A 57334-nucleotide genomic window follows, 5' to 3' on the forward strand; every position below is an offset into this window, starting at 1 on the left:
ATACACAGCGCCCTGGGATACCGTACACCGCTGGAGTTCAGTGCCATGAATGAAGTGCGTAATTAAACTGTCCGAGAAATCGGGGGTGGTTCAGACCACGTTTTGTGTAGTACTAAAAAACGTGGTCTGTCCCCGATTGTTTCATAATTAGATGTCGTGCTTCACCGGAGTGATTGGCGATATAAAAAATTTCGCCAATTTGCAAAATCAATGTGTGAGTTGGAGTTGATTCAATCTCTGCGCCTCTCAAGGCACTCACGACGCAGGACAAGATTATTTATCTCCCGGCAATCGACCGAGTAATCATCGTTATTGGCTTTATCCTTGGCCTTCTCACAATTGCCATTTTCATTGCAATTGCCTTTCCCTTTTTGATTGCCGTTATTTTTAAAACAGTTTTTGTCTGACTTGTCACAATTGGAACCGGCAAATGACAGAGATGGCAGTGTCAAGGAGAGCAAAAACGTGCATAAAAGAGCCATTACGATTCGCATGCCTAAGTTCCTGAGTAGATTTATCCAACAAACTGTTGCCGTGCGCCACGCCCTCAAAACTATAGCAGAAGCCGGTAGGGCGTCATTCCGTCCACTATTGGCAACCACGCAAGCCCTGATTACAGTGCGCCCAGCGCTATTCGCGCCTCTTCAAAAGGACTTGAACCATGCTCGGCCGCCGCTTACTCCCCTTGCTATTTCTCGGTTGCGTACTGCCCCTGCAGGCGCAGGTGTACACCTGGGTCGATGAGAACGGCCAGAAGCACTTCGGCAATCAGCCGCCGGCCAACCAGGCAGTGCAGGAAGTGAAAGTTCAGCAGGGTTATGTGAGCGACGGTCCGCCCGCGGAGGCGGCTAGCGATATTGGCGGCACTGGCAGTAGCGCCGGTAAAGACCAACCGTCAGATGCTGAAATGTGCGACGAAGCCATGCGCTGGACGGTGATCGACATGGCCAACTTGAAAGAGACGGTTCAAGCGGCAAAGCAGAAGGGCAGAATAAACGCGGATCAAGCCAATTCGAAACTGGCGATGCTGGCGTTCGCCAATGGAAAGATTACCCGGACCAACTGCCTGGCCAGCAAAGGCAAAGATCGTAAGAACTATGAATGTCTGTCTCGCGGCGGTGGTGTGATGGCCTGCTCAGGTGCCCTGGAAGCAATGCTCAACAAAAAACTCGGTAAACAGTGACGGCCATTTTGGCTTTGCCACTTCAGAGGTTTTCGCCGAGCAATAATTTGCCTATCATCCGCGGCAGGCCGATGCTGCCTGTCTCTCGCACCCTCTGGGTACGGTGAAAGCATTGCGGTAACCCCCCCATTCCCTGGTTCTTCTAGACCGTCGAAGGTTGGCAACGCGAGCACTGACAGGCTTCGACCCCTGGAGGAACTATGTCCACCCTCGTTATCGCCAAGCAGATGGCCAAAGCGCTGCGTACCGCCCTGGCAGCGCAACAGCACGAACTGTCCCATTCCGCGGCCCTGGACCTGGTGGCCCAACAACTGGGCTTCAAAGACTGGAACACCGCCAGCGCCCGGCTTCCCGAAGGCAGCACGCCCAGCGGTATCGCCTTCGACAAGGCCATTCCGATTCTGCGCATTTTCGACGAAGCCAAAGCCCGTGAGTTTTACCTGGGCTTTCTCGGCTTTAGCGTCGAATTCGAGCACCGCTTCGAAGCCTCGTTGCCTTTGTACCTGGGCATCGAGCGCGCCGGCTTGCAGCTGCATCTGTCCGAACACCATGGCGATGCCAGCCCGGGTTCCACGGTATATGTGCCCATGCACAATATTGCCGCCTACCGTGATGAGCTGATCGCCAAGCAGTACGGTTACGGCCGGCCCGGTATCGAAGAAATGCCCTGGGGCAAGATCATGGAAGTGCATGACCCCTTTGGTAACCGCATTCGGTTTAGCCAAAGCTGAAGGCCTACGCCTTTCCTGAGGTGAACGCGGCAAGACTCTGGGTTGCGATGCGTCGGGCCCAGATTTTCGCCAGCGTGCACCAGCGCCCAAAGCAACTACGCTCAGCTCCGATCACCACGCCCATCCGGGCATTACCCACTTGGAGCACACCATGATTCGACCGTTACTGAGCGTCCTGTCGTTGCTCGTTCTGGCCCTGCCTGCCTATGCCGGCATCAGCCCATTTCCCGTCACCTTCAAAACCCAGGACATCGCCCTCGACGGCGTGACCCTGCACGTGCGCGTCGGCGGTCATGGACCGGCAGTGGTGCTTATCCACGGCTTTGGCGACACCGGCGATATGTGGGAGCCCCTGGCCGCCGACCTCAGCCGCGATCACACCGTGGTGGTGCCCGACCTGCGTGGCATGGGCCTGTCCTCCATCCCCGCCAGCGGCTACGACAAAAAGACCCAGGCCGGCGATATCCGTGGCTTGCTGACCAAGCTCAATATCGACCACGCCGTGATCGTCGGCCACGACATCGGCACCATGGTCGCCTACGCCTATGCTGCCCGTTACCCCCAGCAAACCGAGCGTCTGGTGGTGATGGACGCCCCGGTACCTGGCATCCCGCCATGGAACGACATCGTCCGCTCGCCCATGCTCTGGCACTTCGACTTTGGCGGCAAAGACATGGAGCGCCTGGTAGCCGGCCGTGAACGCATCTACCTCGACCGCTTCTGGAACGAATTCGCCGGCGACCCGAAAAAAGTCGATGAAGCCACCCGCCAGCACTACGCCAAACTCTATGCGCGGCCCGGCGCCATGCACGCCGCCTTCGAACAGTTCCACGCCATCCGCCAGGATGACATCGACAACAAAGCCAGCAACACCAGCCGCCTGCCCATGCCGGTACTGGCCATCGGTGGCGAGAAATCCTTCGGCGCCAACGAAGCCATCGTTATGCGCAACGCCGCCGATAACGTCACCGAGCTGGTGGTGCCCGGTGCCGGCCACTGGCTGATGGAAGAAGCCCCCGGGGCGGTCACCAAAGCAATTCGCGAGTTCATCAGCCAGTAGGGCACACGCAAAAAAGAGGACAGTCTGTCGGTCGAGGAGGCGGAGTTGCTCCTCGCTTATCGAGTGATGAGCGAGGAAGACCGGCAAGCGTTAGGTCGGGTGGCGAAAGCATTCGCCGAAAGTCGCAGCGAGTAATGGCAAGTTTGTTCGCGTTGTGGCTGGCTGTTCACCCAAGCCTGTAGTGGCCCGTATCAAAAATGAATAAAAGGGTGCCGCTGGCCCATCACCGTTCGACTATCCAGCCAAGGAGTTCCCGATGCAGGATGCAAGCAACCCTCCCGTCGTTATTGCCGTACCGCAACAAACCTTCGCCGCACGTTTCACCCCGTTGAGCGCCACCCTGCATGACCCCGAAGGCATGTTCAGCGGCGCGCAAATGCACGCCGATCTGACTGCCTTATTGCCGCTGGCCAAAGCCCAGGGCGACAACTCCGTTGAACTGGCCCAGCTCTATGCCGCCCTGGCATTGCTACAGGGCAAGCGCGATGAATGGGAAGACCAGCGCACCTACGGCCTGCAAGCCCTGGCCATTGAAAAAGCCAATCCGGTACTGCCGCCGGAAGAGGTGTTGGCGCTGAACTACAGCCTGTCGCTGGGCGCTGCCGAGTTGGAACAGCCGGCACAGGTTATCGAATTTTTGCGCGCGGCCATTGCCCTGCTGCCGCAAGACCACAGCCTGAGCCAACGCCAGCAGTTTGGCCTGCGTCAGGAGCTGGGCTACTGGCTGCATGTGCATGGCGAGTTCGCTGCTGCCCTGGCCTATAACCAGCAACTGCTGGCGGACGGCGAAGCGGCGTTTGGCACCGATGAAGCCGAGCTGACCGGCATGCTCACCAACCTGGCGCAGAACAGTTACGAGCTAAAGGACTGGGCGCAGAGCGAGGCTTATCTGCAACGGGTGATCAGCTTGTCGCGCCAACACGGCAAGCTGGATATCGAACTGGACGGCCTGTTTCAGCTTGGCGTGCTGGCCCATGAACGCGGCGACAATGCCCGCGCGCTGGGCTACTTCCAGCAGCGCCTGGCCTTGGCGCGTGAGGCGGATGACGACTATTGGCTAGAGCGTGCCGAGGAGGATCTGGCCGAGTTTCAGCAGCGGGCAGGCGGGTAGAGCTGACGGAGTACGGCTATTAATGTGGCAGGGACGCTAAGGGAGCGCTCATCTAAAAAATATCCACGGACCAAAAACGCAACCCACGGACCAATCGCGCAGGCATTTGCCGACGTGGGTTGTTTGTCATATTGGCGCACCCGGCGCTGTAGATAGTGGCCAGCCTCAATTCGCATCAATGAGGCTACATCGTGCTGCAACGTCTGCTGTGTTCCCTGTCCGTGCTCAGTCTGTCCATTGCCGCTGCCCAGGCTGCCGAGACCTATACGCTGGATACCCCGCGCCTGACCGGCATCGATAACTTCCGCGATATCGCCGGCACCACCACGGCCTACACCACGGCCAACGATGGGGTGATGCGGGCCGGGCAGTTCTATCGCTCCAATGCGATCACGCCCACTGCATCCGACCTGGCCACCTTGAATAGCCTGGGCATCACTGATGTTTTCGATCTGCGCACGCCAAGCGAAATCGCCACCACGCCGGACACCCTGCTGACCGGTGCCAGCTACAGCAATATCGACATCATCGGCAGCGCCACGTCCGGGGCGAATATCACCACTATCAACTTCACCAGCGCCGCCCAGGCCATCGCCATGATGGAGGACACCAACCGCGCCTTCGTCAGCGATAGCGGCATGCGCAGTCAGTTCTCCAGCCTGTTCAACGAGCTGGCTACAGCGGATGGCGCGGCGTTGTTTCACTGCACCGCAGGCAAGGACCGCACCGGCTGGACCACCGCGGTGCTGCTAAGTATTGCCGGGGTGGAGAGCGCCACCATCATGAGCGACTACCTGGCCACCAACGACTACACCGCCGTCCGGGTGGCCGCGACTCTGGCTTATTTGCCAGCCAGCATGGCGGCCATTTACGCGCCGTTGCTGGGTGTGCAAGCCAGCTACCTGCAAGCCGGCCTGGATGAAGTGAGCGCCGAATACGGCAGCATGGACAACTACCTGAAACAAGGCCTGGGCCTGTCGCAGGAAACCATCTATGTGCTGCGCGCCAAGATGGTTTATTACAGCAGCCTGCCCGGCGAAGTGGCGGCCCAGGGCAACGCCTCGGCCGGTGCCCTGCTGTTGCAGCAATTGCAGAACAGCAGCCTGTCGGGCACCTACTCGGCCTACAACTTCTACCTGCAATCGGCCATCGATGCCGGCACCCTGGGCGGTGTGGAGTCCACCATCGGCGGCCAGGTGCATGCCGATGCCGCCAGCTACCTGCTGCGCCAGGATGCCTTGATCGACCAGGCTGCTGCGCCCTATATCAGCGGTATCGATCTGAAGGTCGGGCAAAGTCGCCTGTGGACCACGGCTGTGGCCGGCTACCTGGGCACCGACGGCTCCAGCCAGGCCGCCAGCAGCAACGAGCACACCCAAGGCAGCATGGTGGGGCTGACCCAGCGCTTTTCCGAGCAGCTCAGCGGCCATGCCGGCTTTGGTTACAGCAAGGGCAGTGTGGGCGGCGATGGGGGCGAGGTGGATACCGACCTGACTTTCGTCAGCGGCGGCGCGCGCTTTGCGCCGGGCATGCTGCAGCAGGGCCTGTTTGTCGACGCCAAGGCCAGCCTGGGTTATCTGGACTACGACAGCAAACGTGATCTGGGCGGTGGCCTCGGCTCAGCCAAAGGCAACAGCCACGGCAGCCTGAGCGGTGCCAGCCTGGCCCTCGGCTATCGCTTGCCGATGACCGATCTGACCCTGGAACCAAGCCTGGGCCTGCGGGTGAGCCATCTGCACCTGTCCGGCTTTGAGGAAAAAGGCAACGACCTGGCCCTGGATGTCGATGGCATTCAGGAAACCCGTAGCAGCGCCGTGGCCAACCTGAAAACCTCGTTCGCGCCCATCGCCGCCCGTGGCGGTTGGCAAGTGGTGCCGGGTGTTGAGGTCGGTTACGAGCGTGCCCTGGGCGAGCAGCAAGTCGACAGCGAAGGGCACCTGCTGGGCCTGGATATCGAACAGCGCGCCGCCTTTGATAACCGCGATCTGTTCAGCGGCGCGGTGAATCTCACTGCCAGCCTCGGCGCTCTGAGCGTCGGTGCCGATGTGGGTGCCAGCGGTGGCGGCGACAGCCACGGCTTCAGCGGCAGCCTGAAGGCCAGCTACCTGTTCTGACCGCAGAGACCATCCGCCGCTAGCAGGCGGCGGATGGCTTCAGTGACGGCTGCGCAAGCCCTTCTTCATATCCGCCGGACTGACGCCATAGGCACTCTGGAAATACTGACAGAAGCGCCCGACATTGCTGAAGCCCAAACGCAGCGCTACGTCCGTGACCGATAACGAGCCATCCTCCAGCAACACCTCGCGTGCGCGCTGTAGCCGCACCTGCCGCTGGTACTCGATAATCGAGCAGCCAACAAAACGCCGAAAGCCATCCTGCAAGGCGCGCAAACTGACATTGCTCAGCGCCGCCAACTCAGTGCCGCTGACCAGTGCATCGGGGTGCGCCTGGATATACTCCAGCGCCAACTTCACATGCCGCGGCGCAATCGTCGGGCTGCGCCGTTGCAGTGCTTCGCTGTAATTGTGCGGCCAGCTGTCCAGCACCGCGTCCACCAGCATCTCCTGTAAACGGCTGGGCATCAGCGCGCTGGAATTGATCAACAGATCGAACTCGCTGCCCGTGGCCAACCCGACAATCGCCTTGATCCCCTGAAACGCCGCCTGATTGAAATCCACCATCGGCTGAAAGCGCACCTTGTCGATAATGGGTTTACCCAGCAGCGTGGCCAGCCGCTGGGCGAACAACGAGCGGCGAACCGACAGGCCATATTGCCCATGGCCATCGAGAAAACGCACCGAACGCACACTGGCCTTTTCCACCGCCAGGCCCACCTGCGGCGTGCCGACCAGCTCGCTGTTCTGCCGAAACACAATGGTGCCGGCGGTGGGCACCACAAAGGTGATTTCATCATCCAGATCGGGCAGGGCGGTGCTGAATTCACCACGATAATCCATACGCCGAAAGCTCACCCCCTCATGCCGGCCATACACCCCGGCGATGATGATCTTCTGCTCCAGGCGCGGCAGATCGGCATAGACATTGCCGAACAGTCGCGAATACACCGCGCCGAACTGATCGGCGTCCATGGCATCGGAGCGGATAACGATTTGCTTGCGCGAACTGAGCGAATTCAACCTGGGCGTCCACTGGCTGGAAGGGCGCGCGGACGGTAGCAAGTGGGGGTGACAGTTGGATGACGGGATTGCTCGGCTGCTCAGTCGAGCAGTGCGTTCATCTTCGCGTACTGCAGCAGCATGATGGTCTTGCCGTCAGTGATTTCACCGCTTTCGATCATCTTCAGGGTTTGCTCGAAGGGCAGCTCAAGCACCTCGATCTCCTCACCTTCATTCGCCAGCCCGCCACCGTCACCGATACGGTCGCTATCCCCATATTCACCCACGAAAAAATACAGCCGCTCGGTCACCGAGCCGGGGCTCATAAACGCCTCGAACACCTTGCGCACATGCTCGATGCGGTAACCGGTTTCCTCTTCGGTTTCCTTGCGAATACAGGTGATCGGATCGTCCCGATCCAGCAGCCCGGCGCAGGTCTCGATCAGCATGCCGTCATGCTCATTCACAAACGCAGCAAAGCGAAACTGGCGGGTAAGAATCACCGTTTGCTTGACGCGGTTGTACAACAGAATGGTCGCGCCATTACCCCGGTCATAGGTCTCGCGGGTCTGGGTTTGCCAGCTGCCGTCAGGGCGCCGGTAATCGAAAGTGGTTTTGCGCAGGATGTACCAATTGTCCGAGAGCAGTTCGACCTGTTTGATACGTACACGGTCTTTGGTAGGCAAGGTTTCGCTCAAGCTGGAGTCTCCGAAAGGTGGGTGACGAAGCGGTTAGACGCAGTCGCCTCGTTAGCAACCGACCCAAACTGTCTGCCCTAGATGATGCTCGCGTATTGTCGCAACCGCTTGCTCAATGCCAGAAATGTCTTTGCGGCTCAGAGAATAGTTGAAGGTTGTGACGGCAGTTCCGCGAGTTCGCAAGGCATCAAGCTCTTCTTGTATAAGCACATCAGCGGTAATCCAGAGCGTCGCGCTCGCGGGTTTCAGTGTTAGGAAATCGTCCAGTCCGCGTCGGTCGATAGCAAAGAACACCACGGCAAATACTCCATGAAAGACAGGTGGAGATTGCCGGTTTCGACACCTTTTCAACAGCCCAAAACCCAGAAACCAAAAAGCCCCGCATCAGCGGGGCTTTTTGTTGTTTCGAATCTGGAGCGGGTGAAGGGAATCGAACCCTCGTTATCAGCTTGGGAAGCTGGAGTAATGCCATTATACGACACCCGCTTTTGCGGGTGACTTTGTACCAGAAGCGGGCGGGGAATTGAAGCCCGCAGTGATAACAGGGCGATGTTTTTCACTGCGGGCGGACAAACCTCTCCGCGTTTTACACCGCAATGGCAGCCGTGTTGTCGTGTACCGGGCGGCGTTGCTGGTTACCGGTTTGCAGAAAGCCAAGCATGGCGTTCTGGGTTTGTTGCCAGGCACCTTTGTGTTCCATGTCGAGGAAATGTCCGGCGTTGCTCACGGTGGTGAATTGGCAGTCGTTGAGGTGGTTGCCAAAGATGCGCGCATCGGTGGCGGTGGTGTATTCGTCGTGTTCGCCGTTGATAAACAACAGCGGCGTATCGATGCTGTGCAGGCAGGCCATGTGGCAGTGGGTGTCGAGGTGCAGCACTTTGTGGATATGGGCGTGCATCTGCCGGTATTCGTGGTCGTGCAGGGTGCTGATATGCCGGTGGTTGTAGCGTTTGAACAGGGACGGCAGGTGTTTGCCGATGGTGTTGTTGACCAGATGGCCCATCTTGTCGCGGTCCATGGTCTGCAGGTAGTACAGGCCTTTTTCCAGGTAGTCGAGCATGGGCTCGTTGAGCAGTGGCGAGAACGAGTTGATCACCGCTTTCTCGATGCGTTTGGGGCGCTGGGCCAAGGCCAGCAACGAGGCCACGCCGCCCCAGGAAAACGACGATAAATAGTCCGCGTCGAAGTGCTCGATCAGCTCCAGCAGAATTTCCGCTTCGTCTTCTTTGCTCAACGGGTGCACATGGACGTTGTGCGCTTTTGATTGGCCGGCGTAGGGCTGGTCGTAGCAGACCACGTTGAATTTCGGTGTGAGGTATTTGAGCGTGTGCGCGAATGAGGCGGTGGTGGCCAACGAACCGTTTACCAGGATGACGGTTTTACGCGCCGCCGGGTTGGCGTAGTACTCGGTGTGCACATTGTGACTGTATGCATGAACGACTGCGGTTTCTGGCCTCATGTCGTCTTCCTCCTTGGCGCAAGGTAGTGCTCACATAAGCGGGGTCGCCGCTGAAAAGAGCCGTGTAGGGCAGACAGCAAAACGCCTGGACATGACAACTGAATGTCAGCCATTAAAATTTATAAGTTATTGTTTTTAAAGCGGTTAGGATCGAACAACGCAACTGCCACACGGCGTGGGGAACGCGTGTGAAAAGGCGGGTGAACCAGGCAGGAATCCAATTGGCGCAGAGCGCCAGTAACCGGGGAAGTGCTTAGATGGTCGCCGTGACTGGTAAGTCACGCTCTGACCTTGTGACTCGAGTTAAGCACTTGCTGTTTTCAGCTGCAAGCGTGGGCGAGGGCTTTTTCGGTAATTGAAACGTCTGATAGCGGGCTGTCCGATGAGTGACCGGTTCTGGTGCCCGCAGCGTGTCGTTTATTTCTGCAGGACGGCCAGGGTTTCGCCGGTGCTTGGGCAGCTTTGTCCGCCGAGGTAGCGCGAGCGATTCAGCCACTGCTGTTGCGGGTAGTAGGCGAACACGTAGCTGCCGCTTTTCAGGGTGTCGATCAGTTTGCCGGCAATCGCCGGGCGCACGGCGGGGCAGCCCTGGCTGCGACCCAGACGACCCAGACCGGGCACTACTTTCGGGTCGGCATAGGCGGCGGCATGCATAACGATGGCGCGCGATTGGCTGTTGTCGTTGAAGCCCGGTTCCAGGCCCAGCAGGCGCAGCGAACGGCCGTGTTTGCCGCTGTAGGTTTCGCCGGTCTGATACAGGCCGATGGAGCTCTGGTAGCTGTTGGGGACATTGGAGAACGAGGTCGCCAGGTCGGCACCGCTGTTCTTGCCATGGGCAACCCACTCTTCGAACAGCAGTTTTTTCTGCTTCAGGTCGAACACCCACAGGCGCTTGTCCCGCGAGGGTTTGGAGTAGTCGATAACGGTGAGCAGCTTATTCGGATCGGCCTGGCTCGCGCACTGGTACGCGGTGAGCGCCAGTTTCAGGGCGGTGAGGCTGGCGCTTGGTGCCAGGCGTTGCAGGTCCGTGGCGCTAGGCAGCGGTTGCGCCTTTGCCGCGAAGCTGGTGGTCAGCAGAAGCAGGCCGCAGTAGCCCGCGCAGCGCCGCAGGGCGCTCCCCCAAGTCAGTCGAATCAACAAGCAGATAGCCCTGTTTGAGTAGTTGTGCGCGGGCATTGTGCACAATTGGCGCTTGGCTTCCGATCATTTTTTGACCAGCGGTTACTTGGTTTTTTCCGCTTCGGTGGTGATTACGGTGAAGTTGCCGTTGCTGCGAGTCTCCGCGGTGGAGGCCAGATCGGTTATCACCAGGGTGGTGCCGACATCCATGGCGGCCTGCAGATTTTTCAGAAAGTCCGGGTCGACGTTAAGCGAACCGAGCTGCTCGCGTGGCGAATTGCCGAACTCCGGGTTGCTTACCTGGATCGCTGACCAGTGCAGCGGCCGGGCCGGCATCAGCTCATTGATGATGGGTTTTTCCAGCAAGGAAAACACCGCCATGCCGTGGTGCTGTTGGTTGCTGTCCAGCGCCAGCACCGGTGCGCTGCCCACCAGTTGGCCGCCTCGGAAGACATAGGCACGCAAATCGGCACGGCTGACCAGCACCGACAGGGGGCCGCCACTGTCACCCGGGTCATTCCAGAAGGTCTCGCTGCTGAGCACTGCGGTGGCCACCGGTTTGCCCGCGCTGACTGTCGGTGCCAGCAGGCCAGGGTGGTAAACCTCTACGGGCGCACTGTGGGCATCGGTGACGATAACTGTGGTCGAACTGAAACCGGTGGTTTCGAACAGCTTCTTGGCGAACTCGATGGGCAGTCGCACGCAGCCGTGGGAGGCCGGGTAGCCGGGCAGGTGGCCGGCGTGCAGGGCGATGCCGTCCCAGGTCAGGCGCTGCATATAGGGCATGGGCGCGCTGTTGTAGAGGTCGGATTTATGGTCGACTTTTTTTTGCAGAATGCTGAACACCCCGGTCGGGGTTTCCTTGCCTTTCTTGCCGCTGCTGATGGTGCTGACGCCAATGGCGATGCCATTGCGGTACACGTAGGCGCGCTGCTCGGTAAGGCTGACGACTACCGTCACCGGCCCTTGCGGCGACACTTGCGGGTTCCAGAGAAATTGCCCCGGTTTAAGCTCCTGCAAGCGCTGGCGCAAGTCCGTTGCCGGCGGTACCGGAGCCAGACTGGCTGGAGCGCTAACGGCGCCGCTAAGGCTGATCACAACCCACAAACCGACTAATAACGACAGCGCCTTCATCGTGGCCCTCCAAAACGGCTGGTTGGGTTTTGAGCCCGTAGCAGCGACTTTAGTCGTGATTTTTTTTGCCGCAAATCAAAAGCCGTTCGGGAATGATGTTGGAGTCAGAACGCGGCGATTTCGTCTGGGGTAAGGGTGCGGTATTGGCCGGGTGTCAGGGCGGGGTCGAGTACCAGCGCACCCACGCTTTCCCGATGCAGGCGCACAACCTTGTTCTGAAAGTGCCCGAACATGCGCTTTACCTGGTGATAACGGCCTTCATACAGGGTCAGCCGTGCGCTATGGGGGCTGAGGATTTCCAGACCGGCGGGCAGGGTGGTGAGGTCTTCATAGGCGAAGTACAGGCCCTGGGCAAACACCTCGATGTACTCGGCGCTGATCGGCTGTTCGGTCTCGACGTAGTAGACCTTGGGCTGTTTGTTTGTGGGCTGGGTTACGCGGCGCGACCACTGGCCGTCGTTGCTCAGCAGCAGCAAACCGGTGGTGGTAAGGTCCAGTCGCCCGGCCAGGTGCAGAGGGTGTTGACGGGCTTCGGTGAGCAGGTCCAGCACTGTCGGATGCTCATCGTGTTCGGTGGCGCTGACGTAGCCGGCCGGTTTGTGCAGCATAAAGTACAACGCCGGTTTGCCCGCTTGCAGCAGCTGTTCGTCCAGCTCCACGCGCTGGAATTCGCGGATATCCAACAGCCCGTCGCGCACCACCTCGCCATCCACCTTCACCCGCCCGGCAGCCAGTTGCTGGCGGGCATCGAAGCGGTTGGCGGCGGGCAGGTTGGCGAGGAATCGGTCGAGGCGCATGGGGCTATTGGGTTTCGTCTGGGAGAGGCGTTGGCCTCGATGCTTTGAAGATCAAGAACTCGAGGCTGAAGCCTCCACAAGGGCCAAGGCGCACTTCGGGCACAAACAGCTTTTATCAATCTGCTCGGCACTCAAGCGCGCCAATGCCTCGGCCGAAACCGTCGCGCTAAAACACCAACACTCATCGGCTGCGGTGGCGGGATCAGCCTGGGTGCACTGATTCAACTGCCCACACAGTGGGCAGCGATCGGCATCAGGGCGGGGAGGGGAGGTGGACATGGCGCCATGCTAGCTCGCGACAGGCGTTGCGTCAGCTATAACCGCAACGCCACCCCCGTGGGACCGTGCGCGCTCGGCGGCTATTTACTTTTCAGATACGCCCGCCAGCCGCCAAAGTGGCTGATATCGGTCGCCCCTGCCAAGCCATAAGGTTCGCAGATAAAGCCGCTTTCCCAGCTGCCATCGGCCAGTTGCACCTTGCCCAGCCCCAGTGGTGCCGGAATGCCGGTGAGGAACGAGCCCAGCTCGCTGCTCGGCAGTTCCCAGACCTCCACCTCGATGGCCACGCCGCCGTCGGCTACACGCATCATGCCTGGGCGAAAGGGCGGGCCGCCGGCCAGCGCCCAGAGCTGGTAATCCGCTGAGCTCTGCGTGGCTTGCAGCAGACGGCCGCCACGTTGCTTGAGCTGCCAGTTAAGCGGCAGACCGTCCAGGTGCGCGCCGCACACCACCAGCCGTGCCAGGTCGTGGCGGGCGACGGTTGCCGGCGCGCTGACGCTCAGGCTGCGCTCACCGGCCAAGGGCAGGTCGGTTTCGCACTGCAGACCTTCGGCCAGGCTCAGCAGGTACTGGTCGGTGAAGGGGCGACCAAACAGGGTTACGCCCCAGGGCAAACCATTGGCCATAAAGCCTGCCGGCACGGCGACAGCGGCGTAGTCGAGCATATTCATAAAGTTGGTGTAGTAGCCGAGGTCCGAGTTGCGTTTGACCGGTTCGGCGTCCAGCTCGGCGAGGGTCACGGGGCGCGGGTAGGCCGGGGTCAGCACGCAATCCAGCGCGGCCATGGCGCGGTCGCAGATGGCTTTGAGTTCCTGCAGACGGTACTGGGCGCGGAACAGCTGCACGGCGGTGGTGCCCGGGGCTTTGGAAAGCACGGCATGAATCACCGGCAATACCGCATCCGGCTGCGCTTCGATCAGCTCGCCAGCCACGCTGTAACGCTCGGCCACCCACGGGCCTTCATAGAGCAGGCGCGCGGCTTCGGCGAAGGGCTCGAAGTCCAACTCCACCGCTATGCCACCCAGGGCTTCGAGGTGCTTGATGGTGGCGCCGAACAGTGCCGGGCTCTCCGGGCAGCCGAGGAATTCAAGCTGCTTGGGCACGCCAAAACGGAAGCCGGGGCGTGCCACGCCAAAGGCGCTGGCATCGTTCCACAGCGGGTTTTTGCGGCTATAGGCGTCGGCTGGGTCGAGGCCGGCGGTAAGGCCGAGCAAATGGCTGGCTTCCCGGGCACTGGCGGTGAAGTAGGTGACGCAATCCAGGGTACGGCAGGCGGGAACTACACCGGCAGTGGAGAGCAGGCCTTTGCTGGCTTTTAGCCCGAGCAGATTGTTCAGTGCCGCCGGTACGCGACCGGAGCCGGCGGTGTCGGTACCCAGGGCGAAGCTGGCCAGGCCGAGTGCGACCGCCAGGGACGAACCGGCGCTGGAACCACCCGACGGGTAATCCGGATGCACGCTGTTGCGGCACGGGCCATAGGGCGAGCGGGTGCCGTTGAGGCCGGTGGCGAACTGGTCGAGGTTGGTCTTGCCCAGTGGCACGGCACCCAGGGCGATCAACTGTTGGACCAGGCTGGCCGACTTGCTTGGGGTATAGGCAAAGGCCGGGCATGCGGCGGTGGTGGGGATACCGGCGAGGTCGATATTGTCCTTGATCGCAAACGGCACTCCGAACAGCGGCAGGCTGTCGGCGCTCTTGCCATCCAGGGCGGCGAGGTAGGGCTCCAGTTCTTCTGCGCTGAGCAGATGGATAAACAGATTGAATTCAGGATTCAGCGCCGCGGCGTGTTCACGCAGCGCGCCGAGCAGTTGCCGTGGCGTGGTGGTGCCGGCCAGGTAGGTGGCTTTGACGGCGCTAAGGCGCAGGTCGTATGGGTGGTTCATAAGGTGGCTCCTTGGTACGCAACTCCCGTAGGAGCGGCTTCAGCCGCGATGCTTTTCAAGATCAAGAACATCGCGGCTGAAGCCGCTCCTACGGGGATATGAGTTGGGCTTTAGATTTCTTCCAGGACGACTACACGCTGCCCGGCGCGCACGGCCGAACCCGGTTGCACCCGCACCTCTTTGACCACCCCGTCACGCGGGGCGAGCAGGGGGATTTCCATTTTCATCGACTCGAGAATCACCAGCACATCGCCGGCCTTAACGCTGTTTCCGGCCTCCACCTGTACCTGCCAAAGGTTACCGGCGATATGGCTTTCAATGCTGTGCTGGCCGGCCGCCAATGGCGCATCTTCGCCTTGCTCGGCCAGCGCCTCTTCGCTGTCGAAGTGCGCCTGGCCGCTGGCGATCCAGCGTTCCCGTTCGGCGTTGAAGGCACCTTGCTGCTGACGGCGGAAGGCACCGATGGTGTCGGCTTCCCTGGCCAGAAAGGCTTGGTAGTCGGCGAGGTTGAGCACGCTGTGTTCGATCTGCAGGTCGTAGCGGCCCAGGGGGAAATCCTTGCGGATCTGCAGCAGCTCGTCGGCACCTACCGGGTAAAAACGGATCTGGTCGAAGAAGCGCAATAGCCACGGTTTGCCATCGAAGGCGGCGACTTCGCGGTAGCGGTTCCACATCTGCAGGGTGCGGCCAACGAATTGGTAGCCGCCGGGGCCTTCCATGCCATACACGCACATATAGGCACCGCCGATGCCCACCGAGTTTTCCGCGGTCCAGGTACGGGCCGGGTTGTATTTGGTGGTCACCAGACGGTGGCGCGGGTCCAGCGGCGTGGCTACCGGGGCACCGAGGTAGACATCGCCCAGGCCCATCACCAGGTAGCTGGCGTCGAACACGGTGCGGTACACCTCGTCGAGGTTGGGCAGGTCGTTGATGCGGCGGATAAACTCCAGGTTGCTCGGGCACCAGGGCGCGTCTTTGCGCACGGTGGTCATGTATTTCTCGATGGCCAACTGGCATGCCGGGTCATCCCAGGACAGCGGCAGGTGCACGATGCGCGACGGCACTTCCAGGTTTTGTGCGGCGCATACGGCGTCCCACTCGCCGGCGATGATGCCGAGCAGGTCGGTGAGGCTGAGGGTTTCCGGCTGGTAGTGCACTTGCAGCGAACGGATGCCCGGGGTCAGGTCGATCACGCCGTCCAGGGCTTTGGCTTGCAGGGCTTGCATCAAGGCGTGGCCACGGAAACGCAGGACCAGATCAAGCTCCGGCGCGCCGATCTCCACCAGCAGGTGGGTGTCGCCGGAAAGGCGGGCGACCAGGCGGGTGTCGTTCTCTCCAAGGTCGAGCACGATCGGCGAGGCCAAGGCGCTGGCCGCTGGCGCTACTGCCGCTGTTTGCGGCACCAGGCTGACGGACTCCTGCCGCCGGGCCTTGGCCAGCTCGCGGGCGCTGGCGATATCTACCGGGGTGAACTGCACTTTGTCCCCAGCCTTGAGTTGGCCTAGCTGCCACAGGTCCGCTTCGATAATGGTTACCGGGCAAACAAAGCCGCCCAGGCTCGGCCCATCCGGGCCGAGGATCACCGGCATATCGCCGGTGAAATCCACCGCGCCAATGGCGTATGGGTTGTCGTGGATATTGGACGGGTGCAGCCCGGCCTCGCCACCGCTCTCGCGCACCCATTGTGGCTTGGGCCCGATCAGGCGCACGCCGGTGCGGCTGGAGTTGAAATGCACTTCCCAGTGGGTGGCGAAGAAGGTGTCTATGTACTCGGCGGTGAAGTATTCGGGCGCGCCATGCGGGCCGTAAATCACCCGGATTGTGCGAACAGCTGGCAGCGGTTGGCACAGGTCGGTGTTCAGGCTGACGCCGTGGCTGTCGTCGCTCAGTGGCGGAATATGCAGCACATCGCCGGCGCGCAGGGCACGGCCACCATGGCCGCCAAACTGGCCAAGGGTAAAGGTGCTTTTGCTGCCCAGGTAGTCCGGCACTTGCAGGCCGCCGCGCAGGCACAGGTAGCTGCGCGCGCCGGCTGCGGCGATGGTGCCGAGGCTCAGGGTGCTACCGGCTTTGATCAGCAGGGTGCTGTTCATGGCCTGGGCCACGCCATCCAGGCTCAGGGGGATTTCGGCACCGGTCACCGCCACCACGGCGTCGGTGTTGAAGCGCAGGGTCGGGCCGCTCATGGTGATTTCCAGCGCGGCAGCGCCCTCGGCATTGCCCAGCAGACGGTTGCCCAGGCGTAGTGCGCGGTCATCCATCGGCCCTGACGGCGGTACGCCGACGGCCCAGTAGCCGAGGCGACCGGGGTAGTCCTGCACGGTGGTCTGGGTACCGGCACCCAGCACTTCGACGGTGTCGGCCTGGTACACCAACTGCTCCAGGCAGCGGGTCCAGGGATTGCCGCTGGCGAAGGGGGCATCTTGGATAATCTGGCGCAGGTAGTCGCGGTTGCTTTCCACGCCGTACAACACGCTCTCGCCCAGAGCGTTGTACAGCCCGCTACGGGCTTCTTCGCGGCTCGGTGCCCAGGCAATCAGCTTGGCGATCATCGGGTCGAAGTAGGGCGGAATCTCGCAGCCGGCTTCTACCCAGGTGTCGATGCGCAGGGTTTTGCCATCGGCCGGTGGAAACTGCACGGCGGTGAGCAGGCCGGGGCTGGGCTGGAAGTCGCGGCCCGGGTCTTCGGCATACAGACGGGCCTGAATGGCGTGGCCCTTGGGGCTCAGGCCCTTGATCAATTCGCTCAGCGGCGCCAGGTCACCAGCGGCGAGCTGGATCATCCAGCTCACCAGATCCACGCCCCACACCTGTTCGGTAACGCCGTGTTCTACCTGCAGGCGGGTGTTCACTTCCAGGAAGTAGAACTGGCTCGCCTCGCTGTCGTAAACAAACTCCACGGTGCCGGCGCTACGGTAGTTCACCGCCTTGGCCAGCTTGATGGCGGCGGCGCAGAGTTCCTCAGCCATGCCGGCGGGCAGGTTGGTGGCCGGGGTTTCTTCCAGCACTTTCTGGTTGCGCCGCTGCACCGAGCAGTCGCGCACGCCGAGGGCGATCACCTCGCCCTGGCCGTCGCCGAACACCTGCACTTCCAGGTGACGGGCGCGCTGGATGTATTTCTCGATAAATACCCCGGCGTCGCTGAAGTTGTTCTGCCCCAGGCGTTTTACCGCGTCGAAGGCTTCGCTCAGCTCAGCCGCCGAGCGGCACACGCGCATGCCGATGCCGCCACCGCCGGCGGTGCTTTTCAGCATCACCGGGTAGCCCACCTGCTCACCGGCGATTAGCGCGGCGTCGAGGTTTTCCAACAGCTCGGTGCCCTCGAGCATCGCCACGCCATGTTGCTTGGCCAGGGCACGGGCGGTGTGCTTGAGGCCGAACACCCGCAGTTGCTCCGGGGTCGGGCCGACAAAGGCGATACCGGCCGCCTCACAGGCTTCGGCAAAGGCGGCGTTTTCCGAGAGAAAACCGTAGCCCGGGTGAATGGCCTGGGCACCGGTCTGCTTGGCGATGGCGAGGATTTTTTCGACCTTCAGGTAGGTGCCGGCAGCGGCCCCTTCACCCAGGCTGTAGGCCTCGTCGGCCTGCTGGATATGCAGGCTGGCGGCATCGGCCTCGGAATACACGGCCACGCCTTTTACTTCCAAGGCACGCAGGGTGCGCAGAATGCGGCAGGCAATGGCGCCACGGTTGGCGATCAGCAGTTTGTTGAACATGTCGTCGAGCCCTCGAAAGGGGAGGCGGGCCGTCCCGCTGTATTAGGTGTGCACCCACGGTCGTCCGTGGTGGCGAATCGGTACTCGATCTCGTAGGAGCGGCTTTAGCCGCGATGCTTTTTATCTTTCAAGAGCATCGCGGCTGAAGCCGCTCCTACGAGATTGGCGTCCTGTTTAAGCACCTGCCCACTGCGGCTCTGGCACAAGGCAAACAACCAGCGCCGAATCAGTCCCATACGAGAAACTCCGCCGGCGTCGGGTTGTAGCCGTTGCAGGGGTTGTTCAGTTGCGGGCAGTTGGAGATCAGCACGATCACGTCCATATGGGCCACCAGCTCGACGTATTTACCGGCTGCCGAAATGCCGTCTTCAAAAGTCAGGCCGCCTTCGGGGGTGACCGGCACGTTCATAAAGAAATTGATGTTGGCGCTGATGTCGGCCTTGTTCAGGCGACCGTCGTGCAGGCTGGCGCGCAGGAAGTTGTCGCGGCAGCTGTGCATGTAGCGTTTGTCCAGGGCGTAACGCACGGTGTTGCTCTCTTGGGCGCAGGCACCGCCCAAGGTGTCGTGACGCCCGCAGGTGTCGGCGGTGATGGTCAGCAGCGGGTTGCCGAGGTTGGAGTACAAGACCGTGCCGGTGGTGAGGTACACGCGGTTCTGTTTGCGCAGGGTGCGTTGCACGTCGTAGCGCTCGCGCGGGTTGCTGGCGCTGAAGAACAGGGTGTCGACCGCCTGGTTACCTTCCAGGTCGAGCAGACGCAGGGTTTGCCCGGCTTTCACTTCTTTGAGGAACGGCTCGCCGGCCCCGATGGTGGCGCGAAATACGGCGGCTTCTTCATGGAGAGGGCTGTGGATAAGTGACATGGCGTGGCCCTCAGATGTACTGACGTTCAGTGTTGTGGAAAGCCCGGCCGTTTTCCGGACGCGAGGTGCGGCACAGCACGCTGATGCCGTGTTCGGCCACCTGGCTCCAGTTCAGCTGCACCGGCTTGGGGGCGTACTTAGGATTGGGGTCCATCGGGTGTTGCACGGCGGTAAGCACCACCAGGGTATCCATCGGCGCGTACAACTCGACGTAGTCACCAGCCTTGGAATTGTTTGCGGCAAAATGGAAGCAACCGTCGCTGTCCACCGTCACCTTGCTGAACAAATTGAGCACCATCAACAGGTCCTGCAGGTTGAGGTTCCACTTGCCCATTTCCACCAGCAGGTTGTCCACGCCATTGCGGAAGAAGCCGTTACGCAGCTCCTGGTAGCGACCGGCACCGTATTTTTCCTGCACCTCGGCAGCGTTCAGCACGCCGCCAAAGCTGTCGTGCCAGCCGCAGGTGTCGGCGGTGATGGCGGCCAGTACGCGGCCCATGTCCGAGTACAGGCAATGGCCGGCGGTGAGCTTGGCGGTGTGTTGGCCCTTGAGGCTGTCGGGCAGGTTCAGCCGCTCACTTTTCTCGGCGGCATTGAGCAGCATCAGGCTGACATTGGCACCGCCTTCGAGATCGGTAAGGCGCAGCAGCTGGCCGCGTTTGAGGACGAACGAGGTGTGGCCGCCACCGGGTACGGTTTCTTCATACAGGCTGGGGCGCAGGCTCAACGAGGCACTCATGGTCAGGCTCCTTGGTAAACGGAATGCAGGCTGCCGGTGACATGCGCCGGCAGGGCGTCGACGGCGGCACGGGTGGCGCGGCGGTCGGGGTTCAGGGGGATGTCGTAGGTAATGCGCGCGCCATAGGCATTGGGCGCATGCGGGTCGTGGCGGACCTTGTCGAACACCAGCAGGCGGGTGCCGAGGGTGAAACCTTCGGACAGGTCGTGGGTGACCATGAAGACCGTCAGCTTGGTCTCGCGCCACAGCTCCAGCAGCAGTTCGTGCATGTCTTTGCGGATGCCCGGGTCGAGGGCACCGAAGGGTTCGTCCAGCAGCAGCACTCGTGGCTGCATGATCAGCGCCTGGGCAATCGCCAGCCGTTGCTGCATGCCGCCGGAAAGCTGGGTGGGGTATTTGTCCAGGGCGTGGCCGAGGCCGACCTTTTTCAATAGTGCCGCGGCTTGCTCACGGGCATCCCGTTTGGCCTGGCCGAACAGCCGGCCGAACAGCGGTGCGCGGGGCAGTTCCAGACCCAGGGCGACGTTGTTCAGTACCGACAGATGGGGGAATACCGAGTAACGCTGAAACACCACGCCACGGCTGGCATCCGGCTCGCCCACGAGCTGTTTGCCGCCGAGCAGAATCTCGCCCTTGCTCGGCACTTCCTGGCCCAGCAGCAGGCGCAGAAAGGTCGATTTTCCGCAGCCGGAGGTGCCCACCAGGGTGCAGAACTCACCTTCGGCAACGTTGATGTTCAGGTTCTCGAGAACGACCTGGTCGCCGTAGGTTTGCCAGACGTTTTTCACCTCGATAAAGGCGCTCATGCTTTCGCTCCTTCATACCAAGGGAAGGCCAGTTGCGTGAGGCGCTTGAGGCCCAGGTCCATCAGCCAGGCCAGCAGGGTGATCCACACCACGTAGGGCAGGATCACATCCATGGCCATATAGCGGCGCACCAGAAACACCCGGTAGCCCAGGCCGTCGGTGGAGGCGATGGCTTCGGCCGCGATCAGAAACAGCCAGGCCGAGCCCAGTACCAGGCGCAGGGCAATCAGCAAGCGCGGCAGCAGTTGCGGCAGGATCACCCGCAGAATCAGGGTCCAGGTCGAGGCACCGAGGGTTTGTGCTTTGATTAGCAGCTCCGGCGGAATTTCCCGCGCCCGTTGTTCCAGGTCTCGGGCCAGTACCGGGGTGATGCCGATCACGATCAGCATGACTTTCGACAGCTCACCAAGGCCGAAGACGATAAACAGGATTGGCAAAACCGCCAGCGGCGGCACCATCGACAGCACGGTCAGCAGTGGCGACAGTGGCGCGCCGAACAGCGGCAGGGTGCCGGCGGCGATACCCAGGCACAGGCCGACCACAGCGGCGATACCCAGGCCCATGCCTAAGCGTTGCAGGCTGGAGGCGGTGTCCTGCCAGAGCAGATAACCGCCGCTGCGTTTGTCTTCTTCAAAGGCCATGCGCTTGACCGCATCGGTCATCTGCACGGCGCTGGGCAGCAGCTTGTCGTTGGGGTTGTCCGCCAACCGCGCCGAGGAGCCGGTGAAGTAGGCGAACAGCAACAGGGCGAACGGCAGCAGAATCAGCAGCAGGCGGCCGGCACCGTCGGGGTGGCGATTGATTAAACGCATGGCGGTCTCGAGTCGAGCAGCGGTTTTGGCGTAGCTTGGGCTTCGCTTTGCTCAACCCAACCTACGATTTGCCGAGGGAACATGATTACAACGTGCCATCTGCCGCCATCTGCACGTAACTCGGGTCGAAGCGCAGCTTGATGTTGCCCTGATCGCCGGTGACCTTGTCTTTGGCGAAGCTCATGCCGACGGCACCGGCGTCTTTCGCGCCTTCACCGAGCAGGCCGTGGGCGAAGGAGAAACTCGCCACCTTGTTCATGGTCTCGGGCAGTTGCGGGCTGGTGGCGAACGCCAGGGCATCCTTGGCGGTGTAGAACAGCTTGGTGGTCGCCAGTTGCGCCTTGAAGCCGGCGAGATCGGTGCCGGAAGCCTTGGCCATATGTTCCAGCGCGGCAGTGGCGCGTGGGCTGTCGGTGGTCATCAGCTCCATGATTTCGAACCAGGCACCGGTCAGGGCTTTGCCCAGCGCCGGGTTATCTTTCAGGGTGGCGGTGTTGACCACCATCATGTCCATGATCTCGCCAGGAATCTGGCTGGAGTTGAACACTTCCGTGGTGTCGGGCAGGGCTTTGATTTCTGCCAGCATCGGGTTCCAGGTCACCACCGAATTGACTTCGCTGGTGTTGAAGGCCGCGGCGATATCGGCGTCGGAGGTGTTCACCACACTCAGGTCTTTTTCGCTCAGGCCGGCAGTTTCCAGGCCGCGGGCCAGCAGGTAGTGGGACACCGACAGCTCCACCAGATTGACCGGTTGGCCCTTGAGGTCGGCGAGGGTCTTGCCCTTGCCTTTGAGCACGATGCCGTCGTTGCCATTGGAGAAGTCGCTGACCACCAGGGCGGTGGAATCGACGCCGCCGGCGGCCGGGATGGTCAGGGCATCCATATTGGTCATGGTGCAGCCATCGAACTGGCCGGCGGTGTACTGGTTGATCGACTCGACGTAGTCGTTGAGCTGCACCACGTCGATGGCGATGTTGTACTTCTTCGCCCACTTGTCGACGATGCCTTCGGCGGCCGCGTATTCCCACGGCATCCAACCGGCGTAGAGGGTCCAGCAGACACTGAATTTTTCTTTTGGCGCGGCTTGGGCGTTGAAACTGAGGGCGGCAGCAAGGCCTGTGAAAGCGAGGGAGAGCAGATAGGACTTGCGCATGAAAAACCTCCAGTTCGAGAAAAAAGCGGGCAGGCGCAACGCGGCTTGGCGTTCGTCTCCCGGGCTTTTGTCCCGCCGTGTAACCTCACTGGAGGTCGATAACTCTCGGACCAGTCACTGAGCGTTTTAAGCGCTAGCCGGAACCCTAGTCATCCATTTCGAATTGTGGTGCCGCGTACCCGGCGTGACCGGGTGAATCCTGCACGGCTGAGCTATAGCGAGAGACGTGCCAAGTTTGCGTCGGCCAGTCAGGCCGGGGGTTGGCGCAAGTCGCTGGTGATTGGCCGGAACAGCTTGTGCGCAAAAATAAGGCAGGGTTTGACGCAGCGCCGCGCTTTGGTGCGCTTATGAAATAACTGGCAATGGAATTTGATTCCCCCTACAGCGCTCCGGGGAGATTTCTGCGCTGTCCAAGACTGCGGGAACACTCAAAGAGCGGCATTCGCCCCTCGGTTCCCATGCGGTCTCAGGAGGCTGCCATGATGCGTTATCGAACCCTGCTGCTGGGCCTGATAGGCCTGTTTCTGGCTGGTTGTGCGGGTTATGACTACGACGACAATTACGACCGCAGCTATGGCCGCGGCGGTTATGGCAATACCTACGGCGCACCGGTTTATGGCGGTGGTTACAGCGTGCAGCAATACCGGGCGTACTCGGCACCGCGCTATTACTCGCCGCCGCCGGTGTATCGCCCGGCACCGCGTTATTACGTGCCGGCACCGCAACCGCGTTATTACTCCGCGCCGCACCGCGCGCCGATTCAGCAAGGTTGGAACCGGCCGGGGCGTGGGCCGGATCGGTATCACTCCCGTGGCCGGGATGATCATCGCGGTAACGACTACCGGGGTGATGACCATCGGGGTGATGATCGTGGGCGGCGGAACAATCGGTGGTGATGTTCATTAGTGCCTTTCCATCCGAAATTCTGGGTCCCAGCCTTCGCTGGGACGACGGGGTTTTTACCTCCACCATCGTCGCCCCAGCGCAGTTTGGGCCGACGGAGTTGTTACCCCTACCACCGTCGTCCCAGCGTAGGCTGGGACCCAGACTCTTGAAGCAAACGGAAACCTTCGCGGTCAATAAACCCCAGACAAACAAAAGCCCACTGTCGCCATGGCCGCTGGTCTCGTTGCATCCGAAATACTGGGTCCCAGCCTGCGCTGGGACGACGGAGTTGTTACCCCTACCACCGTCGTCCCAGCGTAGGCTGGGACCCAGACTCTTGAGTCGCACTGAAAAGTTAGCGACTACGAAAACCCCAAACAAACAAAAGCCTACTGTCGCCAAGGCCGCTGGTCTCGTTCCATCCGAAATACTGGGTCCCAGCCTTCGCTGGGACGACGGAGTTGTTACCCCTACCACCGTCGTCCCAGCGCAGGCTGGGACCCAGACTCTTGAATCGCACTGAAAAGTTAGCGACTACGAAAACCCCAAACAAACAAAAGCCCGCTCTCGCGGGCCCTTGCCGGATTCAGCAGCGTGGCGCTGGTGAATCAAGGCACATCGAACAACAGGTCAGCCTCTGGCGCCATGGCTGGCCTGGCCGCCTTTGCGGCCGGCTTCGGAGGCTTTCTGCGGGTCGTTGGCGAAGTTGCCGCCACTGTTGTGTCCACCCTTGCGACCAGCTTCCGAGGCCCTTGCTCGATCGTTGGCGAAATTACCTGGGTTTTTGTTGGTAGGCATTTTGGTTTCTCCTCTTCTATGAAGTAGTAGCAAAACCCTAATGGGCCTTACAGAAACTCTGAAGGCCCTTGCCGCGGATCGTTCGCCTGAATTAAGTCATTGGCGACAAACGGTTTTTTGATATTAAAGTGCAACTTCCCAGGCAACTTTCTTTGGTGCCGCTGTGCTTGCGTTATTGCTTGTTGGCAACTAACGGGAAATATCAGCGTGATATTCCAGTGACCGCTCATCCCCTATAGGGAACTGCCGCAGCCCGCTTCGCTCGGATACTTCACAGGCTGTGAAACCCTTGTGGCGCTAGGCGTTGCGGGGTTGCAGTGACATGAAAGGGACTATTGCAGCATGGGCGACTACCACATCAACCGTGTGCCAGAGGGTTGGCAACTGATCAAAAGGGGCGCCACACGTCCCTCCAAACGCGCCCTGACCAAGGGCCGCCTGATTCAGGAAACCGAGCGTTTTCTACGGGGCAAGGATGCGGTGCTGATCATCCACAACGAAGATGGCACCACGGTGGAAAAGACCTACCAGGCCGGCAAACTGGTGCCGCCCAAGTGGGCCAAGTGGCAGAAGGAAGAGTCTGCCAACGACCAGGAGTAGGGCGAATATCGCCTCGGGCGATATCCGCCGCTGCGATCGGCAGAGTGGCTGCCGTCGCGATTGAACGGCGGATACCCTGCGGGTATTCGCCCTACGGAACGGCAATCAGGCAGGCTGCTCTTCGTCGCGAATCAAGACGCACAGACGGCCGCTTTCGTCTTCCACGGCGTCGTATACGTAATACATCACCACTTCGCCCAGACCGGGCAACGCCGCCACGTAGTCGCCGATTTCCGCGCTGAAGTGCGCTTTGCTGCCGGGTTTGGCTTCGCTTTCAATATAGGCGTTGAAAAACAGGCCCGGATCAGCGTCGCCAAAGAAGTCCTCACGGGCTTCTTCGTCCCACTCGGCGGGGGCGTTGAACTGGCCGGCAAACAGCACCTTGCCGTCACCCAGGTCTTCTTCTTCGGCTTCCGGATCGGTTTCGTCCAGGCGGTACACCGTGCAGCTCAGCGCGTCGGCGTGGCCGAGAATAAAGGCGCGGGCGGCCATACGTTTGTCGGTATCCATTACAGACATGGGTGTCTCCAGTAGGGGCGGCGATATGCCTGCGAGCGGGCAGTGTGCCGCTCAAGCCCTGGCCTCGCAAGCGCGAGCGCCGGGGCTGCAAACACAAAGCGCCGGCCAGGACGGCCGGCGCGAGATGGGGCGGGGTTTACAGGGCGTCGACCATTGGGTCGGCATCCGCCTGCACCTGCACAAACGGCAGTTGCAGGCGGGCGCTGCTCCAGGCACGGGTGCTGTTGGTCAGTTCCAGGTTGTTGTTCAGCTTCTGGCCATAGGACGGAATGATCTCCTTCAGCTTGGCTTGCCACTCGGGGGTTTTGATCTTGTCTTTGAAGGTTTTCTCCAGCACCGACAACATGATCGGTGCCGCCGTGGACGCACCGGGCGAAGCGCCGAGCAAGGCCGCGATGCTACCGTCCGCCGAGCTCACCACTTCGGTACCGAACTGCAGAATGCCGCCCAGCTGCGGGTCTTTCTTGATGATCTGTACGCGCTGGCCGGCATGGACCAGTTGCCAGTCGGCGTCTTTGGCTTGCGGGAAGTACTCGCGCAGGGCGGCCATGCGGTCGTCCTGGCTGAGCATCAACTGGCCGATCAGGTAGGTGGTCAGCGAGGTGTTATCCAGGCCGGCGTTGGCCATGGGCAGCACGTTGTGCACGGTCAGCGCGCTGAACATGTCCCACAGCGAGCCATTGATCAGGAACTTGCTGGAGAAGGTGGCGAACGGGCCGAACAGCAGCGCTTTCTGGCCATCGATCACCCGGGTGTCCAGGTGCGGCACCGACATCGGCGGCGAGCCTACCGAGGCTTTGCCATACACCTTGGCCTGGTGCTGGGCGACGATCTGCGGGTTCTTGCTGACCAGGAATTCGCCACCTACCGGGAAACCCGCGTAGCCGTCGGCTTCCGGGATGCCGGACTTCTGCAGCAGCTTGAGCGCCGCGCCGCCCGCGCCGATAAACACGAACTTGGCTTTGACGCTTTTCAGCTGCTCGGCATTGCCCAGGTCAGCGACCACCACGGTCCAGTTGCCGTCTTCGTTACGCAGGATATCGCGCACTTCATGCTGCAGGTGCAGCGCCACGCCCGGACGGCTGCTCAGCGAGCCGAACAGCTGACGGGTGATTTCGCCGAAGTTCACGTCGGTGCCGATCGGCATGCGCGTGGCGGCGATTTTCTGCTCGGCGCTGCGGCCTTCCATCACCAGCGGAATCCATTGTTTGATCTGCGCCGGGTCCTCGGAGTACTCCATGCCACGGAACAGCGAGCTGTGTTGTAGAGCAGCGTGACGCTTGTGCAGGTAGGCGACGTTGTCGTCACCCCAGACAAAGCTCATATGCGGCACGTTGTTGATAAAGCTCTTGGGGTTGTTCAGCACCTTCTGCTCGATCTGGTACGCCCAGAACTGCTTGGAGATTTCGAACGACTCGTTGATCGCCACCGCCTTGCTGATGTCGATGCTGCCATCGGCGGTTTCCGGGGTGTAGTTCAGTTCGCAGAAGGCCGAGTGGCCGGTGCCGGCGTTGTTCCACGGGTTCGAGCTTTCTTCGGCGACCTGGCCCATGCGTTCGTAAATATCGATGCTCCAGCCCGGTTCCAGCTCATTCAGGTAGGTACCCAGGCTGGCACTCATGATGCCGCCGCCGATCAGCAGCACATCGACGGTCTTTTCCGGTTCGGGTGTTTTCGCGCAGCCGACAACGACCAGGCAGACGAGGGTTAACAACAGCTTTTTCATCAGTTCAACCATTTCCAGTTTGCTATCAGGACGGCTAAGAGCAAGACCGGGGCCAGGCGCGGCAAAGCGCCACAGCGCAAGGGTTGTAGCGGATTTGTGCGGGGCAGGATTGGCGGGATCTGGCCAGATCCCGCCGTGGCAAGGGCGGGTTTTCGCCAGCTAGTCGGCGTTGGCCGCAGCGGGCAGATGGTGGCGCAAGCGGTTGTCCGCCATGCACAGGGCAATCAGCAGGGGAATCACGGCAATCGCGGCATCCAGCAACAGCAGGGTGCGAAACGCCATGCGCAATTCTTCGCTGCCCACCTGGCCCAGGGTGGCGCTGATATGTTCCGGGTCGACACCCGGCAACAGGTGCCAGAGCAGGCTCGATAGCAGGGTCACCCCGAGTGCGCCGCCCAAGCCGCGGAACATGCCGCAGGCCGCAGTGACCACGCCCAGATGGCTGACCGGCGCGGCGCTCTGTACCGCCACCATCGAGGTGGGAAACTGCAGCCCGAGCGCCACCCCGCAGCACACCAGCAACGGCAGGCTGAGCATTTCCAGGGCGGGCGACAGAAAGGCCAGGGCCACCAGCGCCAGCGGCAGCAGCAGGTTGCCGCTGAGAATCAGCGGTTTGTAGCGCCCCAGTCGGGAGCTCAGACGACCACCGATAAAAGCCCCCAGCGGCGCGCCTATGGCGATTGCCATCAACTGGCTGGCACCGGTGCCGGCACCGCCCTGGGCATGGGCGTGCAGGGGGAACAACACCGCCAGGGCCACGGCCTGGAAATTGGCGAAAAACAGCAGGCACCAGCCGGCACGGACCGGGCCGATGCGGAACAACTCCATGGGGATTACCGGCTCGCTGGCGCGTCGTTCCTGCAGCACAAACAGCAGCAGGCCAAGCAGGGCAATCGCCAGGCCAATGGCGTTGGCCTGGGTCAGCCACTCGCGCTCCTGGCCCAGGCGGGTGATCAGCAGTAACAGACTGCCCAGGCCAATCAGCAACAGCACGCCGCCGAGATAATCCAGACGGGCCTTGCGTCGTCTTTCCGCCAGCCCCGCCAGGCGCCGCTGACTCAGCCAGATGGCCAGCACGCCAATCGGCAGGTTGATCCAGAACACCCAGCGCCAGGACAGCTGATTGCTCAGCAGGCCGCCCAGGGGCGGGCCGATCAGGCTGGCGATGGCAAACATGCCGCTGAACCAGGCTTGGTAGCGGCCCCGTTCGGCGGGGGCAATCAGGTCGCCAATCAATGCCTGGGTGGTAGCGACCATGCCGCCGGCACCAATGCCCTGCAGCGCACGTGCGCCTACCAGTTGCCACATGTCCTGGGCCAGCGCGCAGAGCACCGAGGCAAACACAAACAGACTGATGGAAATCAGCAGCAGGCGCCGCCGACCGAACAGGTCGCCAAGCTTTCCGAAAAACGGTGTGGAAATGGTCATGGCCAACATATAGGCCGACACCACCCAGGCCAGCACTTCGCTACCCGGCAATTGCAGGGCGATTTCCGGCAGGGCGACGGCGACGATGGTCTGGTCCAGCGCCGAGAGAAAGATGCCGAGCATCAGACCGAGCAGGATCTGGCGCAGTTGCTGGGGGCTTAGCGGAGTAGCGGTGGAAGCAGCGGTCACGACGGGCCCTTAACGGCTGGCAGGGAAGGGGAGTTTGCCCAAGCGCGGGCTGGCTGAACAGTGTTGTTGTGCGCTTGGTCCGTCTGCTTCGTGGGATATCGGCTGCAATAGCTGACGATGAGTTTGATTAATTGAATTTACCTACGCGGCAGCAGCTTGCTTCCGATTTATTCCGCACGCTTCCCTGGCGTCTAATTTTCCCCGGCGGTTCTCATCCGCCAATCAAGCTGCACCCGTGTATGAATTGCCGAGCGATGCGTAGAACTAAGAGTGGCAGCATCTTCATGTCGTTTAGTGGTGTTTTGGGGTTGTATCTCGTGGCTGCGTAGTTGTGGCTTTGTGCAATTCGATCAAAGGGACTCAATAGCAGGGACGCTTTTGAACGGGCTCGACAGTTCTGGCGGTTTCTGTTCGGTTCGTGATGAAAGGGGAGTCAAACCGTGAATCAGCGTCATACCAATCGTTTTTTCAACACTGTGTTGTGCACCGGACTATTCGTTCTGATGGTCCTTGTCTGCGGGCTTATGGCCCTGCTGCAAACCAACGCGTTGCGTGACAGCAACATCAATTTCCAAGTGCAGACCGTGCCCTTCAGCAGGGGTCTGGTGGAACTGGAGTCCAACCTTTCCGCGTTGGCGGGTAGCGACGCGATTCTGCGCTCGCAAGCCGACAACCGCGATCTGGACACCGCCGAGCTGATCCGCGCGCACAACTACATGGCCCGGGTATTTACCGAAGCGACGGCCTTGTCGACCATGGATTTAGGTCCCAGCCAACGTGCCACGCTGGTTGTTCTGCAGGACAATGTCTCGCGTCTGATGCGTCTGCAGGATGAGTTCGGCAATCTGGTCAGCGCCGCCCAATACGCCCAGGCGGTCGACCATTACGACAAGCAGCTGCTGGCGCAGAGCACCGACCTGGCTGCCCAGGTCAATGACTTTATTGGCCTTGCCCGGCGCTGGCAGCAAGACGATATCGACACCCTGATTTCGGTTTACACCGCCAGTTACTGGTGGATTGTGCTGTGCCTGGGGCTGGTGATTGTCGCCACCCTGTTGGCAACCGGCTGGCATCTGCAGCAGCTGGGGCGAGCCGTAACAGGGCCCGCCTGAGGCCACTCAGAGCGCGTAGTGCGCCAGCTCACGGGCGATCAGCAGGCGCTGGATTTCACTTGAGCCTTCGTAGATCTGGGTGATGCGCGCGTCGCGGTAGTAACGCTCCACCGGGTAGTCCTCCAGATAGCCGTAGCCGCCGTGAATCTGAATGGCATCTGAACACACGCGCTCGGCCATTTCCGAGGCGAACAGTTTTGCCTGTGAGGCTTCGGACAGGCAGGGATGCCCGGCGGTTTTCAGCCGCGCTGCATGCAGGATCAGCAAGCGGCTGGCATTCAGTTGGGTGTGCATGTCGGCGAGCTTATTGGCGATGCTCTGGTGCTCGATGATCGGCTGGCCGAACTGCACCCGTTCGCGGGCGTACACCAGTGCCGCTTCGAAGGCGGCCCGGGCAATGCCGAGGGCTTGCGCGGCAATGCCGATGCGTCCGCCTTCGAGGTTGGACAGGGCGATGGCCAGGCCCTTGCCGCGCAGGCCGAGCAGGTTGGCTTCGGGGATCACGCAATTGGCAAGGGTGACCGCGCAGGTATCGGATGCCTTGATGCCCATCTTCTTTTCGCTGCGGTCGACGACAAAGCCGGGGTTGTCGGTGGGCACCAGAAATGCCGACAGGCCTTTCTTGCCCAACTCCGGATCGGTAACCGCAAAGACGATGGCCAGCTTGGCGCGCTTGCCGTTGCTGACGAACTGTTTGGCGCCGTTGAGCACCCAGTGGCCATCTTTCAGCTCTGCGCGGGTGCGCAGGTTGTTGGCTTCGGAGCCGGCATGGGGTTCGGTCAGGCAGAAGCAACCGATGGCCTCGCCACTGGCCAGCGCCGGCAACCACTGCTGTTTCTGCGCCTCGCTGCCGTAGTTGAGTACCGGCCCGCAGCCCACCGAGTTGTGCACGCTCATCAGGGTGCCGGTGGCGGCATCTGCTGCAGCGATTTCTTCCACCGCCAGGGCATAGGCCACGTAGTCGGTAAAGGAGCCGCCCCAACTGTCGGGCACCACCATGCCCAGCAGCCCGAGCTCACCCATCTTCGCTACCACGCCGTCGTCGATCCAGCCGGCCGCCGCCCAGGCCTGGGCATGGGGGGCGATTTCACTGCGGGCGAAATCGCGGGCCATGTCGCGGATCATGCGTTGTTCGTCGCTCAGTTCCAGGTCGTGCATGGGGACTCTCTATCTGGTTTTGTTCTTGTTATGGATGGCGCAGCACGCCGTGCTCAGGCGTTGCTGCTGTAAAGCTTGATGATGGCGGAGAAATCCAGCTCGCCATGGCCCTGCGCGCTGAAGCTCTGGTACAGCTGTTGCGCCAGGGCACCGAGCAGGACCGGCTGTTGCGCCTGCTTGGCCGCCTCTGTGGCCAGACCGAGATCCTTGAGCATCAGGTCGGTACCGAAGCCGCCGCTATAGCCGCGTGCGGCGGGTGCGCTGTCGAGCACTCCGGGGAACGGGTTGTAGGTATCCGAGCTCCAGCAGCGGCCGCTGGAGGTGTTGATCACTCCGGCCAACACCTTGGCGTCCATGCCCAGAGTCACCCCCAGGTTCATGGCTTCGGCCACGCCGATCATCGAGATGCCCAGCAGCATATTGTTCGCCACCTTGGCCACCTGGCCGTTGCCGGCAGCGCCGCAGTGCACGATGTTCTTGCCCATGGCCGCGAGTAGCGGTTGGGCCTGGGCGAAGTCGGCATCGCTGCCGCCCACCATAAACGTCAGCGTGCCGGCTGCTGCACCACCGGTGCCACCCGACACCGGGGCATCCAGCATGGGGTTGCCCTGTTTGGCCGCCGCGGCTGCCACTTCGCGGGCGGTCATCGGGTCGATGGTGGAGCTGTCGATCAGGCGCACACCGGCGGCGACATGGGCAAGCACACCGTCCTCTCCCAGGTACACCGCTTTTACATGGCGGGCAGCCGGGAGCATGGTGATGATCAACTCGACATTGCTGCGCGCGATCTCGGCGGGGGAGGCCAGGGCGGTGGCACCGGCCTCGACCAGGCGTTGCACCGAGGCGGCAACTAGATCAAACACCTGCAGTTGATGACCCGCCTTGAGCAGATTCAAGGCCATGGGCGCGCCCATATTGCCCAGGCCGATAAAACCGATATTCATCCAGTGTCCCTCTTGTTGGAATTGTGGGTAGCACGCGTCTGACGGGTTTATTTCAAGGTGATGGTGGTGTTCACAGCGCCCACATCATCTTCATCGAACCAACGTTGGGTGACGGTTTTGGTCTGCGTGTAGAACTGCACCACTTGCTTGCCGTACGGCCCCAGGTCGCCAAGTTTGGAGGCCCGTGAGCCAGAGAAGGAGAAGATCGGCACCGGCACCGGAATCGGCACATTGATGCCCACCTGGCCAACGTCGATCTCCTCCTGGAAGTGCCGCGCCGCAGCGCCGGAACGGGTGAAAATCGCCGTGCCGTTGCCATTCGGGTTGGCGTTGATCAGGGCGATGGCTTCATCCAGGGTGGCGGCGTTGAGCACGCAAAGCACCGGACCGAAAATTTCCTCACGGTAGATACGCATGCGCGGGGTGACGTCGCTGAACAGGGTCGGGGCAATAAAGTTGCCGCGTTCGAAACCGGCCACCGTCGGATTGCGGCCGTCCAGGGCCAGGGTCGCGCCTTCTTCAACACCCGCAGCAATCAGCCCGTGGATGCGCTCCAGCGCCGCGCAGGACACCACCGGGCCGAGGTCGGCACCGGCTTCGGTGCCGGCGTTCAGACGCAGGGTTTTGCTGCGCTCGACCAACTCCGGCAGCCAGGTCTGCGCCTCGCCCACCAGAATCACTGTGGACAGCGCCATACAGCGTTGTCCCGCCGCGCCAAAGGCGGCACCCACCAGATTGTTGAGGGTTTGCTGGCGGTTGGCGTCGGGCATCACGATGGCGTGGTTTTTCGCCCCCATCATGCACTGCGCGCGTTTGCCGTTCTGGGTGGCGCGGTTGTACACATGGGTGCCGACCTGGGTCGAACCGACAAAGGACACCGCCTTGATCTCCGGGTGATCGCAGAGCCGGTTCACCACCTCGGCACCGCCGTGCACCACGTTGAGCACACCGGGTGGCACGCCAGCCTGCATGGCCAATTCAGCCAGGCGCATGGTCACCATCGGGTCCTGTTCGGATGGCTTCAACACAAAAGTGTTGCCGGTGGCGATGGCCATGGGGAACATCCACAGCGGGATCATCGCCGGAAAGTTGAACGGGGTGATGCCAGCGCACACCCCCAGAGGTTGCAGCAGGGTGTAGGTATCGACGCCGCCAGCTACATTGTTGGCCAGCTCGCCCAGTTGCAGATTGCCGATACCGGCGGCGTGCTCCACCACTTCCAGGCCACGGAACACATCGCCCTCGGCGTCGGCCAGGGTTTTGCCCTGCTCGGCGGTCAGCATGGCCGCCAGCTCGCTCATATGTTCGCGGATCAGTTGCTGGTACTTGAGAAACACACGGGCGCGGGCACCGATTGGGGTTTTGCGCCAGGTTTTAAATGCTTGCGCCGCGGCATCGATGGCGGCGTCCACTTCCGCAGGCGTGGCGAACGGCACGCGCGCCAGTACGGCCTGGGTCGCCGGGTTGACGATGTCGCGCCACTGGCTGCTGGTGGAGTCGATCAGCTCGCCGCCGATCAGAAGTTTCACGTTGGGAATGGTCGTTTGCATTGTTGTTTTGACTCCGGCATGAGCGGGGTTGGGCAAATCGAGACCTGGCTGAGCTTAGCAGTGTGGTTTTCGTCGATATAGGGTGGCGTTGTGCTGGCTTTCGGGAATTGTCCTACGCGAATTTGACCTGACTTCTACAGAGCGTTTTCTGCTTATTCCTCATCCTCGCCTCACACTTTCTTGGCGAGTTTCCATCATGCAACGTCCATCCGATAACGCTCATCTGGTTCCATCTCCTCGGCTGCTCAGCTTCACCGGCAGCGCTCTTCTTCTCCTGTACGGGCTAGGTGCCCAACCCGACTTCCCCGCCAGACTCTGTGATTGGCTGAACTGCGGCCAGCACTTCCTGCTTTCGTTGTTCTAAAACTCACCGCTCGGAGCGCTTATGGCTCCGCCGGCCTGGCCGCCAGCAAGGTGTCATACAGCGCCTGGGCGGCCACCGACAATTCATGATCTGCCTTACGCAAAATCCCAATAGCCCGCTCGATAACTGGTTCACGCAAGGTGAGACAGCGAGCGCCCAGCTCATGCATCTGCTGCACACATAACGCCGGCACCGCACTTACCCCCAAGCCATTGGCAACCATCCGACCGACAGTCGCCAGTTGGTGACTTTCGAACACCACCGGTAATTTCAGCCCACGCTGGCGCAAGTGATCTTCCAGCATCACGCGCACGGTGGAGGGGCGTTGCAGGGTGACAAAGGGGTGCTCCAGCAGGCTGGTCCAGTCCACTTCCTTGCGTTCGGCCAGCGGCGAATCGGCGGCTACTACGGCGACAAAACGATCCAGATACAGGGGCGTGAAGTGCAGGTTGGCATCGGCCTCCGGGGCGAAGGCGATGCCCAGTTCCACCTGGCGGTCGCGCACCATCTCGATCACCTGCTCGTTGACCACGTCATTGACCGTGACATTGACCTTTGGATGCCGCGCGCGAAATTGCACCAACAGCGGCGGTAGCAGGTTGCAGGCAAACGAGGGCATGGCCGCCAGGGTTACCCGGCCTTGCTGCAGGGTGAAGCGCTGACGCAGTTGGTCTTCGGCATTTTCCCAGTCAGCCAGCAGACGGCGAGCCAGCGGCAGCAGGGCCTCGCCCTCGGGGGTCAGGCTGACATTGCGCGTGGTGCGGCTGAACAGGCGTCCGCCCAGGCCTTCTTCGAGGCCTTTGATGGTCAGGCTCAGGGCCGATTGCGACAGGTACAGGCGCTCGCCCGCCTGGGCAAAGCTCAGGCTTTGCGCCACCGCCAGAAAGGCCCGCAGTTGTTTGATGGTCATCTCGGCCCCTCCGCTAAGGGAACAACACTGTGCTGATTTATCAATCAATCCATTTTAAAAATCAACTTAACAAATAAATTGCGGCGCACAACACTCTTGGCACTGGGCCCTTTGGCCCTCACCAAAACAAGAGAGGCGCCGCAGATGGCAGGTTTCGATAAACGTGTGGGTTCTTACGAGGAGGCATTGGCTGGCCTCGAAGACGGGATGACGGTACTGGCCGGCGGTTTCGGCCTGTGTGGTATCCCGGAAAACCTGATCGCCGAGATCAAGCGCAAGGGCGTTCGCGACCTGACGGTGGTCTCCAATAACTGTGGCGTCGATGGTTTTGGTCTGGGCGTGCTGCTGGAAGACCGGCAGATCCGCAAGATGATCGCCTCCTATGTGGGCGAAAACGCCCTGTTCGAGAAGCAACTGCTCAGCGGCGAGCTGGAAGTGGAACTGACCCCACAAGGCACTCTGGCCGAGAAGATGCGCGCCGGCGGTGCCGGCATTCCGGCCTTCTTCACCGCCACCGGGGTCGGTACGCCGGTGGCCGAAGGCAAGGAAGTGCGTGAGTTCAACGGTCGCGAATACCTGATGGAGGCTTCCATCACCGGCGATTTCGCCATCGTCAAAGGCTGGAAGGCCGATTGGTTCGGCAATGTGGTGTACCGCCACACCGCGCAGAACTTCAACCCGCTGGCGGCCACCGCGGGCAAGATCACCGTGGTCGAGGTGGAAGAAATCGTCGCCCCTGGCGAGCTGGATCCGACCCAGATCCACACCCCCGGCATCTATGTTGATCGCCTGATTTGCGGGCGCTTCGAAAAGCGCATCGAACAACGCACCGTGCGTGCCTGATCGCCACCCCCTTTGCAGAGAGAACAACACTATGGCGCTTACCCGCGAACAAATGGCCCAGCGTGTCGCCCGCGAATTGCAGGACGGCTTCTACGTCAACCTCGGTATCGGCATTCCAACCCTGGTGGCCAACTACGTGCCTGAAGGCATGGAAGTGATGCTGCAATCGGAAAACGGCTTGCTCGGCATGGGGGCGTTTCCCCGTGCTGAAGAGATCGATGCCGATATGATCAACGCCGGCAAACAGACCGTGACGGCGCGGACCGGCGCATCGATTTTTTCCTCCGCCGAATCCTTCGCCATGATCCGTGGCGGCCATATCGACCTGACGGTGCTCGGTGCTTTCGAGGTGGATGTGCACGGCAATATCGCCTCCTGGATGGTGCCGGGCAAACTGGTGAAGGGCATGGGCGGGGCGATGGACCTGGTGGCCGGGGCGGAAAATATCATCGTCACCATGACCCACGCCTCTAAAGACGGTGAATCGAAACTGCTCGGCAAATGCACCCTGCCGCTGACTGGTGCCGGTTGCATCAAGCGGGTGCTCACCGACCTGGCTTATCTGGAAATCGCCAACGGCACCTTTGTGCTGAAAGAACGTGCGCCTGGGGTGAGTGTCGAGGAGATCATCGCCAAGACCGCGGGCGAACTGGTGGTGCCCGAGCACGTGCCGGAAATGCAGTTCTGAGGAGCGCAAAGCCATGCAAGACGTCGTAATCGTTGCCGCCACCCGTACCGCCGTCGGCAGTTTCCAGGGCTCGTTGGCCGGTATTCCTGCCGTTGATTTGGGCGCTGCCGTAATCCGCGCCCTGCTGGAACAAACCGGCCTGAATGGCGCAGAAGTGGATGAAGTGATCCTCGGCCAGGTGCTCACCGCTGGTGCCGGCCAAAACCCCGCGCGACAAACTGCGATCAAGGCCGGTCTGCCGGTTGCCGTACCGGCGTTGACCCTGAACAAGGTCTGCGGCTCTGGTCTGAAAGCCTTGCACCTGGGTGCCCAGGCCATTCGTTGTGGCGACGCCGAGGTGATCATCGCCGGTGGCCAGGAAAACATGAGCCTGTCGCCGTACGTAATGCCGGGTGCTCGCACCGGCTTGCGCATGGGCCACTCGCAAGTGATCGACAGCATGATTACCGATGGCCTGTGGGATGCCTTTAACGACTACCACATGGGCATTACCGCCGAGAATCTTGTGGATAAGTACGAGATCAGCCGCGAAGCCCAGGACGCCTTCGCCGCCGGCTCTCAGCAGAAAGCCGTGGCCGCCATCGAAGGTGGGCGCTTCAAGGATGAGATCACGCCGATCCTGATCCCGCAGCGCAAGGGCGACCCGGTTGCCTTCGCCACTGACGAACAACCGCGTGCCGGCACTACCGCCGAGGCGTTGGCCAAACTGAAACCCGCCTTCAAAAAAGACGGCAGCGTGACAGCTGGCAATGCCTCCAGCCTCAACGATGGCGCTGCCGCCGTGCTGCTGATGAGCGCCGCCAAAGCCAAGGCCCTGGGTCTGCCGGTGCTGGCGAAAATCGCCGCCTACGCCAACGCTGGGGTAGACCCGGCGATCATGGGCATCGGCCCGGTGTCGGCGACCAAACGCTGCCTGGAAAAAGCCGGCTGGACCCTCGACCAACTGGACCTGATCGAAGCCAACGAAGCCTTCGCTGCACAAGCGTTGTCGGTGGGCAAGGAGTTGGGTTGGGACGCGAGCAAGGTCAACGTCAACGGCGGTGCCATCGCCATCGGCCACCCCATCGGCGCATCAGGCTGCCGCGTGCTGGTGACCTTGCTGCATGAAATGATCAAGCGGGACGCCAAGAAAGGCCTCGCCACCTTGTGTATCGGTGGCGGGCAAGGCGTGGCGCTGGCCCTGGAACGCGCGTAACGCTATTGACCTCGTAGGAGCGGCTTGAGCCGCGAAAACTGCGCGCACATTCGCGGGCCAATCGCGGCTAAAGCCGCTCCTACGGGTTCACCGTTTCCAGGAATCGCGGCTAAAGCTCCTCCCACAAAAAGCAGGCTCCGGCTAGCGCAGCGATATCCGCTTGAGCAATTTACCCAGCTCGGCAAAATCCCGCACCGGATAAAAATTCGCCAGCCCGGCGAATTCGCTGAAATCCGTCTCGCCATACCCCGCCACCAGCGCCCCGGCGCTGATGCCGGCCTGCACCCCCGGCACACTGTCATCTACCAGCAGACACTGGTTTACCGGCACACCTAGCAGGGCGGCGGCGTGCACGATCAATTCGGGGTTGGGCTTCCAGGCGCTGACCTCGTAGGCGCTGACGATCCGCGTGCCGAATACCTCAAGCAATCCGACCGCCCCCAGGCTGGTTTCGATCTTCTCCCGTGGGCCATTGGAGGCCACACAGATAGGTAGCTGCAGCTTGCGCACAAAGGCGACGGCACCGGGCATCTGCTGCACCTGATCGCGCAGCAGCGGCAAGCTGCGCCGGCGAAAGTCCGCTGCCAGTTGCGCGCCATCGAGTGCCGGGAACAGGGTGCCCAGCTCGTCGATAAACTGGGCGAAGGGGATACCGCGAAAACGCCGCAGCACTTCCTCTACGGTCAGCTTGCTGTGTTGTTCGGCTAGCAGCTGTTGCAGCAAGTGCGCGGCAAGGCGCTCGCTGTCCACCAGGGTGCCATCGCAGTCGAAAATCAGGCCGGCAATCGTCACGGGGAGGGGCTCGTCTAAATTAGGGCGAACAATTCTGACCACAGTGACGTCGCAGGGTTTTCCCCAGCCCTCAATACGGCAGGCCCGGGTAATTATCGTCAGAATAAAAAAAGCCCCATCTAGGACGGGGCTCTTGGGTTAAGGTTCATGGGTGGTATTACCGTTTCGTGGGCCTGTTAGGGAGTGATAGCATTTGGCCTTATCTGCGGCTGTTCATCGGTCTACCCGAGCTTCCTCTGGTTCCAAGCCGTCTCCATCTGCAAGGACGCACGGTATGACTGCTCCCTCAAAACGTCTCGAACGCGCGCTGATCAGCGGCACGCTGTTGCTGCTGCTGTGGCTGCCGTTGCCGATTGGCAGCAACCGCGACTGGTCAATGGGGCTGCTGGTGCTGCTCTGCGGCGGCCTGGGCGTCGGCTGGGCGGTAAATGCCCTGCGGCGCAACCGCGACCTCGGCCCCACCCTGCGCCCGGCGCTGCCGATGCTTGGCCTGCTGCTGCTCAGCCAGGCGTGGGTGCTGGTGCAATGGCTGGCCGGCCTGACCGTGGATGCCGCCGCCACTTTTCAATATTTGCTGCTGGGCGTGGCCTATAGCCTGCTGTTTCTACTGGTGGTGGATCTGTTTCGGACGCGCAAACGCCTGAGCCTGCTGCTCGCCGTTCTGGTGGCGAGCGGCACCTTTCAGGCGTTTTTCGGCACCGTGATGACCCTGTCCGGAATCGAGGGGTTGTTGCTGGGCAGCAAGACCAGCTACCTGGGGGATGCCACAGGCACCTTTATCAACCGCAACCATCTGGCCGGCTACCTGGAGCTGACCCTGGCCGCAGGTGTCGGCCTGTTGCTGGCGCTGCGGGATGAGCGGACGTTCCGTTGGGTGAATATGCTGGAGACCCTACTGGGCCCCAAAGGGCGCCTGCGCCTGGCATTGGCGCTGATGACCGTGGCCCTGCTGATGAGCCATTCGCACCTGGGCAATGCGGCGTTTTTCACCAGCCTGTTGCTGGTGGGCGGGGTGTATATGTTGATCGACAAAGAGCAGCGGCTGCGCAATGGGCTGCTCTTCGCAGGTCTGCTGCTGATCGACCTGCTGATCGTCAGTCAGTACTTCGGCGTGGACCAGGTGGTGGACCGCATCGCCAGCACCCCAGAGCCGGCCGCAGTGGTCGCGACCGTTCAGGGCAGCAGCGACCTGCGGGGCGACGTCTACCAGGCGGCCCTGCCTCTGGCCAAAGAGCAGCTGCTGACGGGCCATGGCGCCGGCACCTTTGAAGTGCTATTCGGCAAGTTTGCCGGGCCGCAGATCAACCTGCACTTCGAGCATGCCCACAACGACTACCTGCAGTTTCTGATCGAATACGGCGTGCTTGGCAGCGTGCCCCTGTTGCTGTTCGTGCTGTTCGGCCTGTACCACGCCCAGCGTGCCATGTGGCAGCGTGAATCAACCTACCGCTCCGGGGTGGGTTTCGGGGCGAGCATCGGCATCATTGCCTTGCTGATTCATGCGCTGGCCGACTTCAACCTGCAGATCCCCGCCAACGCCGCCACCTATGTGGTGATCTGCGCCCTTGGCGTGCTCGGCAATCATCACCACCGTGAGCGACGCTCCCGAGCGCAGGCCTGATCAGCTATCGGCCAGGCGGCTGAGCACCTGACGTCGCCACACCTGGGCGGCGAGCAGGCCAATCACGATGCCGGCCAGGTTGGCCGCCAGGTGAATGAATGACAGGGTCTGCTGCGGCAACAGGCCCTGCGCCAGCTCGAGAAACAGGGCCAGCGCGACGGCGTAGATAAAGGTCCAGAACATCAGGGTTCGCGGAAAAGCGAGGCGGGCGCAGAACACCAACAAGGCGAAAGCGGCGGTATGGTGGGGCCAGTGTTCCTCTATCGCCACGGGCAACCAGTCAAAGCCCAACCCATCGATAACAATCACCGCCGCAAGAGCGATGAACAGCCCAATCAATATAAAGCGACTCATTGCCTGTCCTGTGCGTGCTGGGGCTGCCTGCTTTACTGCGGCCTGCCCGAGTTTATTGTCCTAGTTCACTTTGGCGGGCCTTGATCTTGAAAAGCTCGCGTTTTGGCAGGGCAAATAACATGCGTCCGTGATGGCGATTCAATAGCATGTAGATGCCCGTGCACACCAACAAATTGACCACTGTCAGTGCCAGCAGTGCAATCAATACGCCAGCATCTGCATATTCACTTGGAATATTCAATGGAAGAATCAATTGCGCAGCTACGTCGATAAAGAAGTGATGCAACACATATATAGGCAGGGTGTAACGACCCAATGTTTGCAGCAGATTCAATTGGAAGTGTTTGGTCAGTAAACCGATAAAATCCAGAGCCGCCACTACCAGGCAGCAGGAAATCAGAAACTTGACCCCTGGTACATCGATGGCGTCATGGCGTAATGCCAACTCGCCAAGTGCCAGAAAGGCTACACAGGCCGCGACAAATCGCAGCAGGTGAAAGCGTTCGATAATTTGTTCGATATAAGGCTTGCCATAGCAACCGATAGTAAAGAACACCGCATTACTGGCAATGCTGCGCAAACTCCAATCTTCCATGGGCACAAGTTGCTTGGCCATTATCGACAGCAGCGCCATAAAGGTGAAGGTCAACAGCACTTGCTGATTGCCCAATTTGCACACACTGAAGAACAGCACCAGGGCGTACAGGTACCAGATGGCGGTGTTGCCGACCACCACGTCACGGGCGAAGGCCTCGATGGTGAAGGGGAAGGCTTCGGAGCCGTGGACGAAATCCGGGTTGAAATGGGAGATCAGGAAAGCGCGGAAGCACCAGTCCATCACCACCCACAACATATACAACCAGAGAAAGGTAGCGACCCGTGGTTGAAATATTTCCCGCCAACTGCGTTTGAATACCGCGCTATTGGCGAGGAAGCCGGAGATAAGAAAAAAGAGTGGCATGCGCATGGTGCCAAGACCGGTAATAAAGACTTGCAGAACTTTGAAGCTGGTGGTGTCGGCGAATTGTGGGCACTTGGCCAGGAAGTACATGGAAGTGTGATAAATCACTACCAAAATAATGCATATTCCTTTAGCCGCATCCAGGCATTCGCTTCTAGAGGAAGTTTTTTGGGAGTCCATAGTTGTCCTTGAAATAGCACTTTCGCTGGTGCTGACGGAGCCTGCAGCCTCGGCAGGCGTCCGAAAACGATTATGGGCATCGACGTCAACACCTTTCAGACGCTGGGTTGGCCGGGTTCTCATATGCATACTCCCACGCGCAGGGGTTAATGCCATCTGGCCATATACGTTGAGGTATTTTGGCGCAGTGACATAGAGCGACATATCAAACGATAGTTCAGCCGTTTTGAGTTCCAGCTACGGTTTTTTGTTTGTTTGTGGAATTCAGCATGAAAGCGCGTACATGCTTTTGTGCAGGGGTTTCGAAATAGTGGTAGCTGAGCAGGCAAAGAGGAATGAGCAGAGCAAAGAACATAATCATCGACAGCGGATTGTAGAAGAAACTATTGGCGATACCCATATAGCGGCTTACTTCAAATACCACTAATTGCAAGGGGAAGTGCAACAGATAGGAGGAGTAGGTGAGGTTGCCGACCATGGCGAAACGCCGGCCCAAGTGGCCACGCCAGGTCTCCGTTAGCGCCAGGCTGAGGATGGTCAAGGGGAAGAGCAGGGCCACCGGAATAAAACGGGTGGCAGCATGGATGGCCTGGGGGATAAGGCCGTGCAGGCGACTCGGCAGCAGCGTTTCCAGCAGCACCTGGACATGGCTCCATAACCAACCGGTTTTCACTTCCAGCAGCGTTGCCAGCCAGAGCGCGCCGGTCAGCCCGAGGATTATGGGCAGGGCTTTGCTGAGCAGGCCCTGGTGGCACAGGTAGCGGTAGAAACGGAAGATCGCGCCACCGAGAAAGAAGGAAAAGATCCCGCGGCCGAGAATCGGCGATACCGCCAGCACCGCCAGGCCGACCGCGATCATCAGCAGCACCGCCTGCAGGCGCAGACGGAACAGCAGACAGACCACAAAGAACAGCACATACATCAGCACTTCCACCGACACCGACCACACCGGGCCATTGAACGACGGCCCCTGTTCCAGACCCCAGCTGGACGCCATAAACAGGTTGAGCACGGCATGGTAGGCATCGTTGAACGGCACCACGAAGTAGTCGCCAGTGCTGGCCATCACCCATTTCTGCGCGATCAGCACGAATATGAAGGTGGCGAAATGCAGCGGGTAGAGCCGCGAGAAGCGCAGGGCAAAGAACTGCCAGGCGCTGACCCGCCGCTCGGCAATCTGCTCGGCGTACAGCCAGAAGAAAATGAACCCCGACAGTGAGAAGAAGAAGTCCACCGCCAGCCAGCCGGTGTGGTACAGCAGGAAGAACACCGAGTAGAACGGCTGCGCCTGCATGTCATAGGGCATAAAGGTACTGCCGGCATAGAAGAAGTGCTGCCAATGCCAGAACACCACGGCAAGCGCCGCCAGACCTCGGATAAGGTCCAGGGAGTAGAAACGGTTGGGGATCGACGCTGTCATGGCGGGCTCGCGGATTGTTCGCTCGGAGGTAGATGGGCCACTTCGTCCCCTGTTTGCAGGGGCAGGGCGCTCGGGTAGGCAGGCGGTAACTGATTGAAAACCTGACGGAACATTGGGACTAACAAATCGCCGCCGCGTTCACTGAGATGATCGTCGTCGATATACACCGGCTGGCCCTGCACATCCCCTTCGCAGCGGCCATCCCGGCACAGGTAGGGCAGGGGATCGAGAACCTTCACCCCGCAGCGCGCGGCGGCCAGGTCCTGGGTTTCCCAGACAAAGGCGTTGCGCGCCTGGTACTCCGCCATGGAAATCGACACCTCGATGCGTTTGCCCTGCATCAGGGCGCGGCCCATGGTCTTCGGCACGTCCAGCTTCAACTCGGGAATCGGCCGCAGCATATACACCGGCCGATTTCTGGCGAACTCGCAGGCCGAGGCGATGATGCCTTCACGCATTTCCCTGAGGTATTCCGGGGTGCGCGAAGCAAACGGCTTGTCGAAGTACAGATAGGGCAGGGCCATTTCGGCACCACGTTCCGGCTCGTTGGGGCCCAGCACATAGAGCGACGTGCGGTTGATGATGATCAGCGGCACCTTGCCCAGCTTGGGGTCATCGATACTGCGCTCGGCCTGGCTCTCCACGAAGTCGCCGCAGCGGTAGGTGAGCTGATCGGAAGCCTTGACCTTGGCAATGGTCGGGCAGTTGCTCATGGTCCAATCCAGCACATATTGCTGAGGGCCGGGCAGCGACCGTTCGACGGCGCGAATCAGCGCAGCGGCGTGGCTGTCACCGACCACGATGGCACCCAACTGGTCACCGCCATAGGTGCATTCCGGCACCTTGGAAAACTCATTGGCCAGGCATTCGGCCTTGCGCGGATTTTGGTTTTCCGCCTCGGCAAACACCGCATCGATCTGCCCTGGCAGACGCCCCGGTACCCCGTGCTGCACCAGAATCACCAGGCTTGGCACCATTACCACTAACAGACTGGCGGCAATCGCCAGGGTGGTGTGAGCTTTGGGCAGGCGGGTGAGGCCTTTGCGCGCCGGGGTTTCGATAAAGCGGAACGACAACGCCCCGAGCAGCAGGGTCAGCAGCAGCGCTATGGCGATTGCCACAGGTGACTGCTGGCGCTGGATATACACCAGGCTGACCACCAGCGGCCAATGCCACAGGTACAGCGAATACGAGCAGTCGCCTAGCCACTGGGTTACCCGGCCGCCGGTCCACAGCGAGCCCTGGCGTGCAGCCAGCAATACCAGCAGGGTGCCGCTCACCGGGATCAGGGCGCGCCAGCCCGGCCACAGGCTGCTGGCATCGAACAGCAGAATCGAGGCGATCAGCAGGGCAAAGCCCAGGGTCTCGACCAGCCGTTGCCACAAGGCGCTCAGGCGAAACTGGTTGGCCGTCAGATACAGCAGGCCGCCGGCGAGCATTTCCCAGGCGCGGGTGGGCAACAGGTAAAAGGCTGCCGAGGTCTTGATCGGGGTGAAGAACAGACACAGTGCCAACGACAGCAGCAGGCCCAGACCTACTGCCAGGGCCTGCGTGGGGCGCCCCGGTCTGATCTTCCATACCGCCAGCAGCACCAGCGGCAGAATCAGGTAGAACTGCCACTCCACCGACAACGACCAGGTGTGCAGCAACAGCTTGTCGTGGGAGGCCACATCGAAGTAACCATCCTCGCTCCAGAACACCATGTTGGAGATAAACGACAGCGCACTCAGCGCATGGCGGCCGAGCATGCGGTACTCGGTGGCCGGCAGAAAGTGCCAGCCCGCCATCAGCAGCACCGCGCACAACACCAGCAGGGCTGGAATGATGCGCCGCGCACGCGACAGGTAGAAATCGAAAACCGAAAACCCTTGGTGGCCGGCGCTTTGCTTCTCCAGACTGGAAATGATGATGCCGGTCATCAGGAAGCCGGAAATCACGAAGAACACGTCTACCCCAACGAATCCCCCGGTAAAGCCGCTAACCCCAAAGTGATAAAGCACAACTGAAACGACGGCCCAGGCTCTGAGGCCATTTATGTCCGTTCTGAAGCCCTTGCTGGTGCTGGTCATTTTTATGCCTGTTGAGACCACGCTCTTCAGTTCGGTGGCCGCTTGGACGGTAAATAGGGATTGGTGTCGTGATCGACACCTCGGCGCGCGTTATTGCGCGTAGATCTATGAACATCGGCCGAAGAATTCGGCCGAGTTATTTATCGCAGGTTTGCTGTCAAGCCAGAGTGGCTCAGAAGACCTTGGTGGCTGTTTTGGCCAGATGTTCCTGTGTGCCGGAAGTGGCTGCACCCGGGCCCGCAGCTGGATGTTGGCTGAACATCTGCCGGAACAGCGGCACCAGCAGATCGCTGCCGCGTTCACTCAGATGATCGTCGTCGATATACACCGGTAGGCCCTGTGTATCTTCTCCTTCGCAGCGTCCGTCGCGGCACAGATAGGGCAGCGGATCGAGGATCGTCACGCCGCAGCGAGCAGCCGCCAGGTCCTGGGTTTCCCAGACAAAGGCATTCCGTTCGCGGTATTCGTCCATCGACACCGATACCTCGATGGTCTTGCCCTGCATCAGCGCCCGGCCCATGGTTTTCGGCACATCGAATTTGAGCTCCGGAATCGGTCGCAGCATGTACACCGGCCGATCTTTGGCGAATTCGCAGGCCGAGGCGATGATGCCCTCACGTATTTCACTCAGGTATTGCGCCGAGCGTGAATCGTACGGCTCGTTGAAATACAGCGAAGGTACATCCCGCTGGCGAACGCGCTCTGGTTCATTCGGGCCAAACACATACAGCGAGGTGCGGTTGATGATGATCAGCGGTGCCTTGCCCAGTGTGGAGTCGTGGCTGCTGGTTTGTTCTTTGCTGCGGATGTAGTCGCCGCAACTGAACGTCAGCTGGTTGGTGGATTTCACCCCGGCGATAGTCGGGCAGTTGGCCATGGTCCAGTCCAGCACATGCAGTTGCGGCCCCGGCAACGAGCGTTCGACGGCGCGGACCACTGCTGCGGCGTGGCTATCTCCCAGGACAATGACGCCCAGATCCTTACCGCCATAGGTGCACTCAGGCACTTTCGCAAAACCGTTGGTGAGGCACTCGTCTTTGCGCGGATTCTGGTTGTCGGCTTCGGCAAAGATCGCGTCGATCTGGCCTGACAGACGTCCCGGAATACCGTGCTCGCGCAGAATGGTCACGCTGGGTGCAATCACCAGAACCAGGCTGGTGGCGAGGGTCAGCGAGGTAATCGGTTTGCGCATGCCGGTCAGCACATTGCGCGTCGGTTTTTCGATGAACTCGTAAGACAAACCGCCGAGCACCAGGGTCAACGCCAAGCCGGCAGCGATGGCGGCTGGGGAATCCTGCAATTGCAGATAGCCCAGGCAGACCACCAACGGCCAGTGCCAGAGGTACAGCGAGTACGAACAGTCGCCCAGCCACTGCGTCACGCGGGTAGAGGTCCACAGCGAATCCTGTCTGGCGGCGAGCAGGATCAGCATGGTGCCCGTTACCGGAACCATTGCCCGCCAACCCGGCCACATGCTGTACGCATCGAACAGCACCACCGAGGCAATCACCAAGGCAAAACCTGCGCCCTCCGCCAGCCGTTGGCGCACCGCCGAAAGGGCGAACTGGCCGGCCACCAGGTACATCAGGCCACCGGCAAACATCTCCCAGGCGCGTGTTGGCAGCAGGTAGAAAGACGCCGAGGTCTTGATCGGTGTGAGGGACAGACACAAGCCCAGCGACAGCACCAGCCCCAGCGAGGTCACCACATACTGGGCCGGGCGACCGGGCCTGATTTTCCACACCGCCAGCAGCACCAGCGGCAGCAGCAGATAGAACTGCCATTCCACCGACAACGACCAGGTATGCAGCAACAGCTTGTCGTGGGAAGCGGCGTCGAAATAACCGTCCTCACGCCAGAAAATCATATTGGAAACGAACGACAGCGAGCTGGTGACATGCCGGCCGAGCATGAGGTATTCCGTCGCCGGCAAAAACTTCCAGCCCAGCGCCAACAGCACGGCGCACAACACCGCCAGGGCAGGAATGATGCGCCGCGCCCGTGACAGGTAGAAATCGAAGATCGAAAACGCTTTTTGCGTGGTCTGTTGCTTTTCCAGGGAGGAGACAATGATCCCCGTCATCAGGAAACCTGAGATGACGAAGAAGATATCGACGCCGACAAATCCCCCGTAAAACCCACCAACCCCAAAGTGGTACAGCACCACCGAAACTACGGCCCAGGCCCGAAGGCCATTAATGTCCGTTCGGAAACCCTTCCTAGCATTGCTCATATAGCGTCTCGTACCGGCCACTCTTCTATGGGGTGGCTCATGGACTTTTACGCAAGAAAGCAGGTGCCGTACCAGGTACGTGCGCGCTTCCTTGCGCCTCGTTCTTCAGTGTTCCGAAGGTGCTTCAGGGTGATCTATTTGCCTTTCAGGTACAACTCCTCGAAGCAGAAATTGGTGGCTTCCACATAGCCTTCGGCGCTGCCGCAGTCGAAGCGTTTGCCCTTGAATTTATACGCCAGTACGCAGCCCGCTTTGGCTTGTTTGAGCAGGGCATCGGTGATCTGGATTTCGCCGTTCTTGCCGGGCTCGGTGTCGGCGATCAAACCGAAGATATCCGGAGTGAGAATGTAGCGGCCAATGATCGCCAGGTTCGACGGCGCGTCTTCAGGCTTGGGTTTTTCCACCATGCTGTGCACGCGGTACAGATCGTCCCGGATCAGCTCGCCGGAAATCACCCCGTACTTACTGGTCTGGTCCGCCGGTACTTCCATGATCGCCACGATCGAGCAGCGGAACTGGTTGTACAGCTTGATCATCTGGGTCAGCACGCTGTCGCCATCGAGGTTGATGCACAGGTCATCGGCCAGCACCACGGCAAAGGCTTCATCGCCAATCAGCGGTTGGCCGCAGAGGATCGCGTGGCCCAGGCCATTCATGGCCACCTGACGGGTGTAGGAGAAGGTGCAGCCATCGATCAGTTCACGGGTGCCTTTAAGAAAGTGTTCTTTGTCGGTGCCGCGAATCTGGTGCTCCAGCTCGTAGCTGATATCGAAATGGTCTTCCAGAGCACGCTTGCCACGGCCGGTGACGATGGCCATATGTTGCAGCCCGGCATCGCGGGCTTCTTCAACGCCGTACTGAATCAGCGGCTTGTTGACGATGGGCAGCATTTCCTTGGGCATGGCCTTGGTGGCCGGGAGAAAGCGGGTGCCGTAACCGGCAGCAGGGAACAGGCATTTGCGGATCATAAAAAAGCTCCTGAAACGGATGGCAAAATCCGGGTAGGAGCGGCTCGCCGCGGTGCTTTGCAAGGGCAAGAGCATCGCGGCTGAAGCCGCTCCTACGGATCGAGTGCGGCGAAGTTATTGCCCATACCCCTGGGGATTGGCCGATTGCCAACGCCAGGTGTCGCTCATCATTGCGTGCAGATCGCGCTCGGCTTTCCAGCCCAGCTCGCTAGCGGCCTTGGCCGGGTCGGCCCAGCATTCGGCGATATCCCCGGGGCGCCGTGGCACCAGTTGATAGGGCACCGGCTGGCCGCTGGCTTGTTCGAAGGCGTGGATCATTTGCAGCACGCTGTAACCCTGGCCCGTGCCGAGGTTCCAGATCTTCACCCCGCCGTTGGCGGCGATGGCCTGCAAGGCTTTGAGGTGGCCGTCGGCCAGGTCCTCGACATGGATGTAATCACGCACCCCGGTGCCATCGACGGTGCTGTAGTCGTTGCCGAATACCGACAGCTGCTTGAGCTTGCCGATGGCCACCTGACTGATATAGGGCAGCAGGTTGTTGGGAATGCCGTTCGGGTCTTCACCGATCAGGCCACTGCTGTGGGCACCCACCGGATTGAAGTAGCGCAGCAGGGCGATGCTCCAGCGCGGTTCGGAATGGGCCAGGTCCTGCAGCAGCTGCTCCACCATCAGCTTGGAACGACCATAGGGATTGGTCGGTGTGCCGGTGGGGAAGTCTTCGCGGATCGGCATTTGCGTCGGCTCGCCATACACGGTGGCGGACGAGCTGAACACCAGCCGGTACACGCCGGCCTGGGCCATGGCCTGGCACAGGGTAACGCTGCCGGCGACATTGTTTTCGTAGTAGGCCAGCGGCTTGGCCACGCTTTCGCCGACCGCTTTCAGGCCGGCGAAATGCAGCACTGCGCTGATCGGCCGTGAGGCGAACAGCTCATCGAGCAGCACCCGATCACGGATATCGCCCTGGATGAATTCCGCCTGCTTGCCGCAGATTTTTGCCACCCGCTGCAACGACTCCGGCGAGCTGTTGCAGAGGTTGTCCAGCACCACCACCTGATAGCCTGCTTCGAGCAGTGCCAGGGTGGTGTGCGAGCCGATATAGCCGGCACCGCCGGTGACCAGAATGGTTTCGCTCATGGGGCATCCCGCCTGTACTTAGCGCCACTCATCCGGGCAGCTGGTTTTCCAGTCAGCGAAGGCGGTGGCCAGGCTGTATTGGTAGGGGTAGCCGTTTTCCACGAGGAAATGTGGCAGTACATTGTTCGAGCGCACCAGCTTGCGAATGCGCACCGGGCTGAACGGGTGCTTGATGCCCAGCGGACGGGCAATCGCGTCGATGCTGTAGGCCACGCCGAGCAGCAGCGGGTAGGGCACTGCGGGCACCTTGCGTTCGATGGCGGCGACGCTGCACACGGTTTCCACGTACTCGGAAATCGACGGGCCGGGGTTCATGGTCATGTTGAACAGGGAGAAATGGCCGCCTTGTTCTTTCTGCCGCGCGAGTACCCAGAGCATTGCCGCGCACAGCTCTTTGACATAGGTGCCGGCTTTGCGCGTGGTGCGGTTGCCCATGTAGAAGAAGTAACGCTTGATCACCGCTTTCACCAGCCGGGAAACATTGCCGCCTTCGCCCGGCCCGAACACCACGCCCGGGCGCACGATCACCAGATGACGCTTGGCCTTGTCGGCAGCCAGCCAGGTCTGGTGGATTTTTTCTGCCGCCAGTTTCGAGCCGCCGTAAGCGGTTGCCGGTACCGGCAGGGTGCGTTCGTCTTTCTGCTCTTCGCTCGGCCCGTAGGGCGAGATCGAACTGGTGAAAATCAGCTCGTTGCAACCCACCAGCTCGGCCCAGGCCGTGACGTTCTCGGCACCCAGCAGGTTGGTTTCGTAGTACTCGAAATCTTCATGGCCGGGCTCTCGGTGCACGGCGGCGAAGTTGGCGATCAGCGCCACGGTTTCTTCCGGCTGCCAGCTGATGGGCTGGCGCACATCACCGTTGATTTCCACGATCTGCTGGCTTTCATGCACCAGACGGGCACGGTAGGGGAAGGGTTTCTGGGTGACCTGCTCTTTGTCGAACAGGTAGACCTTGTCGTAACCACCTTGGGCAATGAGTTGCTTGGCGAAGAACACGCCAATAAAACCCGAGCCACCAAAAATCACGGCGCAGTTCATCTGTTCCATCCTTAAATTCAATGTGCGAGGAGCCGACCGCCGGCGCACAGCACCGGCGTGGCTACGGACAACCCGGGGGGATCAGGCGCGGCCGTATTTGTCTTCGAAACGCACGATGTCGTCTTCGCCCAGATACGGACCGGATTGCACTTCGATCAGTTCCAAGGGAATTACACCGGGGTTCTCCAGGGCGTGAACCTGGCCGATGGGGATATAGGTCGACTGGTTTTCAGTGACCAGGAAGGTGGTGTCGCCGTTGGTAACCTTGGCCGTGCCGCTCACCACAATCCAGTGCTCGGCGCGGTGGTGGTGCATCTGTACCGAGAGCTTGGCGCCCGGCTTCACGGTGATGCGTTTGACCTGATAGCGGTGACCATCGTCGATGGAGTCATACACACCCCAGGGGCGGTACACCTCGCGGTGGTTGATGTGCTCTTTGCGGCCACCGTCTTTCAACTGCTCGACGATTTTCTTCACGTCCTGCACGTTGTTTTTATGCGCCACCATGATCGCGTCCTTGGTTTCGACGATCACCAGATCCTCGACGCCCACCAGGGTCACCAGACGGCTGCTGGCATGCACATAGGTGTTGCTGCTGGCGTGGTGCAGTACGTCGCCCTTGAGCACGTTGCCGTGTTCGTCCTTGTCGCTGACGTCCCACAGCGCCGACCAGGAACCGATATCGCTCCAGCCTGCGTCCAGCGGCACGACCACGGCGTCGGCGGTTTTTTCCATTACTGCGTAGTCGATGGAGTCATCCGGGCACTGGGCGAATTCAGTGGCATCCACACGGGTGAAGTGCAGGTCCAGCTGGCCGCCGGCCAAGGATTTTTTGCAGGCCTCGAGAATGGCCGGCTGGAAGCGCTCCAGCTCTTCGAGGTAACGGCTGGCGCGGAACAGGAACATGCCGCTGTTCCACAGGAAGTCGCCGCTCTTGAGGTAGTCGGTGGCGGTGGCCAGGTCCGGCTTCTCAACGAACTGGGTGACGGCAAAACCACCATCGCCGGACGATGCGCCTTTCTCGATATAGCCGTAACCGGTTTCCGGGTGATCGGGGACGATGCCGAAGGTCACCAGCTTGCCGGCTTCGGCCAGCGGCATGGCGGTGCGCACGGCCGTGTGGAAGGCCTCGACGTCTTTGATCAGGTGGTCGGCAGCCAGTACCAGCAGCAGCGGGTCCTGGCCGTCGGCTACGGCTTGCAGGGCCGCCAGGGCGATAGCCGGGGCAGTGTTACGGCCCACGGGTTCGAGCAGGATATTGGACTTTTCCATATCCAGCTGGCGCAGCTGTTCGGCGGCGAGGAAGCGGTGCTGCTCGTTGCAGATCAGCCGCGGCAGGGCGATATCCAGGCCCTTCAGACGGGCAATGGTGGCCTGCAGCATCGACAGCTGGGCGTCCGCCAGTTGCAGAAATTGCTTGGGGTTGAGTTGGCGCGACAGCGGCCACAGGCGTGAGCCGGAACCGCCAGCCATGATGATAGGTAGAAGCATGGTAGACCTCCTTGTTGCAGTCATTCAGTCAGGGCTGGACGCACAGGGTTAAGAGTAGTTCGTTGTACCGCAGGGCCCGAGGCCAGCAACGCGTCGTCGACGAACGCCTGGATGCGTTGCTTGAAAATGCTTTTGTCGAAAGTGGCCGCATGCGCATGCAGGGTGGCGGGATCGAAAGTTACCGCGCCGCTTTCCACCTGCTGAATCGCCTGGATCAGCGACTCCACCGTCTGTTCCGGGAACAGGATACCGGTTTTGCCGTGAATTACCGTCTCCAGCGCACCGCCTTTGCCATAGGCAATCACCGGCGCGCCGGCGGCCATGGCTTCCACCGGCACAATGCCGAAGTCTTCCATACCCGGGAACACCAGGCCACGGCAGCGTTGCAGGAGGTCTTTGATCTCCGGGAACGGCTGGCGGCCCATCAGCTTCACATTGGGTTTGGCGATGGCTTTGAGCTTCTCGAAAATCTCACCCTCACCGACTACCACCAGCGGCAAGCCCAGCTGGTTGAACGCTTCCACCGCCAGGTCGGCCCGCTTGTAGGCGACCAGTTGACCGAGGCACAGGTAGAAGTCACCGCGTTCCTCGTTGGGGCTGAACTCGGTGGTGTTCACCGGCGGGTAGATCACTTCGGCATCACGGCGGTAGAACTTGCGAATGCGCTGGGCGACGAAGTTCGAGTTGGCGATGAACTGGTCGACGCGGTCGGCAGACAACCGGTCCCACACCCGCAGCCAGTGCGAGACGAACGGGAAGAGGGTGCGGATCAGGCGGCCGGCACCGGACAGGTACTCGTGGTACATGTCCCAGACATAGCGCATGGGCGAGTGGCAGTAGCAGATATGCACGGCATCCGGGCGGGTGACCACGCCTTTGGCCGGGCCGGATTCGCTGCTGAGGATCAGGTCGTAGGCCGACAGGTCCAACTGCTCCAGCGCCATGGGCATAAATGGCAGGTATTTCTGGTAGTGCTTCTTCGCCCCGGGCAGGCGCGAAATAAAGGTGGTGTTGATGGTGCCGGTGAAGGTGCTGGGCAAGGCTTTGCGCACCACGTCCTCGTTACACACATGGATAAAAATGTCGGCGTGCGGGAATAACTCGACAAGCGCCGAGCACACGGCTTCGCCGCCACGGTTGCTGAGCCACCAGTAATGGATGATTGCAACTTTCATTGGAACTCCCGTATTACCTGAAGAACACCGTTTGCAGAAGTTTCCCAGCTGAAGCGCGCGACATTGGCACGCCCCTTTTCTTTAAGGCTCTCGGCCAGGGCTGGGTTGGAAATGAGCTGTTCGATTTTTGCGGCGATGTCGGTGATGTCATGGGGATCGCAGTACAACGCCGAGTCAGCGCAGACCTCGGGCAAGCTGGCCGCGTTGGCGACGATTGCCGGGCAATCACAGGCTTGCGCTTCCAGCGGCGGAATACCGAACCCTTCGTAGAACGAGGGGTAGATAAAGGCCGCCGCGCCGCTGTAGTAACCAATCAGCTGCTCGTCGGACACCCGCCCGAGCAATTTGATCCGGCTATCGGATTCGATTTTTTCCACCAGCCCCGGATCGGCGAAGTTCTTGTTCAGCGAACCGACGATGTACAGCTTGTGGCTGTTCTGTTTGAGCAGGCTGAAGGCACCGATCAGGCCGTGGAAGTTCTTCTGCTGATTGAGCGATGACACTGCCAGCAAGTAGGGCTCGTGCGCTTCCTGCGGCTGCGGCTGAAACAGCTCGGACACCGCGTTGGGCACCACCACCACCTTGCTCGGTGGGGTCTTGTAGATATCGCAGATCTCACCCTTGGAGAACTCGCTGACGGTGATCACCTTCAGTGAGCTCTTGATGGTGCGCGGCGTTGCCAGCTGATAAGCGAGGCGGAACTTCCAGGAGAAGTTTTCCGGGAAACGCTCGAAGGCAATGTCATGCAGGGTGGAGATCTTGTTGCGGTAGAACAGCGGCGCGGTGTTGGCCAGATTGACCAGCAGGGGAGAGCCGTTTTTCTTCAGAAACAGCGGCAGGTCGATCTGCTCCCAGGCATGCCCGGTGCGACTGCCAATGACTTCAGCACCCAGGGCCGCGGCGGCTTCGTGCTGCACGATATTGTGCGGAGTGACGAAGCGCACCCCGGGCAGCAGCTTCTTCAGCTGCAAGCTGATTTCCAGGGAGTAGCGCTGTACACCGGTGATCGACTGCGTGAGAAAACGGGCATTTATATAGATCAATCTTCAGGTCCTTTCATACCCGGGTCTGGCATCGGTGAAACGGGCCTTGTGAAACGCCGCCTGGCCGAGCGCAGTAGTTTCACGAGGTCCGTTCAAATCTTGTTTACGTGCAGCGGATCCAGCTTGCCCGAGAGCAGATGCTTGAACGCCAGCAGGTTGCCGCGCAGGCGCCCGGGGAAGTCTTTGATGCGCACCATCAGCAGGGTTTTCACTACGTTGGCGGTGATGTTTTTCGACATCAGCAGGCTGGCCTTGCCGTAGCTCATCGAGCCTTTCTTCAGCAGGAAGATCGGGTTGGAGATCTGCGAGTAGCCAAAGCGCACGCCACTGGTACGGCCGGAGCTGGAACCCAGGTGTACGCCACGGCAGGTCGGCAGCAGAATCAGCTCGCCACGGGCGCGGGCGCGGCTGGAGTAGTCGAAGTCTTCCTGCCAGCCATACATCGGCAGGTTTTCGTCAAAGCGCATGTCGATGGCGATGGTGCCGCGGTAGCTCATATTGCAGCCGTATAGACCATCCACAGCGCGGATGGTCGGGCTGCTCGACCAATGGGCTTCGGGCGGCTTGTTGCCGGACAGGTACAGGGCGGCATCGGCTTCACTGACGCCGAACTCGCTGTTCACCCCATCGGCCAGGACGTTGCCGGTGATACCGACCACCTTCGATTGCGCGATCAGCGCTTGTGCGGCGCTTTCCAGCCAGTTGGAGGCGGGGCGGAAATCGTCGTCGTAAAAGGTCACGAACCAGTCCTTGGGCTCCAGGCCGGCCACCAGCGGCAGCAGGGCTTCGAGGCCGACGTTGCGCTGAATGGTCAGGCTGGCGCGCGACAGCAGGATGCTGGTCTGCCCGGCAGCCACCGACGGATGCGCGGCCAGGCCTTCGACGTCTTTTTCTTCACTGCCCACTATCACCACATGGGTGGCGGCCAGGGTCTGGCGTTCAAGGTAATCGAGCAAGAGATAGGTTTCTTTGCTGCGCCCTTTTGTAGCGATGACGACGAATGCTTTCATTTGACGAGCCCATCATGTTTAACGTTGAAGATGCGAGCCAGGATGCCCAGTTTCCAGCACAGAAAAATCAGGCTGACAAACACCACCAGTTCCCCTATCACCCGGGCAATGGCCATACCCATGCCGCCGTAATAGATGCCCAGTGGGACTGCACACAGCAGGCTGAGTGCGGCACCGAACAGAATGACTTTGGCCAGCAGGCCTTCCTTGTGCAGCGGAATCAGCACGTAGCTGCTGAGTACCAGGGTCACGGCGCTGATCGGGAACAGCAGCGCCATGCATTGCAGAATGCCCACGCTCTGTTCGAAGCCGGGGCCGAAGATCAGCGGCACCACCCACTTGCCCAGCAGCAGGGTGCAGAGCAGACCGCAAACGCCGATCCCTACCAGCAGCGCCATGGCCTTGCGGATCAGCGCATGGGCACCGTCGGTGTCGTTGACAAATAACGCGGTGATCCGCGGTACGAAAATCTGCCCGGCCGGGGCCATCACGCTGAGGCCGATGGCCACCAGGCGCTCGGCGGCACCGAAGGCACCTACCTGTTCCGGGGTGGACAGGATACTCAGCAGGTAAGTCGACGAGGCGACCAGCAATGCCGAAGTGCCGGTGTATAAAAACACCGTGCTGGAGGAGCGCACCAAGGCCAGCCCATCACGCAGGCTGACCCGCGCTTTGGCGATTTCCCGACGTACCAGCCAATGGGCAGCGGCCAGGGCGATGGCGCCGGAGCAGAGCAACGACAGCATCACCAGATCGGTATCGCCCTGGCCGCGCACCAGGCTGAAGATCAGCGCCAGGCTCACGGCAAAACCCAGGACTTCGAGCTTCACCGCGCTGCGTGGTCGGCTGCTGCCGGTGAAGTACCAACCGAGGTTGAACGCCGAGACGATGCCCAGGGTAACGGCAGCCATGCCGGCTACCGGATAAGCCTTGAGCACCGGCGACAGCCAGATGGCGATGGCACCGCCAATCAGGGCGATGACGCTGAGGATCAAGCGTGCGCTGAGCTGTTGGCCGAACAGGCCGGCATAACGCTCGGGCGGTGCCGTGGCAATGTCGCGCATGCCCACGGTGGCAAAGCCCCATTCGACGAAGCGCCAGGCGATGGTCATCAGCGACATGGCCGCCAGAACCACCCCGTAGCCTTCCACCCCCAACACCCGTCCATAGAACGGGATCAACAGCAGCAGATAGAGGTAGCGCAGGGTGTACGCCAGGTAGACAAAAATAAAATCAGCGCGGGACTGGCCGGTGGTTTTGCTCATCGGGGCAGTTCACCGAAGCGGTGGTGCATGGGCGGTTGAATCACGCGATATACCTTGGGGGCTTCAGGTTGCGGGGCTTTTTTCGGCGTGGTGATGATCACCGCCAGCGCCAGGCCATAGAGGAACGAGTTGAAGCTGCCGAAGTCCGGGGTGGTACTGGTCAGCAGGCCGACGATAAACGCCGGAATGTAGGCGTAGCGGCAACCGGTCATCAGCGCCCGGTTCAAGCCGCTGGCATGCGCCGGCAGCTTGCGCATCAGGGTTTGCAGGGCGAAGGCGAAGTACAGCACGCCACCCATCACGCCGGTGTTGCTGAGGATCGCCACCAGCGAGTTGGATACCCGGGTGGCACCGATGCCCACGCCCAGGCCGTAGCTGTCGATCAATGCCTGCCAGCCAACTGCGGTCCACATGCTGCGTTCTTCATAGGAACTGGTCTGCGATTTGTTCAGTACCATTTCGTTGATCTTTTCCACGACCGGGTCCAGCAGGCCCGGGGCAAACAGCACCACCAGGCCGACGCCGACCAGAGCGGTCCAGGCCACCCAGAACTCCAGGCCCAGGCCCTTGGGGGAGAGCAGGTTGGCTCGCCGCTGACTTTTGCGAATCGCCCATTCGATGATGGCCGCAAGGAAGAACACCAGCAGGCCGACGTAACCGGCAGAGGAGGTGGACAGCCAGATAAACAGAATCAGCAGCGGGATCAGTACCGGCACCACCCGCGTGCGCAACCAGCGCTCCGGGATCGCGTGGCGGAAGAAATACAGCAGGCTCAGGAACATGATGCAGCGACCGCCAAACACCGAAGCTTCGGGCATCAGGCCGACGATGCGTTTGCCGCCCATGATCTGCACTTCGGTCATCAGCGCGTAGCTGGCGGTGCGAAACGGTGACAGCACGGCGTCCATGCCAACGTATTGGCTCATATAGTCGAGAAAGCCGGTGAGCACCGCCATCACGCCGCCCAGGCACATGGCGTTGAGCGCATGTTTGCGCATCTCTTCCGAACG

At 60.9% G+C, this 57334-nt stretch carries 50 protein-coding genes, 1 tRNA gene and 1 riboswitch (1 of these 52 cut by a window edge); of the genes, 12 read left to right on the forward strand and 39 right to left on the reverse strand.

Annotation, left to right across the window (positions count from 1 at the left end; genetic code table 11):
• Positions 1-230 precede the first annotated feature (230 nt).
• Positions 231-494, reverse strand: coding sequence for a hypothetical protein (locus tag ACVW0Y_RS17845; RefSeq protein ID WP_457440032.1), 264 nt, complete (start codon positions 492-494; stop codon positions 231-233).
• A 167-nt stretch (positions 495-661) separates the two neighbouring features.
• Here ACVW0Y_RS17845 and ACVW0Y_RS17850 point away from each other — a divergent pair, with 167 nt between their 5' ends.
• The 5 genes from ACVW0Y_RS17850 to ACVW0Y_RS17870 all read left to right on the forward strand — a co-directional run bounded on the left by ACVW0Y_RS17850 (position 662) and on the right by ACVW0Y_RS17870 (position 6199).
• Entirely contained in the window at positions 662-1183 is a 522-nt protein-coding gene (locus tag ACVW0Y_RS17850; protein ID WP_457440034.1) for a DUF4124 domain-containing protein, read from the forward strand.
• 200 nt (positions 1184-1383) lie between these two features.
• Positions 1384-1914 (forward strand): glyoxalase superfamily protein, encoded by a 531-nt coding sequence (locus ACVW0Y_RS17855; protein WP_457440036.1) that lies wholly within the window; start codon positions 1384-1386, stop codon positions 1912-1914.
• A gap of 151 nt (positions 1915-2065) precedes the next feature.
• On the forward strand, positions 2066-2974 hold the full coding sequence (locus ACVW0Y_RS17860) for an alpha/beta hydrolase (protein ID WP_457440038.1): 909 nt from the start codon (positions 2066-2068) through the stop codon (positions 2972-2974).
• Positions 2975-3230: 256 nt separating this feature from the next.
• Positions 3231-4085, forward strand: coding sequence for a tetratricopeptide repeat protein (locus ACVW0Y_RS17865; RefSeq protein ID WP_457440040.1), 855 nt, complete (start codon positions 3231-3233; stop codon positions 4083-4085).
• A gap of 191 nt (positions 4086-4276) precedes the next feature.
• Complete coding sequence (locus ACVW0Y_RS17870) at positions 4277-6199, forward strand: tyrosine-protein phosphatase (protein ID WP_457440042.1); 1923 nt, start codon at positions 4277-4279, stop codon at positions 6197-6199.
• 39 nt (positions 6200-6238) lie between these two features.
• Here the strand turns inward: ACVW0Y_RS17870 and ACVW0Y_RS17875 are convergent, their stop codons facing one another.
• The 15 genes from ACVW0Y_RS17875 to ACVW0Y_RS17945 all read right to left on the reverse strand — a co-directional run bounded on the left by ACVW0Y_RS17875 (position 6239) and on the right by ACVW0Y_RS17945 (position 22658).
• On the reverse strand, positions 6239-7174 hold the full coding sequence (locus ACVW0Y_RS17875) for a helix-turn-helix transcriptional regulator (RefSeq protein ID WP_457440226.1): 936 nt from the start codon (positions 7172-7174) through the stop codon (positions 6239-6241).
• 128 nt (positions 7175-7302) lie between these two features.
• Positions 7303-7899: a GDP-mannose pyrophosphatase NudK gene (gene nudK / locus ACVW0Y_RS17880; RefSeq protein WP_457440044.1), complete on the reverse strand. Its 597-nt coding sequence runs from the start codon at positions 7897-7899 to the stop codon at positions 7303-7305.
• 412 nt (positions 7900-8311) lie between these two features.
• A tRNA-Gly gene (locus ACVW0Y_RS17885) sits at positions 8312-8385 on the reverse strand.
• 100 nt (positions 8386-8485) lie between these two features.
• Positions 8486-9358: an alpha/beta fold hydrolase gene (locus ACVW0Y_RS17890; RefSeq protein WP_457440046.1), complete on the reverse strand. Its 873-nt coding sequence runs from the start codon at positions 9356-9358 to the stop codon at positions 8486-8488.
• Between the two features lie 417 nt (positions 9359-9775).
• A complete protein-coding gene (locus ACVW0Y_RS17895) occupies positions 9776-10468 on the reverse strand; it encodes a murein L,D-transpeptidase catalytic domain family protein (protein WP_457440228.1) in 693 nt (230 codons plus the stop codon).
• A 111-nt stretch (positions 10469-10579) separates the two neighbouring features.
• On the reverse strand, positions 10580-11611 hold the full coding sequence (locus ACVW0Y_RS17900; RefSeq protein ID WP_457440048.1) for a L,D-transpeptidase: 1032 nt from the start codon (positions 11609-11611) through the stop codon (positions 10580-10582).
• A 104-nt stretch (positions 11612-11715) separates the two neighbouring features.
• Positions 11716-12408 carry a pseudouridine synthase gene (locus tag ACVW0Y_RS17905; protein WP_457440049.1) on the reverse strand — a complete coding sequence of 231 codons (693 nt, stop codon included), beginning with the start codon at positions 12406-12408 and terminating at the stop codon, positions 11716-11718.
• A gap of 51 nt (positions 12409-12459) precedes the next feature.
• On the reverse strand, positions 12460-12687 hold the full coding sequence (locus tag ACVW0Y_RS17910; protein ID WP_457440051.1) for a cysteine-rich CWC family protein: 228 nt from the start codon (positions 12685-12687) through the stop codon (positions 12460-12462).
• Between the two features lie 80 nt (positions 12688-12767).
• Complete coding sequence (atzF, locus tag ACVW0Y_RS17915) at positions 12768-14570, reverse strand: allophanate hydrolase (RefSeq protein ID WP_457440053.1); 1803 nt, start codon at positions 14568-14570, stop codon at positions 12768-12770.
• 110 nt (positions 14571-14680) lie between these two features.
• Positions 14681-18286, reverse strand: a complete 3606-nt coding sequence (gene uca, locus ACVW0Y_RS17920; RefSeq protein WP_457440055.1) for an urea carboxylase — start codon at positions 18284-18286, stop codon at positions 14681-14683.
• A gap of 226 nt (positions 18287-18512) precedes the next feature.
• Positions 18513-19148, reverse strand: a complete 636-nt coding sequence (locus ACVW0Y_RS17925) for an urea amidolyase associated protein UAAP2 (RefSeq protein WP_457440057.1) — start codon at positions 19146-19148, stop codon at positions 18513-18515.
• Positions 19149-19158: 10 nt separating this feature from the next.
• Positions 19159-19887 carry an urea amidolyase associated protein UAAP1 gene (locus tag ACVW0Y_RS17930; RefSeq protein WP_457440059.1) on the reverse strand — a complete coding sequence of 243 codons (729 nt, stop codon included), beginning with the start codon at positions 19885-19887 and terminating at the stop codon, positions 19159-19161.
• A gap of 2 nt (positions 19888-19889) precedes the next feature.
• Positions 19890-20693 (reverse strand): ABC transporter ATP-binding protein, encoded by an 804-nt coding sequence (locus ACVW0Y_RS17935; protein WP_457440061.1) that lies wholly within the window; start codon positions 20691-20693, stop codon positions 19890-19892.
• Positions 20690-21505 carry an ABC transporter permease gene (locus tag ACVW0Y_RS17940; protein ID WP_457440063.1) on the reverse strand — a complete coding sequence of 272 codons (816 nt, stop codon included), beginning with the start codon at positions 21503-21505 and terminating at the stop codon, positions 20690-20692. Before ACVW0Y_RS17940 ends, ACVW0Y_RS17935 begins: the two co-directional genes overlap by 4 nt.
• 85 nt (positions 21506-21590) lie before the next feature.
• On the reverse strand, positions 21591-22658 hold the full coding sequence (locus ACVW0Y_RS17945; RefSeq protein ID WP_457440065.1) for a putative urea ABC transporter substrate-binding protein: 1068 nt from the start codon (positions 22656-22658) through the stop codon (positions 21591-21593).
• Between the two features lie 54 nt (positions 22659-22712).
• Positions 22713-22818, reverse strand: a riboswitch (guanidine-I (ykkC/yxkD leader).
• A 319-nt stretch (positions 22819-23137) separates the two neighbouring features.
• Between ACVW0Y_RS17945 and ACVW0Y_RS17950 the strand changes: the two genes are divergently transcribed.
• Positions 23138-23554: a hypothetical protein gene (locus ACVW0Y_RS17950; RefSeq protein WP_457440067.1), complete on the forward strand. Its 417-nt coding sequence runs from the start codon at positions 23138-23140 to the stop codon at positions 23552-23554.
• Between the two features lie 619 nt (positions 23555-24173).
• Here the strand turns inward: ACVW0Y_RS17950 and ACVW0Y_RS17955 are convergent.
• Positions 24174-24341 (reverse strand): con-10 family general stress protein, encoded by a 168-nt coding sequence (locus ACVW0Y_RS17955; protein ID WP_108099367.1) that lies wholly within the window; start codon positions 24339-24341, stop codon positions 24174-24176.
• 342 nt (positions 24342-24683) lie between these two features.
• Between ACVW0Y_RS17955 and ACVW0Y_RS17960 the strand changes: the two genes are divergently transcribed.
• A complete protein-coding gene (locus ACVW0Y_RS17960; protein ID WP_457440069.1) occupies positions 24684-24941 on the forward strand; it encodes a DUF2188 domain-containing protein in 258 nt (85 codons plus the stop codon).
• A gap of 105 nt (positions 24942-25046) precedes the next feature.
• Here the strand turns inward: ACVW0Y_RS17960 and ACVW0Y_RS17965 are convergent, their stop codons facing one another.
• The 3 genes from ACVW0Y_RS17965 to ACVW0Y_RS17975 all read right to left on the reverse strand — a co-directional run bounded on the left by ACVW0Y_RS17965 (position 25047) and on the right by ACVW0Y_RS17975 (position 28737).
• Positions 25047-25460: a hypothetical protein gene (locus tag ACVW0Y_RS17965; RefSeq protein WP_457440071.1), complete on the reverse strand. Its 414-nt coding sequence runs from the start codon at positions 25458-25460 to the stop codon at positions 25047-25049.
• Positions 25461-25596: 136 nt separating this feature from the next.
• Positions 25597-27186: a malate:quinone oxidoreductase gene (locus ACVW0Y_RS17970; RefSeq protein ID WP_457440073.1), complete on the reverse strand. Its 1590-nt coding sequence runs from the start codon at positions 27184-27186 to the stop codon at positions 25597-25599.
• Between the two features lie 159 nt (positions 27187-27345).
• Positions 27346-28737 (reverse strand): MDR family MFS transporter, encoded by a 1392-nt coding sequence (locus tag ACVW0Y_RS17975; protein WP_457440230.1) that lies wholly within the window; start codon positions 28735-28737, stop codon positions 27346-27348.
• A 506-nt stretch (positions 28738-29243) separates the two neighbouring features.
• Between ACVW0Y_RS17975 and ACVW0Y_RS17980 the strand changes: the two genes are divergently transcribed.
• Entirely contained in the window at positions 29244-29915 is a 672-nt protein-coding gene (locus ACVW0Y_RS17980) for a hypothetical protein (protein WP_457440075.1), read from the forward strand.
• 6 nt (positions 29916-29921) lie between these two features.
• On the opposite strand, the gene ACVW0Y_RS17985 is transcribed toward ACVW0Y_RS17980, so the two are convergent.
• From ACVW0Y_RS17985 to ACVW0Y_RS18000, 4 genes are all read right to left on the reverse strand, one after another.
• Positions 29922-31073: an acyl-CoA dehydrogenase family protein gene (locus ACVW0Y_RS17985; RefSeq protein WP_457440077.1), complete on the reverse strand. Its 1152-nt coding sequence runs from the start codon at positions 31071-31073 to the stop codon at positions 29922-29924.
• Between the two features lie 53 nt (positions 31074-31126).
• Positions 31127-32017, reverse strand: a complete 891-nt coding sequence (gene mmsB / locus ACVW0Y_RS17990; protein ID WP_457440079.1) for a 3-hydroxyisobutyrate dehydrogenase — start codon at positions 32015-32017, stop codon at positions 31127-31129.
• Positions 32018-32064: 47 nt separating this feature from the next.
• On the reverse strand, positions 32065-33567 hold the full coding sequence (locus ACVW0Y_RS17995) for a CoA-acylating methylmalonate-semialdehyde dehydrogenase (protein WP_457440081.1): 1503 nt from the start codon (positions 33565-33567) through the stop codon (positions 32065-32067).
• A gap of 383 nt (positions 33568-33950) precedes the next feature.
• Complete coding sequence (locus ACVW0Y_RS18000) at positions 33951-34841, reverse strand: LysR family transcriptional regulator (RefSeq protein ID WP_457440083.1); 891 nt, start codon at positions 34839-34841, stop codon at positions 33951-33953.
• A gap of 144 nt (positions 34842-34985) precedes the next feature.
• On the opposite strand from ACVW0Y_RS18000, the gene ACVW0Y_RS18005 reads away from it, so the two are divergent.
• The 3 genes from ACVW0Y_RS18005 to ACVW0Y_RS18015 are packed head-to-tail and all read left to right on the forward strand — an operon-like array spanning position 34986 to position 37567.
• Positions 34986-35684, forward strand: coding sequence for a CoA transferase subunit A (locus tag ACVW0Y_RS18005; RefSeq protein WP_457440085.1), 699 nt, complete (start codon positions 34986-34988; stop codon positions 35682-35684).
• A 31-nt stretch (positions 35685-35715) separates the two neighbouring features.
• Positions 35716-36372, forward strand: coding sequence for a CoA transferase subunit B (locus ACVW0Y_RS18010; RefSeq protein ID WP_457440086.1), 657 nt, complete (start codon positions 35716-35718; stop codon positions 36370-36372).
• Positions 36373-36385: 13 nt separating this feature from the next.
• A complete protein-coding gene (locus ACVW0Y_RS18015; RefSeq protein ID WP_457440088.1) occupies positions 36386-37567 on the forward strand; it encodes an acetyl-CoA C-acetyltransferase in 1182 nt (393 codons plus the stop codon).
• 141 nt (positions 37568-37708) lie between these two features.
• Here ACVW0Y_RS18015 and ACVW0Y_RS18020 read toward each other — a convergent pair whose 3' ends face one another.
• Positions 37709-38359, reverse strand: a complete 651-nt coding sequence (locus ACVW0Y_RS18020) for an HAD-IA family hydrolase (RefSeq protein WP_457440090.1) — start codon at positions 38357-38359, stop codon at positions 37709-37711.
• Between the two features lie 274 nt (positions 38360-38633).
• Here ACVW0Y_RS18020 and ACVW0Y_RS18025 point away from each other — a divergent pair, with 274 nt between their 5' ends.
• Positions 38634-39980, forward strand: coding sequence for an O-antigen ligase family protein (locus ACVW0Y_RS18025; RefSeq protein ID WP_457440092.1), 1347 nt, complete (start codon positions 38634-38636; stop codon positions 39978-39980).
• Here ACVW0Y_RS18025 and ACVW0Y_RS18030 read toward each other — a convergent pair whose 3' ends face one another.
• From ACVW0Y_RS18030 to ACVW0Y_RS18095, 14 genes are all read right to left on the reverse strand, one after another.
• Positions 39981-40334: a VanZ family protein gene (locus ACVW0Y_RS18030; RefSeq protein ID WP_457440094.1), complete on the reverse strand. Its 354-nt coding sequence runs from the start codon at positions 40332-40334 to the stop codon at positions 39981-39983.
• Between the two features lie 52 nt (positions 40335-40386).
• Positions 40387-41679, reverse strand: coding sequence for an acyltransferase family protein (locus ACVW0Y_RS18035; protein WP_457440095.1), 1293 nt, complete (start codon positions 41677-41679; stop codon positions 40387-40389).
• Positions 41680-41692: 13 nt separating this feature from the next.
• Positions 41693-42895, reverse strand: a complete 1203-nt coding sequence (locus ACVW0Y_RS18040) for an acyltransferase family protein (RefSeq protein WP_457440097.1) — start codon at positions 42893-42895, stop codon at positions 41693-41695.
• Complete coding sequence (locus tag ACVW0Y_RS18045; RefSeq protein WP_457440099.1) at positions 42892-44964, reverse strand: acyltransferase family protein; 2073 nt, start codon at positions 44962-44964, stop codon at positions 42892-42894. Before ACVW0Y_RS18045 ends, ACVW0Y_RS18040 begins: the two co-directional genes overlap by 4 nt.
• A 172-nt stretch (positions 44965-45136) precedes the next feature.
• Positions 45137-47197 (reverse strand): acyltransferase family protein, encoded by a 2061-nt coding sequence (locus tag ACVW0Y_RS18050; RefSeq protein WP_457440100.1) that lies wholly within the window; start codon positions 47195-47197, stop codon positions 45137-45139.
• Positions 47198-47331: 134 nt separating this feature from the next.
• Positions 47332-48165, reverse strand: a complete 834-nt coding sequence (gene galU / locus ACVW0Y_RS18055) for a UTP--glucose-1-phosphate uridylyltransferase GalU (protein WP_108096924.1) — start codon at positions 48163-48165, stop codon at positions 47332-47334.
• A 114-nt stretch (positions 48166-48279) separates the two neighbouring features.
• Positions 48280-49302, reverse strand: coding sequence for a UDP-glucose 4-epimerase GalE (galE, locus tag ACVW0Y_RS18060; protein ID WP_457440102.1), 1023 nt, complete (start codon positions 49300-49302; stop codon positions 48280-48282).
• An 18-nt stretch (positions 49303-49320) separates the two neighbouring features.
• Entirely contained in the window at positions 49321-50340 is a 1020-nt protein-coding gene (locus tag ACVW0Y_RS18065; protein ID WP_457440104.1) for an NAD-dependent epimerase/dehydratase family protein, read from the reverse strand.
• 81 nt (positions 50341-50421) lie between these two features.
• Positions 50422-51831 carry a mannose-1-phosphate guanylyltransferase/mannose-6-phosphate isomerase gene (locus tag ACVW0Y_RS18070; RefSeq protein WP_457440106.1) on the reverse strand — a complete coding sequence of 470 codons (1410 nt, stop codon included), beginning with the start codon at positions 51829-51831 and terminating at the stop codon, positions 50422-50424.
• Between the two features lie 20 nt (positions 51832-51851).
• Positions 51852-53006: a glycosyltransferase gene (locus ACVW0Y_RS18075; protein ID WP_457440108.1), complete on the reverse strand. Its 1155-nt coding sequence runs from the start codon at positions 53004-53006 to the stop codon at positions 51852-51854.
• On the reverse strand, positions 53003-54049 hold the full coding sequence (locus ACVW0Y_RS18080; RefSeq protein ID WP_457440109.1) for a glycosyltransferase family 4 protein: 1047 nt from the start codon (positions 54047-54049) through the stop codon (positions 53003-53005). Before ACVW0Y_RS18080 ends, ACVW0Y_RS18075 begins: the two co-directional genes overlap by 4 nt.
• A 92-nt stretch (positions 54050-54141) precedes the next feature.
• Positions 54142-55059, reverse strand: coding sequence for a glycosyltransferase family 2 protein (locus ACVW0Y_RS18085; protein ID WP_457440111.1), 918 nt, complete (start codon positions 55057-55059; stop codon positions 54142-54144).
• Positions 55056-56324: an oligosaccharide flippase family protein gene (locus ACVW0Y_RS18090; RefSeq protein WP_457440113.1), complete on the reverse strand. Its 1269-nt coding sequence runs from the start codon at positions 56322-56324 to the stop codon at positions 55056-55058. Before ACVW0Y_RS18090 ends, ACVW0Y_RS18085 begins: the two co-directional genes overlap by 4 nt.
• Positions 56321-57334 carry the 3' portion of a hypothetical protein gene (locus tag ACVW0Y_RS18095; RefSeq protein ID WP_457440115.1) on the reverse strand. 390 nt of this gene lie beyond the right edge of the window, so 1014 of the gene's 1404 nt are visible here — the last part of the coding sequence; its start codon lies off the right edge, out of view; it ends in the stop codon at positions 56321-56323. The genes ACVW0Y_RS18090 and ACVW0Y_RS18095 overlap by 4 nt, the downstream gene beginning before the upstream one ends.

The organism is Pseudomonas sp. TE3786 (assembly GCF_054057335.1).

Excerpts from the sequence above, each read along its gene's own strand:
- ACVW0Y_RS17985 (WP_457440077.1), bottom strand. The coding sequence starts at position 31,073 with ATGCACGACCTGGAACTGAGCGACGAACAACGCATGATCCGCGACATG.
- ACVW0Y_RS17965 (WP_457440071.1), bottom strand. The coding sequence starts at position 25,460 with ATGTCTGTAATGGATACCGACAAACGTATGGCCGCCCGCGCCTTTATT.
- ACVW0Y_RS17860 (WP_457440038.1), top strand. The coding sequence starts at position 2,066 with ATGATTCGACCGTTACTGAGCGTCCTGTCGTTGCTCGTTCTGGCCCTG.
- ACVW0Y_RS18040 (WP_457440097.1), bottom strand. The coding sequence starts at position 42,895 with ATGACAGCGTCGATCCCCAACCGTTTCTACTCCCTGGACCTTATCCGA.
- ACVW0Y_RS17940 (WP_457440063.1), bottom strand. The coding sequence starts at position 21,505 with ATGCGTTTAATCAATCGCCACCCCGACGGTGCCGGCCGCCTGCTGCTG.
- ACVW0Y_RS17850 (WP_457440034.1), top strand. The coding sequence starts at position 662 with ATGCTCGGCCGCCGCTTACTCCCCTTGCTATTTCTCGGTTGCGTACTG.
- ACVW0Y_RS18000 (WP_457440083.1), bottom strand. The coding sequence starts at position 34,841 with ATGACCATCAAACAACTGCGGGCCTTTCTGGCGGTGGCGCAAAGCCTG.
- ACVW0Y_RS17910 (WP_457440051.1), bottom strand. The coding sequence starts at position 12,687 with ATGTCCACCTCCCCTCCCCGCCCTGATGCCGATCGCTGCCCACTGTGT.
- ACVW0Y_RS17865 (WP_457440040.1), top strand. The coding sequence starts at position 3,231 with ATGCAGGATGCAAGCAACCCTCCCGTCGTTATTGCCGTACCGCAACAA.
- galU (WP_108096924.1), bottom strand. The coding sequence starts at position 48,165 with ATGATCCGCAAATGCCTGTTCCCTGCTGCCGGTTACGGCACCCGCTTT.
- ACVW0Y_RS17875 (WP_457440226.1), bottom strand. The coding sequence starts at position 7,174 with ATGGACGCCGATCAGTTCGGCGCGGTGTATTCGCGACTGTTCGGCAAT.
- ACVW0Y_RS18050 (WP_457440100.1), bottom strand. The coding sequence starts at position 47,197 with ATGAGCAATGCTAGGAAGGGTTTCCGAACGGACATTAATGGCCTTCGG.
- galE (WP_457440102.1), bottom strand. The coding sequence starts at position 49,302 with ATGAGCGAAACCATTCTGGTCACCGGCGGTGCCGGCTATATCGGCTCG.
- ACVW0Y_RS17890 (WP_457440046.1), bottom strand. The coding sequence starts at position 9,358 with ATGAGGCCAGAAACCGCAGTCGTTCATGCATACAGTCACAATGTGCAC.
- ACVW0Y_RS18045 (WP_457440099.1), bottom strand. The coding sequence starts at position 44,964 with ATGACCAGCACCAGCAAGGGCTTCAGAACGGACATAAATGGCCTCAGA.
- ACVW0Y_RS17950 (WP_457440067.1), top strand. The coding sequence starts at position 23,138 with ATGATGCGTTATCGAACCCTGCTGCTGGGCCTGATAGGCCTGTTTCTG.
- ACVW0Y_RS17955 (WP_108099367.1), bottom strand. The coding sequence starts at position 24,341 with ATGCCTACCAACAAAAACCCAGGTAATTTCGCCAACGATCGAGCAAGG.
- ACVW0Y_RS17855 (WP_457440036.1), top strand. The coding sequence starts at position 1,384 with ATGTCCACCCTCGTTATCGCCAAGCAGATGGCCAAAGCGCTGCGTACC.
- ACVW0Y_RS17900 (WP_457440048.1), bottom strand. The coding sequence starts at position 11,611 with ATGAAGGCGCTGTCGTTATTAGTCGGTTTGTGGGTTGTGATCAGCCTT.
- ACVW0Y_RS18070 (WP_457440106.1), bottom strand. The coding sequence starts at position 51,831 with ATGCTTCTACCTATCATCATGGCTGGCGGTTCCGGCTCACGCCTGTGG.
- ACVW0Y_RS18090 (WP_457440113.1), bottom strand. The coding sequence starts at position 56,324 with ATGAGCAAAACCACCGGCCAGTCCCGCGCTGATTTTATTTTTGTCTAC.
- ACVW0Y_RS18025 (WP_457440092.1), top strand. The coding sequence starts at position 38,634 with ATGACTGCTCCCTCAAAACGTCTCGAACGCGCGCTGATCAGCGGCACG.
- ACVW0Y_RS18030 (WP_457440094.1), bottom strand. The coding sequence starts at position 40,334 with ATGAGTCGCTTTATATTGATTGGGCTGTTCATCGCTCTTGCGGCGGTG.
- ACVW0Y_RS17905 (WP_457440049.1), bottom strand. The coding sequence starts at position 12,408 with ATGCGCCTCGACCGATTCCTCGCCAACCTGCCCGCCGCCAACCGCTTC.
- ACVW0Y_RS18005 (WP_457440085.1), top strand. The coding sequence starts at position 34,986 with ATGGCAGGTTTCGATAAACGTGTGGGTTCTTACGAGGAGGCATTGGCT.
- ACVW0Y_RS18035 (WP_457440095.1), bottom strand. The coding sequence starts at position 41,679 with ATGTCGCTCTATGTCACTGCGCCAAAATACCTCAACGTATATGGCCAG.
- mmsB (WP_457440079.1), bottom strand. The coding sequence starts at position 32,017 with ATGAATATCGGTTTTATCGGCCTGGGCAATATGGGCGCGCCCATGGCC.
- ACVW0Y_RS17995 (WP_457440081.1), bottom strand. The coding sequence starts at position 33,567 with ATGCAAACGACCATTCCCAACGTGAAACTTCTGATCGGCGGCGAGCTG.
- ACVW0Y_RS17845 (WP_457440032.1), bottom strand. The coding sequence starts at position 494 with ATGCGAATCGTAATGGCTCTTTTATGCACGTTTTTGCTCTCCTTGACA.
- ACVW0Y_RS18065 (WP_457440104.1), bottom strand. The coding sequence starts at position 50,340 with ATGAACTGCGCCGTGATTTTTGGTGGCTCGGGTTTTATTGGCGTGTTC.
- ACVW0Y_RS17970 (WP_457440073.1), bottom strand. The coding sequence starts at position 27,186 with ATGAAAAAGCTGTTGTTAACCCTCGTCTGCCTGGTCGTTGTCGGCTGC.
- uca (WP_457440055.1), bottom strand. The coding sequence starts at position 18,286 with ATGTTCAACAAACTGCTGATCGCCAACCGTGGCGCCATTGCCTGCCGC.
- ACVW0Y_RS17925 (WP_457440057.1), bottom strand. The coding sequence starts at position 19,148 with ATGTCACTTATCCACAGCCCTCTCCATGAAGAAGCCGCCGTATTTCGC.
- ACVW0Y_RS18085 (WP_457440111.1), bottom strand. The coding sequence starts at position 55,059 with ATGAAAGCATTCGTCGTCATCGCTACAAAAGGGCGCAGCAAAGAAACC.
- ACVW0Y_RS17945 (WP_457440065.1), bottom strand. The coding sequence starts at position 22,658 with ATGCGCAAGTCCTATCTGCTCTCCCTCGCTTTCACAGGCCTTGCTGCC.
- ACVW0Y_RS17960 (WP_457440069.1), top strand. The coding sequence starts at position 24,684 with ATGGGCGACTACCACATCAACCGTGTGCCAGAGGGTTGGCAACTGATC.
- atzF (WP_457440053.1), bottom strand. The coding sequence starts at position 14,570 with ATGAACCACCCATACGACCTGCGCCTTAGCGCCGTCAAAGCCACCTAC.
- ACVW0Y_RS17935 (WP_457440061.1), bottom strand. The coding sequence starts at position 20,693 with ATGAGCGCCTTTATCGAGGTGAAAAACGTCTGGCAAACCTACGGCGAC.
- ACVW0Y_RS18015 (WP_457440088.1), top strand. The coding sequence starts at position 36,386 with ATGCAAGACGTCGTAATCGTTGCCGCCACCCGTACCGCCGTCGGCAGT.
- ACVW0Y_RS17930 (WP_457440059.1), bottom strand. The coding sequence starts at position 19,887 with ATGAGTGCCTCGTTGAGCCTGCGCCCCAGCCTGTATGAAGAAACCGTA.
- ACVW0Y_RS18010 (WP_457440086.1), top strand. The coding sequence starts at position 35,716 with ATGGCGCTTACCCGCGAACAAATGGCCCAGCGTGTCGCCCGCGAATTG.
- ACVW0Y_RS18075 (WP_457440108.1), bottom strand. The coding sequence starts at position 53,006 with ATGAAAGTTGCAATCATCCATTACTGGTGGCTCAGCAACCGTGGCGGC.
- ACVW0Y_RS17975 (WP_457440230.1), bottom strand. The coding sequence starts at position 28,737 with ATGCTCGGCATCTTTCTCTCGGCGCTGGACCAGACCATCGTCGCCGTC.